Source organism: Paenibacillus sp. B46(2026) (assembly GCF_056786355.1).
The window spans coordinates 3,229,606-3,287,276 of record NZ_CM165907.1; the positions used below are offsets into that span (position 1 = coordinate 3,229,606).

Consider the following 57,671-nt stretch of genomic DNA (forward strand, 5'->3'; position numbering starts at 1 on the left):
TGTGGATTAACTGAAGACTGATAGTCACTCATATGTTCGGAGGAAAAGAGAATGGAATTGATCTCATCAGCAGTAACGGGATATGACCAGTATCGGGAGAATATACCACGTGGAGTCATGGAGACGGTAGAGTATCCTTCCACCACGGTTGGCAATTCCCGTAAAGCGATGGTGTACACCCCACCAGAATTTTCTTCGACAACGATGTATCCTGTACTTTTTCTTTTGCATGGTATTGGTGGAGACGAAACCGAATGGCATACTCATGGTTCTCCACAAATTATTCTCGATAATCTGTACAACGATAACTTGCTTGAGCCGATGGTTATTGTTTTCCCCAACGGTCGCGCAATGACGAATGACCGAGCCGAAGGAGACCTGTTTGAACCTGAGAAAATCCAAGCATTTAAACGGTTTGAATCCGATCTGCTCAACGATTTGATACCTTACATGGAGTCGAACTACCCTTTGCATAAAAGCCGGGATAAAAGGGCGATTGCTGGTTTATCCATGGGTGGAGGTCAATCCTTAAATATCGGATTAAGTAATCTAGACCATTTTGCATGGATCGGTGCTTTCTCCGCAGCTCCAAACACCAGAAGTCCGGAGCTACTTGTCCCTGATCTTTCGAAAGCGCCTTCATTGCTCTCGCTGTTATGGATCTCTTGCGGTGAACAGGACAATCTTATTGAGATTAGTCTTGGGGTTCACCAATATTTGACGCAACACGGAGTACCTCACATTTGGCATGAGGAAAGTGGAGGACATGATTGGCCCGTGTGGAAGAACGATCTGTATCTGTTCTCGCAACGTCTTTTCAAGTGAATTTGCTGAAAACATTCATATCGGATTGTAGCATCAACCAAATCTATTAAAATATCAGGAGGTATAATCTATGTTTAAATTTAGCAAAAAATTGTTAACCGTTGTTCTTGCAGCTTCCATGAGTTTTGGTGTCTTCGCAGCCACATCGAGCGCAGCAACAGATTATTGGCAAAATTGGACAGATGGCGGAGGAACGGTCAACGCCGTGAATGGATCGGGCGGGAATTACAGCGTGAATTGGCAAAATACCGGGAACTTTGTTGTCGGGAAAGGGTGGACATACGGTACGCCTAATCGAGTGGTCAATTATAATGCCGGCGTATTCTCTCCTTCAGGTAACGGCTATCTCACCTTCTATGGTTGGACTAGAAACGCTCTAATTGAATATTACGTGGTGGATAGCTGGGGAACGTATCGTCCTACCGGAACGTATAAGGGCTCGATGACTAGTGATGGCGGCACATATGACATCTATACAACGATGAGATACAATGCACCTTCCATTGATGGTACTCAGACTTTCCCTCAGTATTGGAGTGTTAGACAGTCCAAGAAACCAATCGGAGTCAATTCTACCATCACGTTCAGTAATCATGTGAATGCATGGGCGAGCAAAGGGATGTACTTAGGCAACAGCTGGTCCTATCAGGTGATGGCAACGGAAGGTTATCAAAGCAGCGGAAGCGCAAACGTGACGGTTTGGTAAAAATGATGTGATGCAGTTCAACTTCTGCACCTGCATTTGAATTCAATTTTCTGGTAGCGTTGAGTAACGTTATTCTCCAGACTAACGGACCTCGACGTTGCCGGATTTATGCTTAGTAAAGGAGAATAAGTGAATGAGGAAGCTGGTATGGTTAACTTTAATCGCTATAGTTGTTAGTCTAAGTGCTTGTTCAGCAAGTAATACCAAATTAAACGATGACTTGGTATTAGTCGAAGGGGGAGCCTTCAAGAGCAGTAAGCCGAGTCAGATTGATAGGAATGAAACGCTGGATTCCTTCTATATTGGCAAATACGAAGTAACTCAAAAAGAATGGATGGAGGTTATGGGGGAAAACCCTTCTGGCTTCAAGGGAGATGACCTGCCTGTTGAAATGGTCAGCTGGTATGACGCAGTGGAATACTGTAATCAAAAAAGTATAAAAGAAAACCTGAAACCTTATTACAATATAGACAAAGACAACCAGGACACGAATAATCACAATGAAAACGACAATATAAAATGGACTGTAACGATCAACGAGGACGCCAACGGTTACCGTTTACCCACAGAGGCAGAATGGGAATACGCTGCAAGTGGAGGTCAAAAGAGCTTAAATTACACATACAGCGGAAGTAACAATCCTGATGAAGTTGCTTGGTACTGGGTAAATGCCGGCAAGAACATTCTGACGGGTGACTGGAGCTGGCCCGCTATTGAGAGCAACCGTAATCAAACCAAAAAAGTCGGAACTCAGAAGGCGAATGAGTTAGGAATCTATGATATGTCTGGGAATGTGAGAGAATGGTGCTGGGACTGGTACAGTGATTCGGAAAGTCCCAATCAATCCTGGCGAGTTGTGAAAGGCGGAGGCTGGATTGGCGGTGTCAATAACAATGAAATATCATTTCGAGGCAAATTTGATGCAAATGGTTTTGGTCCTGATCAAGGATTCCGTATTGTGCGTAGAGAATGAAAAATCTTTTTCCTGACAATAGATTACTTCTGAGCTAAACCTATACTTTATCGGGTGAAAACCTATAGTTTAACAGGTTGTTGTACCAAAATGTAAGCGTTACACTTGAATTGTTATCCCGGCGCTTCGCTACAATCGGAGCGTTCTTATAGTACGGTCTGATGGAACTATTTTCTATGTTATTGATTAATGACGATGAGATTGGTAGAAATTTTGTTCTCCAAGTTGTGCAAGCAGACAACAATCCTGCTGTTGTTCTGCTGTTTAGCGTTTTCAGAACAACTGGAATTTACCTATAGATATAGATGAAATACATGCAGCTGATCAAGGATAAAAGAGAGGTGAGCTAATGTACAAGGTCATTGTCGCGGATGATGAGCCGTTTATGCTAGAAGGATGGAGAACAATGATTGACTGGCGAGCTTGTGGGTATGAACTCTGCGGAACGGCAACGGATGGGGAGGAAGCACTTGCTTTATTCAACTCGGTTGAACCGGATCTTGTCGTCACTGATATTCAAATGCCTGTTATGGATGGTCTTGGTTTGATTCACACCTTGCGAGAAGATCTCTCCTATACCTCTAAAATTGTTATCGTTACAGGATACTCGGATTTTAATTACGCGAAGCAAGCCATACGGTATCAGGTCGATCAGTATGTGCTTAAACCTCTTGTTCCCGAGGAAATTCATCAAATCCTTATGGAAATGATTGAACCTCTGGACAAACGCAGAAATGAGCAAAAACAACAAAATGGAGTCATGGTTACAGATGAAGCTTATGAAAATCATCTTAATGAATATCGAATAAGCGAAGAATATGATTTAGAGCAAATGATGAACATCTCCAAAGAGATCTTGGCGTTGATTGAAGCAGAAAACACGTATTCCATCGATATTGCAGTGAGTGCACTGTTAGAGAAAAGTGAAAAAGCAGAGGTTTCGTTGGAATGGATACATCATGTCATCCGATATATCCATGGGGAGTTGCTACGAAAATATGGAAAAAGAGAGGGTTGTAGAGAAATACTATGTGAAAAAGAATGGCATGAGGCTGCGAGTTGGTCTTCCGGCACATTGCAAGACCTGTGTGTTCGACTGTCCAAGCAACTTTCCCAGTCTGAATTGAAGCAAAAAACGGGTACGGGAGGGCTGGTTGCAGAAGCAGTGAATGAATTGAAGCAAAACTATCGAAGTAAAATTAAATTACAAGATGTAGCTAATCGTATTCACGTGAATTCTGCCTACCTGGGTCAACAGTTCAAACGGGAGATGGGGGTCAGTTTCAGTGACTATGTGCACCAGCTTCGTGTTGAGGAGGCCCGTAAACTCCTGCGACGTACCAATATGAAGATCACTGACATTGCATTCAGGCTAGGATATCATGATGCTGAATATTTCACCCAAAAGTTCAGAGCGCATACAGGGGAGCTTCCGTCAGTCTATAAAAACAAAAACCAAGGGTGATTATATGCGTCATAAATTCTGGATGTTCCGTAAGGTTAATGATATTCCTCTCCGATCCAAATTTCTGCTTATTTATGTACTTAGTATTCTCCTTCCTGTAATAACGATTAATATCTTCTTTTATCAACGAACCTCTGCGGATATCAAGATTAGAGAACAGGAAAATCTGCGTAAATCCATCGACAGGGCTGCGGGGGAACTGCTAGGCATGATTGATGAGAGCGTTGCCTTGAGCCGAATTATTGCAGCAGACGATTCGCTCTATGAGGCACTGGATCGGACCTATCACTCCCCCGTCGATTATTACAACGTGTACCATGCATTCCTGCGAGATAAATTAACACGGTATATGTCAGCGAATATTCTGGAGGTGCGTATCTACACGGATAACGATACCATTCAGACGGGCAGTCATTATATCGTGATGAAAGACAAGAATGTACTTCCTGGATTGAAACAGCTGAAATCCACCAGTGGAGGCATTCTTGTCGTTGATTATATTGAGCCATCCGGATTTAACGCGGGAAGAAGAATCAGTGTGATTGGAAAAATGGATACCTATACATCCTATGCCAATTACAACAAGTATTCCAAGATTGATCTGGAACTTAGCCGGGTGTATAGCATCTTAAATCGTGAATCAGACAGTCTTCAGCTGCGATTGGTGGACAGCAACAATCGAACTGTCGTTTCAAGTGGGGAGTTTAGCGAAACCGACTTATCCCCCCCTGATAATGAATCAATGCTCAAGGAATCTGGCAATTCTGCTTACACGCTCGAAAAATCGTTGGGGAATCTAGCCTACCTAAAGGGTTGGAAATTGATTGGAGTTGCCGATACGCGCCACCTTGACCACCTTTTGCAAGAAGCCTTTAAATCAATTCTGGGGTTGCTCGCATTAAGTATCGTGGTCCCCTCTGTATTGATCTACATTATTTTGCGTTCCTACCACTATCGGATTCGCAAGCTATCCAGACATATGGAGAAGGTTCGTAACGAACGATTTGATCTGATTGAAATTCACGAAGGCCGCGACGAAATTGGCGGGCTTATTCGTACATTTAATATCATGATTGGTAAAATTCATACGCTGATTAATGACGTATATAAACTGGAAATCCGTCAAAAAGATTTGGAGCTGGATCAAGTGAGGACTGAATTGTCTATGCTCCAGAGCCAGATGAATCCACATTTCTTATTTAACACATTAAATGCCTTGCTGGTCGTTAGTACGAAGAATGGGTATACGGAAGTAATTGAAATTATTAAAAGCCTGTCCAAGCTGATGAGACAGTTGCTCAGTCATTCTGACAATCTGATTCCTTTGCAAGAAGAGCTGGAATTTACGAATCTTTATCTCCAGATTGAGAAGTTTCGCTTTGGAGAGCTGTTTGATTACACCTTCGAGGTTGATCCTGATGCAGCTTCGTTGCTCATTCCCCGAATGAGTATTCAACCGCTCGTCGAAAATGCCTGCAAACACGGCTTGCAGGCGCGAAAAAATGGAAGACAGATCAAGATAACGGCGAGACGAAACGCTTCTGAACTGGTTATTCAGGTGATTGATAATGGAATCGGTATGGATGCAGGGAGACTAACCAAGCTTCTGCGAGATATTCGTTCTGAAAGACCCAGGAACGGCGAGCATGTAGGACTCCGCAATGTCTACCGCAGGTTGGAACTCTTTTATGAAGGAAATGCGATATTTGATCTAAGCAGTGTACCTGGAAAGGAAACCATTGCAGGGTACCGTATACCAATCTCCAAGCTGGAACAGAGGAAATAGGAGGTAAACTCTCATGTATAAAGTACTGTTAGTCGATGATGAACCGTATGCCATTGAAGGGTTACAGCTTCTGATCAATTGGGAAAAGTATGGTTTTGAAATCAGAGGCGTGTGCGCCAACGGTGAGGAAGCCATTCGGATGATGGAACAAGATCAACCTGATCTCGTGGTGACAGACATTCGTATGCCTGTGATGAATGGGCTGGAACTTGTAGAAGAAGCACGACGATTGGAACATGAGTCTGTGCTGTTTGTCATCACGAGTGGATACAGTGACTTTAATTATGCCAGACAAGCTATTCGATTAGGTGTCTCCAACTATTTAACCAAACCGGTTGACAGTACAGAAGCAGAGGAAATGTTGGTCCGTCTCCGTATGCAATTGCAGGAGCGTGAAAACCAGGAGCGTATTCGGGAACATGCAAACGAGCAAAGGATCAAAGCGTTTTTGTCTGCACTGATTAAGGATAAGCAGAATATATCGGAGCAAGAGATGTCAGAGATCCTTCCTTATTTAAACAAGTCCCATTGGGCATACCTGCGGATAGCCTTTCAGGGAGATATTCAGGAAGTCTGTTCAGTAGTCGAACAAACGGCTGAAGAAACAACTTGCTGTTATGTGATTGACAGAACAAGAGACTCATTGGGACTTGTATGGGGGAAGGAAGCGAATGATAGAAATGGGACATTTGAAGCAATTAAAGTTTTTACCCAGCGTTTGATGAACAACATGCAACATAACGGCTGCGAAGATATTCATATCGCGGTTGGATTAACGATCAACAAACTGGAGCATTTATCTGAATCCTTCCGCTCCGCTCAGGAAGTTGGGCGTTATTTGTTTTTTAATCAAGAACGTCTTTTGTTTGCCGAAGATATTCAGCTGGAGAATTGGCAGTTTGATCCGGAAACGCTATCAGAAGTGGACCATATTTGCGATTTGCTTGAAAACGGTTCTGTAGAGGAACTCTCGTCTGCGATTCGGAGTGCTTTTGAACTGTTTCTACAGATGAAGGCTGCGCCAGAGATTGTACATATTTTCTCTACCCACATTATATTCCGCGGACTGTCCCTGTGTAGAGAATTAGGAGGAGAACCTAATGCTCTAATGAACGAATTGGCGAGCGGAATTCTGGAGAAGGGCCATCGAAATATAGAAGAGGTTGCTAACAATCTGGAACATTTCTGTTTGCAATGCAAGTCAGAACTGGCTATTTTCCGGGAGAGGCAAATGGGTGGCATTCAGGCGACGGTTGCTGAATATGTGCAGATGCATTACAGGGAGACATTTACAATCCAGGAGCTCGCAGAACGATTCTACGTGAATCCTGTCCATTTAGGGCAATCCTTTTTGCGAAAGTACGGCAAGGGTGTAATTGAGGTAGTACATGATCTAAGAATGGAAGAAGCGAAGCGTCTGCTCCAGCAGACGAATCAAACATCAAGTGCGATTGCAGAGCAGGTAGGGTACCGCAGTTACCAGCATTTTCTCAGACACTTCGAAAAACGAACAGCCATGAAACCTGTAGAATACAGGCAAAAGTATGCGAATTGATCCATGAAAAAGAAGAACCCCTCCTGAATAAGACCTGCAATTACAGGGGGGTGGACCTTAAATATATATATTTTGTAACCGCATACATTTCTTCATACTAAAAACAGTAAGACATACCACTTCCAAGGAGGGCAAGTACATGGGGGGACTTAAGAAAAAGAAGCTTTGGGGTTCCGTATCACTCGTTCTGGCTTTGAGTTTGGCACTGGCAGGATGCAGCGGTGACAATGAGAAAGCAACTACAAAGGATGGGAAAGAGGTACTGAACATCACGGCCTTTATCGGAACGCCAAATCAGGCGCCAGCTAAAGATAACCGAATCTACAAGAAGATCCAGGATGAACTCGGCGTTAATCTTGAGATGGAGTTTCTTGTGGGTGATCTTCAACAGAAGCTCGGCGTTATGATTGCCGGTGGCGATTTCCCTGACTTGATCACAGCAGATACCAAATTGGTATCAGCCGGTGCGGTTATTCCGCTCGAAGATCTCATTGAAGAGCATGCACCTAATCTGAAGAAACATTTCGGTAAAGACTGGAACCGGATGAAAGACTCCAGTGATGGACATATTTACTGGTTGCCTAACTATGGAGTGTATACAGGGGAGTTCATTAGTAACTATTATTCTGGTCCTGCATTCTGGATTCAAAAGTCCATACTGAAGGATGCCGGGTACCCGACTCCTAAAACGTTGGATGATTTCACAAAGTTGATCCGTGATTATGCAGCCAAGAATCCAACGATTGATGGTCAACCGACGATTGGTTTCACTACATTGGCTTCAGACTGGCGGACGTTCCCTTTGCTTAACCCACCTGAACATCTTACGGGTCACCCCAACGACGGGGGCGTAGTCGTAGATGATAGTGGAGTCGCAACCGTTTTTGCCGACAAAGATATCTCCAAACGGTATTATAAAGAACTAAACAATCTGTATAATGAAGGATTGCTGGATAAAGAAGCCTTTGTTCAGAACTACGATCAATATCTGGCCAAAATTTCTTCGGGACGTGTGCTTAGTATGTTCGACCAGCACTGGAATTTCCAAGCCGGCGAAGACCCACTCGTAGCACAGGGGAAAATTGGCCAGACATACGTAGGCTTCCCGCTTGTCTATGATACAAGTATCACAGATCATTATCTGGATCGTCCGGTCATTAACTTGAACAATGGTTTTGGTATCAGTAAAGATGCCGAAGACCCTGTTGCACTCATCAAATTCCTCGATAAGCTTATGGACGAGAAGTACCAGAAGCTCTTGTCATGGGGTGAAGAGGGTGTAGACTATCAGGTGAATGAAGAGGGAAGATTCTATCGTACACCAGAGCAACGGACAGAGCAGGATGATCCGGCATGGAGATTGGTCAACAAAGCTGAAGGTTTCTACGCTGCTGCACCAAAGCTCGAAGGAACATTTGAAGATGGCAATGCAATTGGAGCGATCAACCAACCTGAGGAATTCTATGACAACCTCAAACCGGAAGATAAAGAACTTCTGGATGCATATGGCTTCAAAACGTGGAGTGACTTCTTCTCTCCTGCACCAGAAAATCCAGTGTACTATCCAGCATGGCAGGTCGATCTGAAAGAAGGCTCTGATGCTGCGGTAGCGAACAAACAAATGACAGACACTTCATTGAAATTCTTGCCTAAAGCAATCATGTCAAAACCGGATGAGTTCGATAACATTTGGACTGAATATGTAGACGCTTACAAGAAAATCGATGTCAAATCCTATGAAGACCGGATTAATGAACAACTGAAATGGAGAATCGAGAACTGGTCTGTTAAATAAAAAAATGCGGCAATGATTCTCTCGGAAGGTATCAACCAAAGGATTACTCAGGCGAGTGCCTTCCGAGGACATCATGCTTAAAGTCGCTGCAAGCCAATAGGAGGAGTGAAAGATGGCGAACACGCCTGGAGCCATACCAGAGCAAACCACCCGTACAGTCGTTCCCAAAACACCACTGTTAAAACGATTGCGCGGACAAAGACAACTCATGTTCATGTCATTGCCCATCGTTGCGTACATTCTCGTATTCTCGTATTACCCCATTTGGGGCTGGGTTATGGCCTTTCAGAATTACAGTCCTGCCAAGAGTTTCTCCCAGCAGGAATGGGTCGGGCTCAAACACTTTAAGTTTTTGCTAACAGACGATGCATTTCTTAACGTGCTTCGTAATACCATTGCGATGAGTGTAATCAATATGGTGCTCGGATTTGCGACAGCAATTATATTTGCCATTTTACTTAATGAGATCAAACATAAGTTATATAAACGAACGATTCAAACAATATCGTATTTACCTCACTTTCTCTCATGGATTATTGTGACAGGTATCGTAGCAAGTTCACTATCTGTAGATGGTGGGATTGTGAATGTGGTACTCATGAAGCTGCATATCATTCAAGAACCTATCATGTGGCTTAGCGTTCCGGAATACTTCTGGGGCATTGTAGGCGCATCCCATGTATGGAAAGAAGTTGGCTGGAATGCCATTATTTATTTGGCGGCCATCACGTCTATCGATCCTTCCCTCTATGAAGCGGCAGAGATTGATGGTGCGAACCGATATAAGAAAATGCTGTATGTGACCTTACCCGGAATCAAATCCATTGTTATCATTTTGCTGATCATGAATATGGGCTGGATTTTGGAAGCTGGATTCGAGGTTCAGTATCTGTTAGGTAATGGTGTGGTTGTCGACTGGTCACAGACGATAGATATATTTGTCCTGAAATACGGACTACAGATCGGGAATTATTCTTTGGCTACTGCGGCAGGTATCTTCAAAACAGTAGTTAGTATCACGCTGATCTTTGCGGCGAATTCAATTTCCAAACGGCTCGGGGAAGACCGATTAATATAAGGGGGACTAGAGATGGGAATCAATAAATCTCGGCTTGAACCGATTGTCTTCCATACGTTAAATGGTATACTGATGATCGCAATCGCGATTGTTACCCTGTATCCGTTTGTGAATACACTCGCCGTATCATTCAATGCCGGTAATGACACCATCCGGGGTGGGATTTATCTGTGGCCTCGCGTATGGACAGATCAGAACTACAGAGCAGTATTTGCAGGAGGGACCATCTTCAGCGCCTTTGGTATATCTGTGGCGAGAACGGTTTTGGGGACAGTTTTAAGTCTATTCTTAACCTCCATGCTGGCTTACACACTAAGTCGAAAAGATTATATATTACGAAAGCCCATTACCATTACCGTTGTTCTTACGATGTATTTTAGTGCAGGTCTTATTCCAACTTACTTCCTAATGAAAGATTTGCATTTGTTAAACAACTTCCTGGTGTACATTATTCCTGGGCTGATCAGTGCCTTTAATATGATTGTTATTCGAACCTATATCCAGACACTACCTGAGGGATTGATCGAATCCGCCAAAATTGATGGTGCTGGAGATTTCAGAACATTCATATCCATTATTCTACCGCTGTGCCAACCGGTTCTGGCTACTGTTGCCCTGTTCATTGCAGTCGGTCAATGGAATTCTTGGTTTGATACGTTTCTGTATGCATCTTCCAAACAAAACCTAAGCACGCTGCAATATGAGTTGATGAAACTATTATCATCTTCTATGAATTCCAATAGCAGTGCAGCCGTTGCCAATGGTGCAGATCTTGGTGCTGCGCGTAACATGGTCACACCTGTATCTATTCGGGCAGCGATTACGATTGTTGCCGCATTACCCATCTTAGTCGTATATCCATTTTTGCAGAAGTATTTCGTTCATGGCTTGCAGCTTGGTGGGGTAAAAGAGTAAACTTAGATGCAGTTGCAGATAACCGATCAAAAACGGTCACTATGGTGACCGTTTTTTTCATGTTTTACAGACGCACGCTATATCATGTCAATTGTAAACGAATCTAATCTATTCAATAATGTTGTTGACAATTAAATCAAAGTTACTATAATTTATATTTACTTGATTCACCTGTCAGTCTCTTTTCAGGGTGCCACTGCGCGCGAAAGCCCTTTATCAAGAACTGTCCACAGCGCCTGACCATCCCGAGCTCTTACCATTTTATCGAGGAGACTGAAGAGAAAATGAAAGTATTAATCGTAGAAGACTCCATTTTCGTACAGAAATTGCTCACAAAGCTGATTGTTGATCATATACCCGAATGCGAGATTCAGATTGCTAACAATGGAGAGCAAGGATACAACCTATTCAAGGAGTTTCAACCTGATTTTATAACCACCGACCTGCTGATGCCTGGTTTGAACGGACAAGAAATGCTTCGAATGATTCGAGAAACGGATAGCAATGTCAAAATTATTATCTTATCTGCAGATATTCAGAAGACAACTAGGGATGAAGTTGAAATGCTAGGCATTTCTGGTTTTTTGAATAAACCGTTAACCGCAGAGAAGGCAACTACCATGATTCAACTGATTCAGGCGGCCTATCATGCTGAATGATTTACAGAAGGATTTGCTTACTGAACTAGTGAACGTTTACGTGGGACAAGCGGCTAACATGTTGTCAGAGATTGTAGACAAGCGTATCGTTTTGAATATTCCGGAAGTGGAACTAATCTCCATATCCGATGTTGATCCTGGAGATCGAAGATACAACATTTTCTTTAGTGAAGGTCACCTGTTTAGGTCATCCTTACAGTTTGGATACGAATTTCAGGGGAAAGCATTTCTGATGTTTCCTGTTGAGCAGGCTAAAGTATTGGCAAACATTTGTCTTGGAGAACTGGGTGAGAGCGTTATACCGAACGATCCGAACCTGATGGATACGGATTTGGACGTTTTGAAGGAAGTTAGCAATGTCCTGCTTAACGCCATTATTGGAGAATTCGGTAATTTCCTGGAGATCAAACTGGAATACGTCCTGCCTGATATTGAACTGATCTATGTCACCAATTCCGATCAACAAATATTGCTTCAGAATGAAGTCTATGTCCTGGTTTTACATACCTCGTTTTTACTTGCCGATACGGATGTGACAGGTATCATTGTCATAGCATTAAGTATGAACTCCATATCGAGCCTGCTGGCCAAAATGGACGCTTTGTTGGAGGCGGACAATGGATAATCTTATTTCACAAGCTTTGAACAAAGCCCATATGGGAATCATGATCGTGGACAGGCATTTGAAAGTTGTTGTGTGGAATGCCTGGTTGGAGCGCTTTACTGGCAAGAGTGTAGAAGAGGTAGTAGGCTTGAATCTGCTTGAGGTCTGCCCACGGTTTAAATCAAATATGTATCTAAATATTTTGCAAAATGCGCTGTATCATGGACAGAGCAGATTTTGCTCAAGCGCGTTACATAAGGCCTTCATTCTTCCTAATGAAGGAGAGGATGAACAATTATTCAGACAAAATATGCATGTTGAACCGCTCTATCATGAAGATCGTAGTTATGCCCTTATTCAGATTACTGACATGACAAACACCAATACCAGGGTATATAAACTTAAAAATCTGATCAAAGAATTGGAGACGGAGTACGCCAAAATCAAAATCTCCGAGAAAATCAGCAAGCATTTGTCTTTGCATGATCCGCTTACAGGTCTGCCTAATCGTCTTGCTTATAATGACCGTCTTGCCTGGGCCATCAGTAATGCCCAAAGAAACCATAGCAAACTAGCCGTCATGTTTGTGGATGCTGATGGGTTTAAACAAGTGAATGATACATATGGACACCATGTTGGCGATCAAGTGTTGCTGGAAATGGCAAAGCGATTAAGCGAAACAATTCCAAGTGCGGACACTGTAGCTCGGCTTGGCGGGGACGAATTCATCATTTTAAGCCATCTGAAAGATGATCACGATGCTGAAGTCATCGCCAAAAGATTGGAAGCTGCATTCAGTACCCATTTCAAAATTGCCGGAAACTATATCAACCTTTCGATGAGTATTGGTATAAGCCTATTTCCCAAGCATGGACAGGAGCCTTCCGAACTTCTGAGACATGCGGATGGAGCCATGTACAAGATTAAAAAGAATGGCAAGAATGGTTACGGAATGTATGAGCCTGAAAATGTTTAAGAAATCTAAAAATGTCTTTTAATAAAGTTGCTACAATAGCAACTTTATTTGTCTATACAATTAACATAAGAAAAAATACGTTTTCTCCTCATTACTGTACGGAATGCCGATTATCTTAATCATAGTGGGGTATTCCATATTTAAAGGGTACAAGAAGCGCAGGGGTGTGAAGACGGACGATAAGTCGGTGGCTCCTGATGGTCAGCAAGCTAATATTAAACCATAGGATTAATGTTGATACCACAATATTGAGAGGGACCAGAGTAAGGCCCGATTGAGAGCCGCTATATTAGCGGCTTTTTTGGATTTTATTAAATAAGGAGAAGTCGAAAAGAGGCGATAGTCAGAACAGTACTAAAAGCAAGGAGAAAAAAAAGAAGAAAAACATATCATCCCCCCTTTAACAAAGATAAGTATTATGGAAGCCTAGTTTAAGTTGCTTAGCCGTATTCTTTGCCGAAGTCCTCCATCTTTTCAAGGATCGGTAGTAACTTCATTCCCTTGTCTGTTAACGAATACTCAACTCGCGGAGGAACTTCCGGATATACATCACGTTGAATAACACCATCATTCTCTAACTCTTTAAGCTGCTTTGTGAGGGAGCCTTGAGACAGATCTCCAAGAAATTTTTTGATATCCGTATATCGACGTGTTTCGTCTTTTAGGTACCATAAGATAAAATATTTCCAACGCCCAGAAAGGACATTCTGAGTAAAAGCTATGGCGTACATGTCACTTTTTCCATCTATAAAGTCTTTATCAAATCCTTCGTTGCAAACTCTCATTCATATCACTCCTGATCCAAAGGTACAAAAAGATGTACTATGTTCATTTAAATTGCCCTCTTTGCTAACAAAACAAATACACCTATGATGGTGTCAACACCAAAACAATTTTAGTTTACCTAAAATGTGAAAGAATAATAATGTTATCTCGATTGAATAATTAGCAAGCTAAATAAATATATCATAGAAATGAGTGACTGATAAGTGCAGACAGCAAGTAGAAGGAACTTGGGATAGTGTTGATTAGATATATAAGGGCTGGAGACAAACTGATATTCGATCATACTGTAAATTTTAACAAGGGAGATGTTTAACAATGAGTAAAAAAATTCGTACAGGTATCATAGGAGCATCAATTAATAACGGGTGGGCGAGTGGTACACATATTCCAGCTATTGAGCATTTGGATGAGTTCGAGCTTAAAGCGGTTGGGACAAGTAATATGGTGAGTGCAAAGAAAAGCGCAGAAGCTTTCTATGCAGATCACGGCTTTGATAATATGGAGGAGTTGGCTAAGCATCCTGATGTGGATATGGTCGTTGTCAGTATTAACGTCAAGGAACATTATAACGCCGTTAAAGCTGTTGTGCCTGCTGGCAAACCAATCTATTGTGAATGGCCACTAGGTTCTAATACAGATGAAGCCTTGGAAATGCAGGAATGGGTAGCGTCCGCACAACTGCCAAATGCGATTGGATTACAGGCTAGACAAGCCCCGGCCGTTCAATATGTAAAAGATTTATTGACAGAAGGTTATGTGGGTAAAGTGTTATCTGCCAATTTGAAGATCTCCATTGATGGCATGGGTGGCGTTGGTGACAAGTCGAGTGCGTACTTGTTTGACCGGAAAGTTGGAGGGAACTTGCTGACCATTGTAGGGGGCCATAATCTGGATGCCTTCACTTACATGCTTGGGGGCTTTACAGAATTGTCTGCTACCACAGCTCAACAGTTTCCAGAAGTTGAATTGGTAGATATTCAGAAAGTCATCAAGAAAACAACGGATGATCAGATCATGATTACTGGAAAATTGACTAATGGGGCAGCAGCCAGCGTTCATATTCAAGGTGGAGTTAAACATCAGACAGGACTAACACTAGAAATTTTCGGAGACAAAGGAACGATCGTGCTGAATGCACCTGCATCCATTCAATTCGGATCACACCAATTACGCGGTGCAGGATCTACGGACAACGAGCTTCGTGAACTAACCATTCCCGATGCCTATTACTCGGCTCCACATTCTCTATATAACGACTCCGGATTTGTTCTGAACATGGCTCAGGCTTATCGTAAGTTCGCCAAAGATATTCAAGAAGGTACTACCTTAGCACCTACTTTCGCGGATGCGGTGAAACTTCATCAGTTACTGGATGCCGTCGAGAAATCAGCTCAGACCGGTGAACGTCAATATCTATAACCCTCACTGAACAGAACAAAATCTGATCCATCAATATACTTAGTTCGCACTATAGAAAGGGCACACATATCTGTGCCTGTCCAGTACGAAGGAGAAAATCGTTATGAAAAAAAGAAGTGAAATGCAACTGGCTTTACAGATGGTTTCGGGTTATGGAGCCGAATTTAGCGCATGGAGAATGCCTGGCACGGATCCTGCAGCTTACACCAATATGGATAGTTATGTAGAACGGGCTAAATTAGCTGAACAAGGAAAATTTCAAATGATTTTCATCGCTGACACTCCAGTATTATCCAATAATTTAGGCCCACAGACGCCTATGTTCCCTATGGACCCCATGTTGGCACTGATGGCAGTAGCAAGAGAGACACAACACATCGGGCTTGTTGCTACCCTCTCTACAACATTTAATTATCCCTACAACATTGCACGTCAGTTCAAAGCACTGGATGTTATCAGTCATGGACGTGTGGGATGGAATGCGGTTACCACATCCGACCCCCTAGCGGCGGCTAATTTCGGTGCCCGGGTTGAAAATCGCCAAGAACGCTATGACAAGGCACATGAAAGCATACAAATTGTTCAGGCCTTGTGGGGGAGTTGGGAACCAGACGCTTGGACGTTAGATGTAAAAGGAGGAGAATTTGCTGATATGGACAAAATCCAGCCTATAAACCTTCAGGGTCAATATTATGCATCTCGTGGTCCTTTGCCCATTCCCCCCTCTGAGCAAGGGCAGCCAGTTATTTTCCAGGCAGGGGGAGGAGATGAAGGATTAGAATTAGCTGGGAAATATGCTTCGGGAGTCTACGCCAATCCTTATGATATTACGTCTGCCCGTGAACACAGACAAGCCATAAGGCAAAGTGTTGCCCGTTTCGGTCGAAACCCCGATGATATCAAAATGTTTGCAGGTTTTATGTTTTCTCTGGCTTCAACGGAGGAAGAAGCTCTGGATCGTCGGAAACAGCTTATGAGCTTCAATCCCCAGGAAATCCCCAGTAGGGTAAGTTACCTCGGATCCATGGTTGGTTTACCCTTATCGGTAAACTCAGTAGCTATAGATCAACCTTTAGAGGCAGACTTGTTGAAAAACGCATATGCCAACCCCATGGACCCACGTTCTCCGAGAGCCTTAAAGTTATTAAAAGAAGGACTCTCTGTACGGGATGTTCTCGCTCACGGGGTCATCAACTATCATCCGGTCGTTGCAGGCACCCCTACACAGGTTGCTGACTTCTTGGAAGAATGGTTTTTGGCTGAAGCATGTGACGGATTCTCAGTCGTGCCCGATGTATCTTTTGATGGCGTTGCAGATTTTGTAAATCAGGTAGTACCTATCTTGCAGGAACGCGATCTGTTCCATAGAGAATATGAAGGGAAAACACTACGCGAGAATATGGGTGTTCCTTATGAGTATGGAATACGGGAAATGAAATAACTAGATAGATAGAGGAGAGGGCTTTTATGAATAACACACTCGAATTGCTTCATAACCATACATCGTATCGTTCTTACACATCTCAACCTCTGACAGTGGAACAACGAGATGCAATCTTTCAGGCAGCGAATCAAACTTCATCGTTCAGTCTTCTTCAGGCTGTGTCCATTATTCGCATCACAGATCCAGTTCTTCGAAAAAAAGTCAGACATCTCTGTGTCGATCAACCCTATATTGAAGAAGCGGCAGAATTCTGGATCTTCTGTGCAGACTTCAACCGAAATCATGAAATTGCTCCGGATGTGGATATTGAATATATTGAATTTCTGTTGATTGGTTCATTCGATGCCGGCCTGATGGCACAAAATGCGTTAACCGCGGCCGAATCGATGGGACTTGGCGGAGTGTTCATTGGTGGGGTCAGAGCCAATATTAGCGAACTATCTGACGTATTGAATTTACCTAAATATGTTATCCCACTGGTGGGATTATGTATCGGTAATCCAGCTGGAGATAAGCCGGAACTGAAACCACGGCTCCCTCAATCCATGGTATTGCTTGATAATCAATACCAACCAATGGATCAAGAGAAATTAGCAATCTATGATGAGACCATGCTGAAGTATTATGAAAATCGTCCGACGAGAGCTCCTTTCACCGTAAAAAAAGTAAAAGGATGGAGTGACCATATCCAGGATCACCTCGAGAGAAGTATTCAGCCGCAAATGATGGCCTATTTGAACAAGCAAGGTTTTGCCAAAAAATAAGCTTTACGATAAATCCAAACTTCCTGAACTTTAGAGTTGTCCATAATAGGTAAACTGACGACTGTAACTTATTAAGTATGATAAATCACTCTGATGAAGAAGGCATAATTCATGACAGATGCATTTGATGCCTCCTCAAAACGTGAGAACAATATGAGTAGCTGCTGTTACTAATGTTGCTCCTTTTTCGTTTAGTTTTGGTGCATCATTCGCACAATATGCTCTGCTATACTTCGTTCTGTTAGTTTAGTTTGTTCAGCAGTATGCAGAGTAACTGCTTCATTAATCATGTTAGCATAGATTTGTGCGTACAAAGTACGTTCATCAGAGTTTATGTCCTGCATACAAAGATCCAAATAATGCTTTAGTGCAATGACTAATTTTGAAGAGAGAAGAGGAATAATTTTATTATAGTTCCGTCGACATTTCTTTTTGACTTGTTGATGATACTCAAATGCTGCGAATACCAAGTGCATCATATTGTCTCTGGTAAATGCACACACACCATTAGTATGTTGTTGAATAAGTTCTTCCGCTGATTTTTTTATAATCTCATCCAACAATTCATATTTATCTTGGAAATGAGCATAGAATGTTGCCCTATTGATTTGGGCTCGCTCCGTTAAATTTTGTATTGTTATTTTATCAAAATCTTTTTCTTCCATCAGTTCAAAAAGTGACTCGAAAATGGATTCTCTTGTTCGGGTTGTACGAATATTTCTTACTTTAAGTCCCATGAATCTATCTCCCTTTTTTAAACCAACAAAAGGCTCGCATTGTTGGTTGTTCTTCGATGATGTTCCGGATACAATTGAACTACTAAAGCAACTATTGTTGTAATAGTATAATACTAAGAAGGTGGTTAGTCCATTCAAAGAATTTAAAGTGCAAGGTTAATAGTAAGTACTGATTTCATCTAACAGTGTAAATAATAAAACTTCAAAGTGATTAAGAAAACTAAATATTGGAGGGATTTTATAATGAAACTTACAGGAAACACGATCTTCATTACAGGTGGCGGTTCAGGAATTGGACGTGCATTGGCAGAAGCTTTACACAAGCTTGGAAACAAAGTAATCATCTCGGGTAGAAGAAAAGAGCGTCTGGAGGAAGTACTTAGTGCTAATCCCGGAATGTCTGCAGTTGAACTGGACATACAGGATCTTTCCAGTATCGAGGCAACGGCTAAGCAACTTATTCGGGACTTCCCTGATTTGAATGTCTTATTTAATAACGCCGGCATCATGCTTTTCGATGAGGCTGCGGGTGTGATTGACGAAGAGGTTCTGGTTTCAACGGTTTCAACAAACTTGCTTGGACCAATTCGAATGACGTCTTCATTAATTGAACATTTGAAGTCTAAAGAAGAAGCTGTGATCATTAATACGACTTCTTCAATCGGGTTTATTCCGTACGCAGCGACTGCAGTGTATTCCGCTACCAAAGCAGCGCTCCATTCCTATACCTTATCACAACGTTATTTACTTAAAAATACAACAGTAAAAGTATTAGAAATTATACCACCTGGGGTTCAAACAGAACTCATGGCAGATCTTAGTGACGATCCACATGCGATGCCACTTGAAGCATTCATTAAAGAAACAATAAGATTACTCGGTACGGATGCTGAAGAAGTTCTCGTGGAACAAGCGAAAATGATTCGTGATAATCAAGGTCCGAATGAGGGAGCTTTTGTAACGCAACTTAACGATATGGCGAGCCAAGCTGCAAAAGGCCATTAATTTCATTTTTCCAAGACTTTGGTTTCATTGTTACCAAAGGTGAATTGACACCTATATATCCCCATGATACATTTAGTCTGCTAAATATAATTCGGATGCTAGGGAGGGATCGTTCATGACAGATGCAGTAGATTGTGATATTCGACAGTCCTTAGATCGAATTTCCTCCCAAATGCGTCGAAATTATAGTGAATCTCTTCGGGAACTTAATCTCTATGTAGGACAAGATAATTTATTGTATCGGTTGTGGTTGGGTGATGGGGTAACACAGATGCAACTAAGTGAACATATGAAATGCGAACCACCAACGGTTACGAACATGGTCAAATCACTGGAGCAGAACGGATTTATATATCGTAAACGTGATGTACAAGATGCAAGAATCTGCGTATCTTTCTAACCGATAAGGGCAAAGAATTAGAAAAACCGGTTGAGCATAAATGGAGAGAGCAGCAAAAGAAATTACTTCAATTCATTTCTTCGGAAGATCGGCTGATCTTGAGGCAATTGATGCAACAAATGGAGCGAAATATCCTATAACTTAAGTCAAGTTTTTCACGTTAACTAAATGGAATGAACGAAACAGAGTCGCTATTATAGCGGCTTTTTTTATTGCCAATACCTTTACTTCCTTAAACAGAACAAGAACTTGTACTGGCAGTTTCGGAATTTACGATTAAACACCTCTAATGCTGGGATAGGATTGTGATAATTCAAGTTAATTTTGTTCATTTAGATGTTCATGAGATTACAGTACACTGAAACAACAGACAAACGGAACACACTAAACATAAAAATGTGAGGAATTATAATTCGTTGGAGGTTTTAACGTGAAGACCAAAAATATCTGGTTTATTCAACCTGCTGGAACATGGGAAGAGGCATTGCCTATCGGAAATGGAACTCTTGGAGGCATGATTTTTGGGAAAATACAGATCGAGAGAATTCAGCTTAATGAAGATAGTCTGTGGTATGGTGGGCCGATGCAGCGGAATAATCCTCAAGCACTTGAATCTTTATCTCAGATCAGAAGCCTGATTTTTGACGGAAAGATTAGGGAAGCAGAAGAACTCGCAGCAGATACTCTGGTAGGTATTCCTGACGGGCAAAGGCATTATGAGCCATTAGGGGACTTCTACATCGCTATGGATCACAGTGAACATGAACCGAATGGATATCAAAGACATCTCGATCTGGAACAAGGCAAGGTAAACGTGAATTATACCGCTGATCAATCCATTTACAGCCGTGATTATTTTGCTAGCTACCCGGATCAAGTGCTCGTTGTTCATCTCAAATCTAGCATACCTGGAAAGTTATCTTTCTCCACTATTTTTGGCAGGGGAACTGTTCTGGAATCAACAAGATATTCCGATATTCTTAAGCATCCTGTTGGTTTCCAATCCTATCTGGACCGGATTGAAAAGCGTGGAACTAATAATTTGATTATCCGAGGTAGAAGTGGGGGAGAAAAAGGAATTCGATTTTGTTGCGGGATTCGCCTTATATCTGAAGGAGGACAGGTTCACTATTCAAGCGGTCAGCTTTCTCTGAAAGATGGTAATTCAGCGACTATTCTAATCTCGGCTTGCACAGATTTCCGAGTACCCAAGGAACAACTTGAAGCGGAGTGCCTCCGAAGAATTGAGGCTGCTTCAGCAAAGCCATATAGTGAACTGCTGGCCGATCATATCTCGGACTATCAATCCTTACTCGAAAAGATGGATATACATCTCGAAGATGAAAATAAAGATGTTATATGTTCCGAACTTCCAATCGATCAGCGCCTTGAACGGCTTAGAGCTGGTAAGCATGATCCGGAACTGATGAGTCTATACTTTCAATTTGGTCGCTATCTGCTTATCTCAAGCAGCCGACCAGGTTCTTTACCGGCAAATCTTCAAGGGATATGGAATAAAGACATGCTTCCTATATGGGATAGCAAATATACAATTAATATTAATACACAGATGAACTACTGGCCTGCAGAAAGCTGCAATCTGTCTGAATGTCACGTTCCATTGTTTGATTTTATAGATCGACTGCAAGTCCGAGGAAAAGAAACCGCTAGCATGATGTATGGTTGCAAGGGGTTCGTTGCTCATCACAATTCGGATATCTGGGCAGACGCTGCTCCGCAGGATGTATGCATGACATCGACGTTTTGGACCATGGGAGGAGCATGGCTCTCATTACATCTGTGGGACCACTACGAATACAATAAGGATGTTCAGTTTCTCAAAAAAGTTTACTCCACGATGAAAGATGCGGCTATGTTTATTCTGGATTATCTAATAGAGGATCCTTCCGGTAATTGGGTAATATGTCCTTCGTCCTCACCGGAAAATCGCTATATATTAGATAATGGAGAGTCGGGGGCTTTATGTTTTGGTGCTTCAATGGACAATCAGATTATTAAAGAACTCTTCACGCGTTGCATTGAAAGTACCCGGATCTTGCAAGAAGATCAGGAATTCGGAGAAGAACTCCGTAGTGCTTTAACCAAAATACCGGAGACCTCCATTGGAAAACATGGTCAGATCCAAGAGTGGAGTAACGATTATGATGAAATGGAACCTGGACACAGACATATTTCCCATTTATTCGCTTTGCATCCTGGAACACAAATTACGTTGCAATCAACGCCTGATCTGGCCAAAGCAGCTCGCGTAACACTCGACAGAAGATTGGAACACGGTGGTGGACACACAGGATGGAGCAGGGCGTGGATTCTCAACATGTGGGCACGATTAGAGGAGTCGGAACTTGCATACGATAACATCGCGGAACTTCTACGTTCCTCCACGTTACCCAATCTGTTTTGTGACCATCCTCCATTTCAAATTGATGGGAACTTTGGAGGTACTGGAGGTATAGCAGAGATGCTTCTCCAGAGCCATAACGAAGTAATCAGATTGTTACCTGCTTTGCCAGCAGCGTGGCCAAAAGGATATATTCGTGGTATTCGGGCTCGTGGCGGGTTTGAAATAGATCTGGAATGGGAAAATGGTCGTCTATTAAATACCAGAATTCGCTCTATTGCAGAATCCAGAGTTACCGTATCCTATCTGGACCAAAAGATAGAATTAACCTTTCTTGGCCCCAATTCTATGATTGAATTAAAAGGAAATAACTGGAACAATCAATAAGAAGTTACCGATTACCTGAGCGAAACCGGCTGACAAAATTGCCGGGCGAATTCGCTCTTTTTCTTTGCTGAGATAAGATATAGGCAAGAGTTGGCGTGTTTTGCTTAATGCAAATAAAATTTATCAAACAGGTATTCTGAAGTCTCATTCATATCAGATATATGACCTCCTTGTCGTTTCGCGCAATAAATATAGCTGTTTGTGCAATGAAATTGCAGACGTGAACCTATAAAATGTAACCATCCTAGCATGATGGATACCATCGGGTGGGGTTGTCAGACCTATAATCGTTATGATCAAGAATTCGGCTATGGCAAAAAAGGATGGATGTCTGAACGCTTCTGTCATTCGGAAGGACTGGTCACTGAAAAATATGCGGATGGTACACCAGCCAGCACCTGGTTTTGCCTGATGCCATGGGCCAGTGGCTCGATCATCGAAGGCCTTGTTGGCGACTATTGGGATTATACGCGACATGAATGATTTATTTTGCAATAACTACAACAGTCACCATATTAGATGCCGCCGATAGGGAGAGATGCTACCGGCGGTTTATTTTCGTTGGAGGAAAGGGGACACACGGATGTTAAAAGTATTACTGGTAGATGACGAGATGTATGTACGAAAGGGGCTGTATGAACTCATAAATTGGAATGATCTTAATATGGAGATTATCGGAGAGGCAGAAAACGGTGTTGAGGCATTAAATCTGATTGAATGCCTGCAACCAGACGTGATTATAACAGATATCCGTATGCCAATCCTGGATGGACTGGAACTGATACGTGCCGTAGAGAAAATGCCACATCTGGAACCTGTGTTCATTATCATCAGTGGTTATCATGACTTCAAATATGCACAGCAGGCAATCAGGTACGGTGTTCATGACTATATCCTGAAGCCTATTGATGATGATGAACTGACGGCGACGTTGCAGAAGTCGGCTAATCTGATTTGCAATAAAAGAAAACATATTCTTTTGGCTGAGGGACAAGCCAGTAACATCATGCTGGAGGATGTGATCAAAGGCCATGTACAGATGGAGGATGAACATCGATATGCCGAGATGCTTGGGATCAATCGTAACTCCAGTCTGCTCATGACTTTGATTGAACTTCAGACCGGATTAGATGAGATTAAAATTACCATTGAACAGCTACGTGAAGCAGTACATTCTCTGGAGAGTAATTTGTGCAAAATGTTCATCAGTGAGCAAAAACGCGGCACGTTTGCTTTGTTACTGTTGTGGCCTGATCATCATCAAGGGGGCTCGGCGTTACAGGATAAACTGCATAATATTCATATAACACTGAGCAAAAGGTTTAACCTGGATATCGGTCTTTACGTAGGAACACTCGTCAAAGAAATTGGTGATGTCCCACAATCCCTTACGGCGGCTGAAGAAGCAGCCAAGCATAAATATGCTGAAACTGGTGGTGTCGTGCGTTATAAGGAGATCAAGGACAAACCGCTGTTTGTTTTCAATGTATACCAGGACGAGGTGGATCAATTAATTTTGAGCCTGGAAGAGGGGAATAGGCCTGCTTACAACAAGATTGTAGAAGAGAAATTCAAATTGTTTCATATGAATCGATTTTCTCCCCAAGCTGTATCGGGTTCTCTTTTGCGTTATATAACGGGTATTCTCGCTGTAGTCAACGAGATGGGTGGTAATGACGAAGGGTTACAGCAACTGAAGGAGTTGGCACAACAAAGTCATGAAGGTTGGAATTTACGACTATTGAAGAATGCTTTTCTCATCGCGCTGGAGGAAGCCGAGGAGTATATCTCTCATTTGCGGATTGAACAATCCAAAGGGGATATCAGCAAGATCAAACGATATATTGATGCAAATTATACCGAGAACATCAATCTCAAAAGCATTGCTGCGCTCTTCTATATGAACCCCGTTTATCTTGGGCGATTATTCCGCAAAAGCTACAATCAATATTTCAATGACTATCTGCTGAACCTGCGGATTCATGAAGCGAAGAAGTTACTGCGCCAGACGGATCTGAGAATGTACGAGGTTGCTGCACGCGTAGGATTTCAGAATGCGGATTACTTTGTAACACAGTTTGAGAAACTTGTTAAGCTATCACCTACAGAGTATCGTAACTTCCTTATGGGAAATGAGCAGCGAGGTGCACAATGCCAAGATGGAACCTGAATTACATGAAGCTTCGAGATAAGCTACTGCTCATGTATGTCCTGTCTGTGTTTATTCCCATCGTTGTCACCAATGTGGTGTTCTACAATGTCACATCCGCCAATATTCGTAGTCAGAAAACTCGTGATGCCGGCATGGCCTTGAACAATCTGAAGAACGACCTGCGGGTAACCATAGATCAAGGCGTCGGTCTTTCTTATTCGTTATACACTGATCCCGTATTCAATGACACCATCTCCCGTTCGTTTCGCAGTCATTTTGAGTACATTGACGCTTATAATTCGTACCTAAAAGGGCAATTCTCCAGTCAATTGAATCAAGGGATTCGCTGGTATCAAGTGTATACCGATAATTCTACCATTTTATCTTCCGGTTATATTGATCGTTTAACTGACGATGTCCGCAACTCGGACTGGTACGTTCAATTTCAGGGATACTCCGCCCCTTATCCGGCACTGATCTCATCGGATCAGATGTTAAGTCTGGTTCAACGGCTCGACAATCTGGACACTGGGGGGAGAGAGCAGTTACTTAAAATTGACCTGAACATGGATATGATCAAGCAGTATTTTCACAACAGCGGATTTGACGGAAAAATGTATCTTCTTGATCCGGGAGGACACATCCAATTTTCAAATGATAATGCACCAGAAGAAGCTCAGATAGGGAAACGTTACAGCGAGATCCAGTTTCCGAACAAAATGATTCCCTTTGAACTTACCTATACAGGCATTAACTATCTGGAAGGGTGGTCCCTGCAAGGGGTGATGGATGAAGAAATTGTGTTGAAGGAGGTGCGGAAGTCCCGTTCCTTCGTCGTATGGCTAGCTTGCATTAATTTTGTCCTGCCTACTATTATCATCGCGGCTATGTCCAGAACCATCCATGTCAGGCTGGTGCGCATTCTGAAACATATGAAAAAAGTAAAAACACAGAATTTCCAGACGATTCCGCCTGAAGATGCAAGAGATGAAATAGGTCAACTCACGATGGAATTTAATCGAATGACCGAGACGATCCATAACCTGATTCATGAGGTATATCTCGCCGACATCCAAAAGAAAGACCTGGAGTTAAAGCAGCAGCAAGCACAGCTTCATGCGCTCCATAGTCAGATCAACCCACATTTTTTGTTTAATACCCTGGAGTCGGTACGTATGCGGAGCCTCATCAAAGGCGAGAAAGAGACTGCCAAAATCGTGCATAACATGGCCAAGATGTTTCGCAAGTCGATTAGTTGGAATCAGAATGATGTGACAGTGAAGGAAGAATTGGAACTCATCGAGAGTTTTTTACAAATTCAGAAATACCGCTTTGGCGAAAAACTCCAATACAACATTGAAGCAGATCCTGCGGTACTGATGTACCGAATCCCCAAGATGGTTATCCTCCCCTTTGTTGAGAATGCAAGTATTCATGGAATTGAATCGTCTCCGGGTGTAGGTATCATTCAACTCTTCGTTTTAATGGAAAATGACCAGCTCCATATCAGACTAACGGATAACGGTATAGGGATGTCAAAAGCGAAATTGGAAGAGTTGCTAAGTTACCTGGATCAAAACACCGATATGGGAGAGCATGTTGGCATGAAAAATGCGTATAGTCGCTTAAAACTTTGTTATAAAAATCAGTTTTCATTCGACATCCAGACACGGGAAGGAGAAGGAACGCATATCCAAATTAAGCTTCCACTTGATCCATCAGCCATGCCAGGCGACTAAATATGAGGGATATACTTTTCAAAGTAGGAGGTACACTTTCATGGGTAACTTTGAAAGCGCTATCTTGATATATTGAGAAGGCTTAAAGACACAAACAATACTTTAAGGGGGCATTTGCTACATGTTTAGAAAAAGAAACATTATAACAGGTCTGGCCATTTTACTGGCTGTAACCCTGGCAGGTTGTAATAAAGCCAGCCCGGAAGCTTCTTATCCTGACAGTAATGACAACACCCCGGTCACCTTTAAATATTTCACGTTTGGCGGTGGCAAGAAGGACATTCTGGCAAGCAGCACGACCATTGGCAAGAAGCTACAGGAACAAACAGGCGTTGACTGGAAGATGGAATATCTGGTCGGTGACGGTGCAACCAAGGCAGGTGTGATGATTGCGAGTGGGGATTACCCCGACATCATCGACTCCAGTGGTGAAATGGCCAAGTTGATGGATGCAGGATCTTTTATCCCGCTGGATGAACTGATCGATCAATACGGGCCTAACATCAAGCGAGTATACGGGCCTTATATGGACAAATTCAGACAGGAGGATGGAAAGATATATTTCTTGCCATACACTGCCAACATCGGTTATGTGTCAGAGCCTAACTTCCAAACCGGCTTCTACATTCAGCGTGCTGTGCTGAAAGAGTTTAACTACCCCAAGATCAAAACGCTGGACGAATATTTTGACTTGATTGAGCAATACAAGCAAAAGCATCCGCAGATCGATGGAAAAGAAACCATCGGCTTCGCTACACTTGCGGGTGAATCGGGCAGCTTCTTCACCCTGCTAAATCCGGCCATGCATCTGGCAGGTTATCCAAACGATGGCAGTGTGATGGTGGATATGCAGAACCATGAAGCCAAACTGGTAGCCGGATCTGACTATCAGAAACAATGGATTCAGAAGCTGAGCGAGGTTAATGCACAGGGGATGTTTGATCCCGAATCCTTCACTATGAACCAGGATCAGTATCTCGCCAAGTTGACGTCCGGTCGGGTGCTGGGATATTTCAGTTACTCCTGGCAGGTTGGAGACGCATCGAACAACCTTAAGAAGGCTGGTATTGACGACAAACGATTCGTATCTCTACCGATCGTATTTGATGACAGCGTCAAAGACCAGTATGTGGACCCGCCAGGCTTTGTGAACAACTATGGTGTCGGAATTACCGTAAATGCCAAAGATCCCGTGCGAATTATTAAGTATTTTGATAATTTGCTCAAGGAAGAAAACCAAATTCTGGTTCAATGGGGTATTGAGGGCGAGACATATAGTGTGAATGATGAGGGCCGATTTTATTTCGAAAATGATGACCAACGCAAAGCACATGAAGATCCGGAATTAAGTCGTAAGTTCGGCTTTGACTATTTTAACTACAGCTGGCCTCGTTACGGGAATAACTCCGTACTGGAGGATGGCAACGCCTATGGACCAGGCAATCAACCAGAGGTGGCTACCTTTAGCTACACGGACGGTGACAAGCTGTTGTTAGAGAAATATGGTGTGAAGACATTTACAGAATTATTCAGCACGCCGGATGAGCGTCCTTGGTCTCCTGCATGGTCCATCGCACTGGAGCAGGGCTCTCCGGAACAGATTTTCATCACCAAGGCAGAAGACCTCCAGAAGAAATATTTACCCAAAATGATTATGGATTCGCCGTCCACTTTCGAGAACACATGGAATGAATATATGAGTCAATTGAATCAACTCGACAAGAAAACATACGAAGCTACGATAACACAGGCAGTTAAGGATCGTGTAGCTGGCAAATGGTGAGTGTAATCCATAAGAGAACACACGGAACGGGGGAATATTCACATGTTAAAACCAAAATTTAGAACAGCGGGTTTAGCTGTATTACTAACAGTTTTGCTGGCTGGGTGCAGTCAGAACAGTTCGTCATCAGCGCCTTCAGCCACAGGTGATGATGAGAACAGTCCAGTCACGTACTCGTATTACATGTTCTCTCCAGGCAAGAAGGATGCTCTGGCAAGCGAAACAACAATCGGTAAAGCGTTGCAAGAGCAAACAGGTGTGGACTGGAAGTTGGAATATCTGGTAGGTGATAGTGCTACAAAAGCCGGTGTCATGATTGCCAGTGGAGACTATCCTGATGTCATTAGCTCCAGTGGTGAGATGTCCAAGTTACTGGATGCCGGGGCCTACATTCCGCTGGATGATCTGATTGAGGAATACGGCCCTAATATCAAAAGGGTATATGGACCATACTTCGATAAAATGAAAAATGCAGAAGACGGAAAAATCTATGCTCTGCCTTATACGGCTAATCAGGGTGAGTATTCAGGTAGCCCAAATGTGGGCGGAGGAGCTTTCTGGATTCAGCGATCTGTGCTCAAGGAGTTTAACTATCCCAAGATTACTACACTGGATGAATATTTTGATCTGATTCAGGATTATAAGGAAAAACATCCAACTGTCGACGGTGCAGAGACAATCGGATTTGTGTCACTTGCGGGTGTGGCCAATAACTTCTTCACGCTGCAAAATCCAGCGATGCATCTTGCCGGTTATCCGAACGATGGCAGTGTCATGGTGGACATGACTACCCATGAGGCGACAGTCGTCGCCGGAACAGATGCCCAGAAAAAATGGATTCAGAAGTTAAATGAGATCAATGCTCAAGGCATGCTTGATCCGGAATCCTTTACGATGAACAAAGACCAGTATTTGGCCAAGCTGACTTCGGGTCGTGTGTTAGGGTACTTCAATTATGGCTGGCAGGTTGGAGACGCATCGAAAAACCTGCTCTCGGCAGGCATTGATGAGAAACGTTATGCACCACTTCCGATTGTGTTTGATGAAGGAATTAAGGATCAATATGTTGATCCTCCCGGCTTCGTCAACAACTATGCAACAGGTATCTCGGTGAATGCCAAAGACCCTGTTCGTATCATCAAATATTTCGATAATTTGCTGAAGGAAGAGAATCAGGTTCTGGTGCAATGGGGAATCAAGGACGAGACGTACAGTGTGGATGAAAAGGGTAGGTTCTATTTTGCGAATGAGGATCAACGCAAAGCCCATGATGATCTGGAGCTGAGCCGTAAATTCGGGTTCACCTACTTCGGATCAGACTGGCCGCGATATGGCGGTGAATCTACACTTACCGATGGTAACGCTTATAGCCCTGGCAACCAGCCAGAAGTAGCCGCTGCATCTTACACCGAGGGAGACAAGAAGTTCCTTGAAGCCTACGGTATCCAAACTTTCAGTGAATTATTTAATAAACCGGAAGAGCGGCCATGGTTCCCGGCATGGTCCATCGCCCTTGAGCAAGGATCACCTGAACAGATCTTCACCACCAAATCGGATGATCTGCAACGTAAATACTTACCGGAAATGATCTTGGGAGCACCATCGAATTTTGATAAGCTGTGGGATGCCTACATGGCTGAATTGAACAAATTAGACAAAGCTGGTTATGAAGCGACCATTACCAAAGTTGTGAAGGATCGTGTAGCAGGAAAATGGTAATACGAACGCATTAAAACAAACTGTTACATGCGCAGGAGAAGATGACAGAGCATCTCCTCGCATGAATAACAGCACAGGAAAGGAGCAGGTTCACCGTGGAGAAACCTAATGTCTCCCTTAACTCGATGCCTCCAGCCTCGAGTCCGAAGGGAACCAGAGCACACTCGTTCTTTAAGCGACTTGTGCAGCAACGAACGCTTGCCTGGATGTGTATTCCTTTTGTCATCTGGGCTTTTATCTTCAAGTACCTGCCGTTATGGGGATGGACCATGGCTTTTCAGAATTTCAAACCGGCGAGGTCCTTCTCCGATCAGCAGTGGGTAGGCTGGCACCATTTTAGTATCTTGTTTGAGGACAATACCTTTTACCGGGTGCTGAGAAATACACTCGTCATGAGTTCCATTAAACTGGTGTTGGGATTTGTGACAGCAATTACACTGGCCCTTTTGTTGAATGAGCTGAAAAATGTCATATTTAAACGTTTTGTGCAAACCGTCAGTTATCTGCCTCACTTTATTTCGTGGGTTGTTGCTTCCAGCATTGTATTAACCGTCCTGTCACCAGACGGAATTATTAATCTGCTGCTGATGAAGCTTCACCTGATTGACAGTCCGGTACTATGGATGGGGAAAGGTGAATACTTCTGGGGTATTCTGGGGGCAACTGAGGTCTGGAAAGATGTCGGTTGGAACACCATTATCTATCTGGCAGCGATTACGGCGATTGATCCAGCCCAATATGAGGCTGCCGAGATTGATGGAGCCAGTCGCTTCAAACGGATGTTATATATCACCCTGCCTGGCTTGAAACCGGTTATTGTGATCTTGTTGATCATGAACATGGGAAGTATTCTTGAATCCGGATTTGAACCACAGTATCTGCTGGGTAACGGGATGAATATGGACTATTCGGAGAATCTGGACATCTTTGTACTGAAATATGGTTTAGGGATGGGGAACTTTTCCTTAGGTACAGCAGCCGGCATATTCAAAACTGTGGTCAGCTTCATCTTCCTTTTCTCCGCAAACTATATAGCAAAAAAAATGGGAGAGAGCAGACTATTCTAAAAGGAGGCCTATGCCATGCGAAAAGGAAACACATCCCGCTTGCGGAATAGCAGCACCGGGGATCGAGCGTTTGACACCATTAACATCATCTTCATGGTATGTCTGATGATTGTGACGATCTATCCCTTTGTTAATATGATTGCCGTATCTTTCAATAATGCAAATGATGCCATTCGGGGCGGAATATATCTATGGCCTCGTGTATGGACACTGGACAACTACAAATACATTTTTGGCGAATCGGATATCTATCACGCAACTCTGATCTCGGCTCTGCGTACGGTCATTGGAACCGTGGTGTCCGTCTTCTGTACAGCCATGCTTGCGTATACGGTTAGTCGTCAGGAATTTGTGCTTCGCAAGTTTGTTACGATGTTTTTTGTATTCACGATGTATTTCAGCGGGGGGTTGATCCCCGGTTATCTGCTGATTCGAGACCTTGGATTGATCGGTTCCTTCTGGGTATATATCATTCCAGGTGTAATCGGTGTATTCAATATGATTGTCATCCGTTCTTTTATTGAAGGTCTTCCTGAAGGCATTCTGGAGTCAGCCCGCATTGACGGGGCAGGGGAGTTCACGACATTTATCCGCGTTGTCCTGCCGCTAACGATTCCCGCAATGGCAACCGTATCGCTCTTTGTAGCCGTGGGGCAATGGAACTCCTGGTTCGATGTATTCCTGTACAACTCTTCCAATAAAGAGTTAAGCACGCTGCAATACGAATTGATGAAAATTCTGCAAACTTCGACGACCTCAGCGACTTCATCAGCGAGCGATGCTTATCAGTCTGCCGAGAGCAATGCAACGGCGGTCACACCAACCTCGATTCGAGCGACCATGACCATTATTGCGAGTGTTCCTATTCTGATGGTCTATCCGTTCTTACAGAAATACTTTGTACAGGGCATGACGATTGGTGGCGTGAAGGGATAGTCATTACCTGAATATAATTTCATAGAACTATGAAAACGCAACAAACTATACCGTAGTAGCGTCTATTCATCCAAAGAATAACAACAGGAGTGAAACAATTGCACATAAAATGGATGACGATTATTAGTGGCGTTCTCGGCTCTATGCTGATAGGGGCGGCGAGTGCAGCTGCGGAAGAACGTTTTGTGGATCTGCAGCACTCAAAGTGGGCAGAGGATGGCATCACGTATATGGCGAAACGGGGAACAGTAGCGGGATATGGCAATGGAATATTCAAGCCTGAGGCACAGGTGACGAGGGCACAAGCCGTCACTTTTATGGTTCGGGAGCTATATCCAGATCAGCTTCAAAAAGAAGTAGAAGGCACGACATATGCGGATGTTCCAATTACACACCCCTTCCATCGAGAGATCGCAATAGCAGCTAAAAATGGACTTGCGAGTGGTTTCCCTAACGGGACCTTCCGACCGGATGCGCCGCTTAGCCGCGCAGAGACCGCGGCGTTCCTTACACGGGCTTATTCACTAGCGGAAGGTAAGAATCCTGCAAAATGGACTGATACGGATAAGCATTGGGCAGCAGCACCTATTCTTATTATGAGTTCAAACGGCTTGGTCAGCGGTTATTCAGATGCCACCTTCCGTCCGAATCAAGCTGTCACGCGTGCTGAATATGCCGTATTTATGGCGAGAGTAATTCGCTTCGAACGTGAAGCGGCCATTCGGACACAAGATTGGGATAAGCTGATATCCTATATGACGGTAAGTGAGCAAGTAGGTCAGATGCTTATGCCTGACATTAGGCAATGGAACGGTAAAGCGACGACGACCGTTAATGAAGGACTGAAACGAAATATCCATGATCAAGACTTGGGCGGACTTATTCTTTTCGATAAAAATATTGTAGACGTCAAGCAGCTTACAACGTTTACACATGAACTACAAAGAGAAGCCGGCGACATTCCTCTATTTCTTAGCATCGACCAAGAAGGAGGCGTGATTAAGCGAATTCCAGGCGGGACGAATCTGCCGGGTCAAATGGCACTTGGCGCAACCGGAGACACAGCACTGGCCGAAGCGGCTGGTCATCTGACAGGAGAGGAGCTGAAGGCACTGGGGCTACAGATCAACTTTGCTCCGGTGCTTGACATCAACAGCAATCCAGACAATCCCATCATTGGCATCCGGTCATTTGGCTCGAATGCAGATTTGGTCTCTCGGCTTGGTCTCGCAACAATACAGGGCTTACAGCAATCCGGGGTGATGGCGGCTGTTAAACATTTTCCGGGGCACGGAGATACGAAGGTAGACTCCCATCTTGGTATGCCTGTGCTAACCCATAACCGAGAGCGGCTTGATGCGGTAGAATTAAAACCGTTTCGGGCTGCGATTGAAAACGGAGTAGAGATGATTATGACCGCGCATATTGCTTTCCCTGCCATAGACAATGAGCATGTCACTTCGCTCAAAGACGGTGAACGTGTGCCGATTCCTGCCACCTTATCGAAAAAGGTACTGACCGGACTTCTTCGCGGAGAGCTGGGATATGAAGGTCTCATCATTTCGGATGCCTTTACCATGAATGCAATTGCGGAGCATTTTGGAGAGAATACATCGGTAGAGCGCGCCGTTTCCGCAGGTGTTGATATCATCCTTATGCCGAAAGATTCAGCAACCGCCCATCAAACGCTGGTGAACGCGGTGAACAATGGAACGATCAAGGATGAAACCATACATGCATCCGTGAAGCGAATCTTGGAGATGAAATCGAAATATGGTTTGTTTGAACGCAGCGAGTCGCTTTCACACAAGCTAGCTCAGCTTAATGGTATCATCGGATCGAAGGAGCATCGAGCAGTGGAACAAACAATCGCAGAGCGAGCAGTGACTATACTCAGTAGCCGCGAAGGTGTGCTTCCTGATCCAATTAAGCAAGGCGACCGGGTTGTTATTGTCGCAGCCGAGCAGGAACAGGCAAAACAGCTTGAGAAGCAACTGTTGCAAGCCGCTAATAACCTGTCGTTAAAGACAGAAATTTCACTTGTTGGACAAGGCAAAGTGAATGAAACGCTCCAGGCGATTGGCAAAGCCAATTATGTCATTCTTGCTTCTTACCAATTCCGTAATGTGGCCAGCGAGTTCGGTTGGAGCGATTATCAAACCTTGATTAATGCGATGAACAAGAGTAATCAGCGATACACGCTGTTGTCTCTCGGTAACCCATACGAAACAATCTATTTGCGGGACGTGCGCTCAGGGCTTGCTGTGTATGGAAAGCAGGAGCCAAATACGTCTGCCGGGATCAAAGTATTGCTTGGTCAACTGAAAGCTGAAGGAAAGTTGCCCGTACTAACGGATTAACGCTTAATATATGAAGAACAAAAAGACGGATTCGGTACATGTGAACATCGAGAGATCATTCGAATTGCAAAATAGCGAAGATCATTCGGTTGTTATGATTACTTTTACAGGCAGCGTAACCGGAAAGTACTTTGAGGGAATTGTGCTGGGTGGAGGAGTGGATACGCAGATCATCGGTAAGGATGGGGACTCGCATACCCTATCGGCAAGATACATGATTCAAGGCAAGGACTACACAGGGCATCCCTGCAAAATCTATATCGAAAACAACGGAAACATCGATAAAACGCTGAAAACTGCTTTATTTCGTACTTCCCCCAAAATGATTACGGACAGTATAGCCTTATCCTTCTTGAACAATGAGACACTTGTTGGAGAAGGCCATCCAACGGAATCCGGAGTAGATATAAAAATATATAGGGCACTATGATACCACGGCATAGATGGTAACTATGTTGTTCATGTGTCGCGGAGAAATCACGCTGTTATGAACAGTCGGAGCTGCTAAATGAGCGGCTCTTTTTGTCGTTATGCCGCCGCTTATACAGAAGATCCTGATGGATATGAACCGATATTTATAAATTTCGTAGAAAATCAAACAACAAAATGTGACCAAATGCCGTCCTTAAAAGTGTTAGAGGTATAAAGGAGGGCGTAACAACCATGCAGCGATCAGTGCCCCAGCTGGGCGATCATGTGATGAAAGTCTACGAGACATACGCGGATACGCTGTTCCGGATTGCCATGGTGCACCTCGGCAGACGAGAAGACGCGGAGGAAGCCACTCAGGATACCTTCATCAAACTAATAGAAAAAGCCCCTACATTCAACGATGCGGAGCATCAGAAAGCATGGTTGATTCGGGTCATTACCAATCATTGCAAATCCTTATTAGGCAGAGGCTGGCGCAAACGGGAGGTCAAGCTGGAGGGAGTCGATCCCCTTACTACGGACAACCCTGAAGATCACGCGCTGATCGAACTTGTGCTGTCACTGCCCGTCAAGTATAGATCGGTGGTTCATCTGTATTATTACGAAGATTATCCGATCCGAGAAATCAGCGAGATCCTGGAGATAAGCGAGTCAGCAGTGAAAATGAGATTAAAGCGAGGTAGACAGCTGTTAAAACTGGAGCTGGAAGGAGAGGAACTGTAATGAACGAAGAACAATTCAAACGAAACTACAAGAAAGCGGTGGATCATATGAAAACAAACGAGCAAATGAAAAAACGGGTAGAGCAATCCTTGAACACGCAACATCAGGGGCCAAAACGCCAACGCAAACCATTATACATTGCAGCAAGCGTCGTTATCGCTGCCAGCATCGGATTGGCTGCACCAAGTGTATGGCAACAATTCAATGGACCAGCCGTATCAACACCACCGGTGGCAGCGGTGACTCCAGGCGCGTCATTCGACCCGATTGTGATTCCGAAGATGGAGTTGCCGGATTCACAGGGCAAAGGCGCGATGGCTGATATGATGCAACTGGTTGTTTATGGAGGAAACGTCTATACACAGTCCCCAACATTGCTTGAAGGCACAAATGCACTCCATCTGCGGGGCGAGAAGCTTGGTACTACAACTGGCGGCATCCATGAACTCAGTGGTCAGGATAAATACACGGAGCTTGCTTCCAACATTGGCGAAGCAGACATCTATGCGGTCAATGGTTACGATAAGGACTTCCGCATCATGTCTTACACCGAGATCGATGGTCAGGTGTATGCTCAACTATTCGACAAAAACAACGGGATCACCCTCAGTAGTGGTGCCGACCTGATTGGTAAGCTTCATCTCGAAGGCAACATCGCTTCAGCGCAATGGGAGACGTTTGACAGCTGGAACAACGGATTGCAGCAGCTCCAGCCGTTAGCAGCGGATGAAGCACTGGACAGCTTCATCTCATCGCTGAATGCTGCGAAACCGATTGCTACGAGTCCGGAATTGGAAGAGAACCTCTACGGCAAAGAAGATCGCAAGATCATCTACCTCACACTGGAAGATAAAACGCAAGTCCCACTGGTTCTATTCGGTGAAGGTCTGGTGCGTTACGGTAATGTTCCTGCGTTTCTCGAAGTTGAGAAAGGCGTGTTTCAATCATTCTGGAACAGCTTGAACGAGTAAGGCGAAGATATCAATACGGATGCATGAAGAAGAGCGAACAGGGCACGAAAGTGCTTTGTTCGCTTTTTTCATCAACGGTGGGAGTAGATTAATTAAAGTTCTTGTAATAAACCAAATGATCGGTCCACTCATTATTTTCGTGTATAAAACCTTTACGTCCACAATTAAATTCCATACCCACGCTTTCAGCTAACTTCACAGAAGGGGCATTATCCAAATTGTTATGGGCTTCTATACGGTGGAATTTCAAATGTTCAAATGCACTCCTCTGGATTGAATTTATGCTCATGGCATAGCACTGAAATAGTCCATAACCACGCTACGAAACTCTAAAGCGGCTTTTGAAATATACCTGTTTTTGTGCGAAAGTAGAGCGATTTCGCGAACGAGTCTGTGCTCTTCTACCTGCAGGTATCTAATACGTTCATGCGGGTTTCTGGCTGTGCTAGGTATAAACGCAAGACCGATCTCCGCTTCAACAAGGGCTGTTAATCTTGCAGGTTCGTCACCTTCATATACATACTTCGGTAGGAAACCAACGGATTGACATATGGAATCTACCATATCACGAACCCCATAACCTTGTTTCACCCCAACAAAACGCTCGTCCTTAAGCTCGGTTAATTGAATGCTGCTTCGGTCTGCATATCGATGACCCATAGGAACAGCGACTACAATCGGATCGTCATATAGTATCTGACATTCGATATCGTCACCTTCAATCGGAGGGGAGGAGAGACAAAAGTCCACCTCGCCCCGATGTAGAAGCTTGGACATGTTTTCTAACGAAACCATTTGCACATGGAACTGAATGTCCGGTTTATTTTTTCGGAATTCCCGTAGTATACCTGGCAAAGTGCTTGCCGTAGTCACCGCCAATTGCAGTGTACCCTGATCCAGATTGGAAAGGTCACCTATTTCCCGCTGTCCCTGCTCCAATTCAAATAAGGCTTTTTCCGTTCGCTGAAGAAATGTTCTTCCAAAGTCGTTTAGTCGCAACTTTCTCCCGATTCGATCAAATAAAGGGACTCCCAGGTCCTCCTCTAATCGTTGTATCGTTTTGCTCAGGGAGGATTGCGTGACATGCAGCATTCCCGCAGCTTCCGTAACATGTTCGCATCGGGCCACCGTCAGGAAATATTTTAGTTGAAGAAGCTCCATTTGCACCATTCCTTCATTCCTTGTAGTTCATCAAATCATAACATACAATGCGTTGGAATAAATGAATGCTTTCAAGTAAGATGACAGCAGAAGAAGGAGTGATGCACCGATGAACGTTCGAAATAAAGGATTGATGTTAGCTGTTGGACTCGGAATTATGTTGAATCCGTTGAATTCCTCCATGATTTCGGTGGCAATCTCCAGGCTACAACAAGTGTATCAACTTAATTTTACAGCCGTTTCGTGGATTATTTTATCATTTTACATTGCCAGTGCTGTCGCTCAACCCGTCATGGGCAAGTGTAGTGATTTGTTTGGCCGCAGGAAGATCTTCCTCTTGGGTCTTGTTATTGTTTTTGTATCGTCCATGCTAGCTCCATGGTCTCCCAGTTTTTCGTGGCTCATCGTATTCCGGATCGTTCAATCGATTGGCACAAGCATGATGGTGGCCGTCGGAATGGCGATTGTCAGAATTAACGTGACTGAAAAACAAGCATCCGCCTTGTCCACCTTGGCTATATTCCTTTCTGGAGCAGCTGCAATTGGACCTTTTATTGGTGGAGTATTGATTCATTGGTGGGACTGGCACAGCATATTTTTCGTTAATATTCCGTTTGTCATGGCAAGCTTTTGGTTCGCCTGGAAAACAATTCCGAAGGACGAGCAATCTCCATCGATCTCTAGTCACATGTCCATTCGGCAATGGCTTGCGTTAATTGATGCACCAGGCATCCTGATGTTTACGGTAGCCTTGGTGACTCTGCTCATCGGTTTACTTTCAGTAAATTCCACAGGAAATATTTCAACATGGCATCTGCTGACAGGAGGGATCGGGTTAATCGCACTCGTCATGTTCATCCGACATGAATTGAAAGCAGCCACGCCTTTCATCCCTCTGCGAACGTTTGCCACATATCCCGAGATGACTTGGGTGAATGTGCAATACATGCTGGTGAACATCCTGTTTTACACACTTTTTTTTGGAGTTCCTACGTATTTGAAGCAGGTACGTCATCTCAACGAAGTTCATACAGGAATAAGCATGTTAGCTTTGGGGTTATGTTCAGTCATTATTGCTCCGATCGCAGGGCGCTGGATTGACAGATCCGGATCACGGTCAGCTTTGATCATATCGGCTTCGTTAATGACTTTTGGCTCTATATTGATCGTTGTTATGAATGAAACTTCTCCAATCTTCATTGTCATTGTTGCCTTAGCTTTATTTGGAATAAGTAACGGCCTAAACGCGGTCGGCATGCAAGCAGCTCTGTTCAAAAGCACACCCAAAGAAATGATTGGTGTCGCATCGGGTATTTTTAATACATCACGCTACCTGGGGACCATCTTATCGTCGTTATTGATTGGAATTGTTATGGGAGATACATTCAATGTGACAGGATTTCAGACGCTTGGAATCATTCTTACGTTATTAGCTGCATCACTGATCATCACGAGTGTACGTCGCGATGCAGGTGCGGTGAGTCCGGAGCAAGTAAGCAAGTAAAATAGCGAATCTGCCGTGCAATAACACGTTTACACCCAATGAATCAATAGCTCCATTGGGTGTATTTTTTGTTTTTCACCAAGTTGTCAGAAAGAGTTGATCCTTTCTTGAACGTTTAGGGTAGAAGACGTGTCTTTGATTGAATTAGGTAAAAATAAAGATATAATAATTTTGATTAATAGGCTTGGTTAGTACTTTAAGTGCATCAATATCAGATTTTAATAGGCATCCAATGCTTGCTATAATCGGGGGCCAACAGGAGTAAACGCATTAAAGGTGTGGCAAGATACCGTCATACCTAACTTTGTGAAATTTTTCGCAACTCTTCATTGAGCTTGGCCGAAGCTGATATTGAATGTTTTTAAATTGAACAGAGTTTGAAAGGAGGCAACACAAAGAATGGCTATTGATACGGTGTTATGGAGCAGGCTAGTGACTGGTTTGACGCTTGGATTCCACGTGATTTTTGCAACGCTTGGTGTCGGTGTACCTTTGATGATTGCTATTGCAGAGTTCATCGGCATTCGGAAGAAGGATCACCATTACATACTTATGGCGAAGAGGTGGTCACGAGGGTTTGTCATTTCTGTGGCGGTGGGTGTCGTGACAGGTACAGCAATATCGCTACAGTTGGCCCTCGTATGGCCGAATTTTATGAAGCTAGCCGGGAATGTCATTGCATTGCCACTATTTATGGAAGTATTCGCATTCTTTTTTGAAGCGATATTCCTGGGCATTTATCTGTACACGTGGGATCGGTTCAAAAATCCGTATATCCACTGGTTGCTGACCATTCCGATTGTCGCCGGGGCAGGCATGTCTGCTGTTTTTATTACAACAGTGAACGGATTCATGAACCAGCCTGAAGGCTTTGTCATGGAAGCAGGTCAATTCATGGCAGTGAACCCTGTACAAGCGATGCTGAATACGGCGACGTTCTCCAAAGTGTTCCATGTATTAAGCTCGGCTTATCTGACAGGAGCTGCTCTGTTAGCAGGAATTGCAGCCTTTGCGATGCTGAGAAAAGGAGTGTCGGGCTACCACAAAAAGGGCTTGAATCTCATGATGGCCGTTGTGCTGGTATTCAGTTTATTAAATTCCTTAGCTGGAGATGTATCTGCCAAGTTTTTGGCTGAGCATCAGCCTGAGAAGCTCGCAGCTGCCGAGTGGCATTTCGAGACGGAAAGCGGAGCCGATTTGATTTTTTTGGGATGGCTGAATGCAGAACATGAAATTATAGGCGCTCTTCATTTGCCGAAACTGCTCAGTTTCCTTGCCTTTGGAGACTTTAACGCCGAGGTAACCGGGCTGAATGAATTTCCACCAGATGAACACCCGCCCTTACTTGTGCATTATTTGTTTGATCTAATGGCTGGAATTGGATTCGCTCTGCTTGCTATATCATCTCTGTATTTCCTGTTTGTGTTCTGGAAGAAACGTAATCAGTTTAACAAGTGGATGCTTCGTATGGTTGCACTCAGTGCACCGCTTGCTTTTCTGGCTATTGAGATGGGCTGGTTCTATGCAGAGATCGGGCGGCAGCCATGGATCATACGAGGTTATATGCGAGTGGAAGAGGCCGCGACTTCTTCACCGAGTGTAAGAATTTTATTTTTTGTGTTCCTGCTTCTGTACATCGTGCTTGGTGTCATCTGTGTTCTCGTATTGAGACGTCTGTTCAATAATAATCCTGCTGACCTTGAGATGGAGAAATGGTTGAAAGAGAAGCATGATCAATCAGCCAAGAAAGGGGATCAGGCCTGATGAGTTATGAATTGATTGGTATATCCGTACTCTGGCTGTTCTTGTATGGCTATCTTATTGTAGCTTCCATTGATTTTGGAGCAGGTTTCTTCGCCTTTTATGCACGCCTGACGAAGCAGGATCACCTGATTAATCGTCTGATCTCCCGTTATCTATCACCGGTCTGGGAGATCACCAATGTATTTTTTATCTTTTTCTATATTGGCATCGTCGGGTTTTTCCCGGATACCGCCTATTATTATGGCTCCGCACTACTTGTCCCGGGAAGTATTGCCGTCATTCTCCTTGCCATTCGGGGATCGTTCTATGCTTTCGAGAATTATGGTTCCAAAAATAACATCGTGTATCTGTTTTTATACGGAGCTACAGGGTTACTTATTCCAGCGTCGTTGTCAGTTGCACTGACATTGTCTGAAGGTGGCTTTATTTTGAAGCAGGGAGATACCGTTTCCCTGGATTACTGGGCACTATTTACCAATCCGTTATCGTGGAGCATCGTTGGTCTGGCCATCGTATCCGTATTGTTCATTAGTGGGTCATTTCTCACATTTTACGCTTCTCGGGCAGAGGATCATTCGGCATTGAAGCTAATGCGGAACTATGCTTTGTTCTGGAGCACACCGACCATTATTCTCGCGCTGACTGCATTTATATATTTGGGTCAACACAATGAGCGTCATTTTCAAAACATGATGGATTTATGGTGGCTGCTGGCGCTTTCCGTTGCGTTTTTCATGATTGCCATGTGGCTGTTATATAACGGACGCCGTTACGGTTTAGCTTTTATATGCATCATGCTGCAATTTTTCACAGCCTTTTTCGCTTACGGGATTGGGCAATATCCTTACATTCTTGATCCATACATCACGATTCAGAGCAGCGCCACATCACCTGCAATGGGTTTTGCACTCGTCGTTGTGTTTATCGGTGGTCTGTGCCTGTTAATTCCTTCTCTTATTCTGGTCTTCAAACTTTTCCTGTTTGATGCGGATTATGTGAAAGGGAAAAAATAAAGGAGGAGCGTTCTGTGAAAAGGAAAGCTAAATCCAATCTGATCTCGCAGCAAATGTCTTTACAACGAAAAAACAGGCTTCTCCTTGCGATGATTTCGCTGGCCCTTGGTGTAGCTATTGTAAGCCAGGCCACATTGGTGGCTGAAGCAGTTCAACGGATTTTTGTAGAGAAAGCTTCCTTCTCATCGGTGATGCTGTTGCTTGGGCTATTGCTGGGTGTTATGGCTGTACGCACACTGTTGACGTATGGCAACGGGAAAGTGGGTTTGCATATGGCAGCCCGTGCCAAGACAAATATGCGAGCATCGGTGTTGCAGAACCTGACCCGCGCTTCCATGCCCTCAACCCTGAGTGGACAGACGGGAGGAAAGGTAAGTGTTGCTTTGGATGCTGTGGATGAGGCTGACAGTTATTTCAGTCAATATATGCCTCGAATGATGGAAGCCGCGATGATCCCGATTCTGATTCTGGTCGTTACGTTTACTCATCACGCCAACACGGGCTGGATTATGCTGTTTACGGCACCGTTTATCCCGTTGTTCATGATCTTGGTTGGGCTCCAGACGAAGAACAAATCAGAAGAAAAATACGCGCAACTGGCTGAGTTTTCCGGTACATTCCTGGATTCGCTTCAAGGGCTGGTTACGTTAAAAATATTCGGTCGGGCTAAACCTCAGCAACAGGAGATTGAACGCAGCAGTCTGGGGTATCGTGATGCCACGATGGGCATTTTGAAGATTGCATTTACAAATACGTTTATGCTGGAATCGATTGTGATGTTAAGCATCGGTATTGTTGCGCTTGAACTGGCTATTCAGTTACTTGTGTTCAAATCGATGAGCTTCCACACGGCCTTTCTTGTGTTGTTGCTCGTCCCTGAGTTTTACAGTCTGTTGAAAAATACGGGAACGGCTTTTCACAGCGGGCGAACCAGTATGGGGGCCATTCGCAAGGTGGAACAGATGCTCGCGGACACTAGTGTCAAGAGCACACAAACGAAGCCTGAAGAAGGATCGGATCAAAGCGAATTAACCAATATCAATGCAATGGCACAAACGGAGGAGCTTCGTACAGCTCGTGCCGAGTTGATTACATTGCCACCAACCATTGAAATGAGCGATGTCCGATTCCAGTACACACCTGATTCCTTTGGACTTGAGACAGGACAGATCTCGATTGGACCGGGAGAACAGATTGCTATTGCAGGCAAAAGTGGCTCAGGTAAAACCACGCTGCTTCATCTCATTGCCGGTTTACTGAAACCAGATTCGGGAGCGGTTCTGGTTAACGGAAGCCAGCTTTCGCAACATGATGAGGCTGCATGGTTTGAACGTGTTAGCTACATTACACAGCATCCGTATATTTTTGCAGGTACATTTGCCGAAAATATTTCGATTGGGGCGGGGCGGAACGTCTCCAGAGCTGAAATTGAGCAGGCGGCAGAGGAAGCAGGGCTTGCTGGCGTTGTTGCACAATTGGAGCAGGGATTGGATACGTTTGTTGGTGAAGGTGGCCGGGGGTTATCTGGTGGGGAAAAGCAGCGACTTGCCTTGGCACGTGCTTTTCTGAAGAGACCAGCCGTCATTTTGTTCGATGAACCCACAGTAGGACTGGATCTTCACACCGAGCAGGTACTGCAACAATCCATTGCGTCATTAGCCAAAACGGCAACGATGATTACGGTAGCACACCGTTTATATACAATTCAACATGCGGACAACATTTTGTTCATGGACAATGGGGTCTTGGTTGACTCGGGACATCATGATGAGCTTCTGACAAGATTACCGCAGTACGCCGAGATGGTGGATGTACAACGGAGAGGAGGATTAGCATGAATGAGCTTACGATTCTGTCCAAAGCGATGATCCAGGAACGCAAGGATATCTTGCTTTCGATATTAGGCGGATTCATCGCCGGCATAGCAGGTGTAGCTCTCTTTTCCGCGAGTGGATATATGATATCGCAAACGGTGTTTGCGCCACCGCTGTACACCTTAATTGTACTCACTTCCATGGTCAAACTACTTGGTTTCCTTCGAGCGGCAAGTCGCTACGGAGAACGTTTGTATTCCCACAGGGCTACGTTCTCCATGTTGAGCCGTTTGCGGACGTCCTTTTTTGCTAAACTGATCCCGGTAACGCCAGGTATATTGAACAAAAACCGAAGCGGGGATCTGCTTGCGCGGATCGTGGGTGATGTGGAAAGCTTGCAAAATTACTTTTTGCGGGTCGCGTATCCACCAATCATGGTTGTTATGGTGTTTTTGGCTACCATGCTGTTCACTTCGGCCTTTTCGATCTGGATTGCGTGTTTATTAGTACTAGGCATGCTGATCACGGCATTTGTTGTACCAGGTATTGTCTTGCTTGGTCAGCGAAAAATACACGGACGTGTCCGCCAGCAACGGGCCTTGCTGTCCACGGAAGTGACCGAAGTGTTGTATGGTTTCCGTGATCTGAAAGTATACGGCCAATTGGAACAGCGCGAGCAACAGCTTCAGCAGGCTTCCGCTGCACTGGCAACCGAACAGAAGCAAGCCGCTTCGCACTTGCTGCGCGGGCAATCCATGCACGTATTTGTGACGTATCTCATTACATGGGGGGTGCTGGCACTGAGCGCTTTCTTAATTATGAATGGAGCATTTGCCGGTGTATTCCTCGCCATGCTGATCCTGGCTACGCAGACCGTGTTCGAAGAAGCTGCGGCAATGGCTATATTACCTCTATATAAGCAGGACAGTGAACACGCCGCTCGGCGACTGTCGGAAACAGTGCCGACCTCCGATGTGCATCCTGTGCAGCCAAGCGGTGAAGTGTCAGCCGATCATGCGGTTTCGATCGAGTTATCCCATGTTAACTTTCAATATGAAGGGGAATGGAGACTGGCGCTGAGGGAGTTATCCCTGCAACTTGCAGCAGGCTCCAAAACTGCGATTGTCGGGCCAAGCGGATCAGGCAAGTCAACGATTATCGATTTGCTACTCAAGCTGCGTACACCAACGTCTGGCGACATACGATTAAACGATGTTCCGGTGAAGGAACTGAATGAAGAGAGCATTTGGCAAAGGGCGAATGTTGTGTTGCAGCAAAGTCATTTCTTCCGGGGGACCATCCGTGATAACCTGTTGCTGAATGGAGAAGAACATTCGGATGAACAATTGTCGGATGTGCTGGATAAAGTCCAACTGCCGAATAAGTTGTTGACCGACATGGTGTATGAAAAAGGGGAAAACCTGTCGGATGGCGAGAAACAGCGGCTGGCTCTGGCACGCGCCATGCTGCGCAACGGACGTTTATGGCTGTTTGACGAACCCACGTCCTCACTGGATTACGTCACAGAGCAACGGGTATTACAGCATCTTTTGGCACAGGCGGCCGAAGATACACTTCTCCTGATCTGTCACCGACTGACGGGATTGGAAGAGATGGATCGGATTGTAGTCATGGACCAAGGCAAGATTGTAGAATCAGGTTCTTTCTCGGAGTTAATGGAGCAAAAAGGTTATTTTTATGAAATGAAGCAAATTGAACGACAAATGATTGGAGACGCCGGGGCGTGAAAATGTAGTCTATTGAGTAGACAATGCTGTCGGTTGTCGTTAATGAAGAAAATTTCAAAGAATCAATTTTTTATAAATTTAACTAAACCCCAAAGGATGCAGTGCATATACTCCTTGGGGTTTGTTTTGATATAATAGTTTTTTTATGTCTATAAAGGAGATGGATGATGGGAAAATATAAGTGGGATATTGTTTTTTATTTGGCCGTATTTTTATTTGTTGTGTACATGAAGATGAATGACCAATCTCTGTTTTGGATACTTGGGGTCGTTCTCACCGCGACTCTGATCATGTTTACCATTCGTGTTTTTTATCCTCTAGGTTGGGAAACACGTATGGGCCGCGTCGAGGCTTTTCTACGCAGACAGGAGAATACCCCAAAGCTTTATATCTATTACGCTCTTGCAAACAGACTTGATGATGAATTGGAACACACAATAGAGCGCATTAGAAATGAGGACACGAATAAAAGGACACAAGCAGTATATAATGCAGCTTACGGCTCCTATCGCAACGACTTGGTAGCTGTTCGTACTGCGGTACAGAATATGCGAAGATCGGATTATCGTACATATTATGAAACGTATTTACTTATGGAAGAAGGAAGAAGTGATCAGGCGAGGGAACACTTGAAATCCATTAGTAAGGTCTGGATGAGATCTTCGCTTCTTGCAGCGATCGAACTAAAAGCGGGACAACGCGAAACTGCGATTCAGCATTTACAGGAAGCAATGCAAGCTGTCAGAGGTGTCCATCGTTATATGATATTTAAGGAATCAGAGAGATACTAAACGGTGAACAAAAATCTTTCTTGGCTATATTACAACTGACACGGATAAAAGCTTGTTCCACATAGGAGCAGGCTTTTATCTTTTGTCTTGAAGGACAAGAGTACACAGAGTAGCTAAACTATTTGGCAGAATGGAGAACACCTGAATTAAAATGTACCCTAACCAGTTTGCCTGTCTGAGGAAAATCTTAAACTTGTATAATCCAGAAGAAACCTCATGGAACATCCCATTAATCATAATGTTATAGTGTAGAAACTCAAATGATGTATAATGACGCAGGAACTCCATAAACAAAATGAAATAAAAGCAAATTCAAAATAGCATGAGCTGAGGTGTACGATGAATCGCTTATTACTTGTAGAAGATGATGATAATCTGGTGTTTGGTATTCAATATACATTGTCCAATGAAGGATATGAGGTCGTTGTGGCGGGTAGCTTGGAAGAAGCCAGACAGGCACTGCAGGCAAAGTCGATTGATATGATTTTGTTGGATGTCACTCTGCCTGATGGATCGGGATATCAACTATGCAGTGAGATTCGGGTAACGTCGCAAGTGCCCATTATCTTTTTGACGGCTTTGGATGAGGAAGCAAACGTAGTCGCAGGGCTTGATCTCGGAGCAGACGACTATGTAACCAAGCCTGTTCGAACCAAAGAACTTATTTCACGAATTAAAGCCGTATTACGACGTAACAACAAGGGAAAACAAGAAGTAAGCTTATGGATATCGGATAACATCCAGGTGCGTATTTTAGAAGGAACTGTACTCAAAAACAATATTGAAGTTACACTGACGGCGCTTGAATACCGACTACTATTGATGTTGATCTCTCATCCGAAACAGATATGCAGCAGAAGTTCAATCCTGAATCATCTTTGGGATCTGTCGGGCGACTTCATTGATGATAATACGCTCTCTGTCCATATCCGTAGGTTAAGAGAGAAAGTCGAAGATATTCCTGCAGCACCGCAGTATATCGTAACCGTTCGGGGGATTGGATATAAATGGAACGTGGAAGTTATAGGAAAATGAACATGATCGAAGTCCTGCGAAATCCCGAGTGGAAATCCCTCGCAATTAAAGTACTTGCTCTGCAAGTTCTTTTGTCGTTTATGATGTTTTTTTACATGCAGCATCAAGTTGATAGCATCAACACAACTATAGTGAATCAGAATAGCGCCCTGATCGGACATCTGTTGATGAAAGATCCCCAGTTGGAGAATGAGGTGATTCACTTTGTTACCCAAGGAGCCCAGACCGATGAAATTGCAGAGGGGCAACGCATTCTTGCACAATACGGTTATCAGGCGGGTATGCCTTTAGAAGAGCAACCGGCTCTTACAGGACGAGCATTACCCTTGAAAACAGCGACTCAAGTATTGATGTTCCTGATTCCACTCCTAATTGTACTTCTGTGGGAGTATCGTAAATTTTTTATAAAAATCAGAACGATTTCCCATGCAGCGGAGCAGGTTGTGGAACAGCAATTCGATCAAAAACTGCCTGAGACGGAGGATGGAGACTTCGGCTCACTTGGCCGGAGCTTTAATGCGATGGCTGGAAGACTAACTAACAGCCTGGAGCTACTCCAGCAGGAAAAAACCTTTCTGCGCAATCTGTTATCCGACATTTCTCACCAGCTCAAGACACCCCTGGCCTCTCTGATTGTGTTCAATGAGAATCTGCTGAATGAACCCGGGATGAAAGAAGAAATGAGAATGACGTTTCTGGAACGAAGTCGGCAGCAGCTTGACCGAATGGAATGGCTCATTATCAGCCTGCTGAAGCTGGCACGGGTCGAAGCGGGAGCTATTGGATTTCGAAAAGAAAGGATCGAGCTAAGGGAGATGGTGGAGAGCGCTGTCTATTCACTTCGGACGGTAGCAGACCAGAAACGGCAGACGATCTCCATCCTCGGTAGTGAAAATGCGTTTGTGCAGGCAGATGAAGAATGGCTCAAGGAAGCTGTTATGAATTTGATAAAAAATGCACTGGAACACACCCCACCAGAGGGGAAGGTTCAAATCTATTTGGAGGAAAACGCACTGTTTGATACAATCATTATTCAGGACAACGGCGAAGGTATTCATCCCGATGATATGCCTCACATTTTCAAGCGATTCTATAAAGGCAAGAACCATAACAAGCCCAACAGTATAGGGATTGGTCTGGCTTTGACCAAATCAATCATTGAGGAACAAAACGGGATCATTACGGTAGAGAGTGTGCCTCAAGAAGGAACGACATTCAGAATTTCGTTTTTCAAAAAAGAGTGGACTTAAGAAGAAGCTTACGATAATGTAAGCTTCTTCTTCACTTCAACGTAAGCTTCCACACCTATAATAACAATCAAGCAATGTTAATCATACAACTGGAGGTACAACAGGGTGGAAATTTTGAAGACCGATCATTTATGTAAAATATACGGAAGTGCTGAGGCTAGGGTGGAAGCATTGAGAGATGTTAATCTGTCCGTCAATCAAGGAGAATTCGTTGCGATCGTGGGCGCCAGTGGATCTGGCAAAAGCTCATTGCTGCATCTGCTCGGGGGAGTGGATCAACCGACAAGTGGCCAAGTCATTATTGATGGTATGGACCTGTATTCTCAAAGTGAAAATGAATTGGCTGTGTTCAGAAGACGTAAAATCGGTTTTATTTTTCAATCGTATAACTTGATCCCGGTGTTAACTGCGGAAGAAAACATTAAATTGCCGATGCTGCTTGAGAATAAACATGTGGACGAGGGTTATCTTGAGGAATTATTGAGCGTGCTGGGACTCAGCGATCGAAGGCAGCACCTTCCGTCCGAATTATCAGGCGGGCAACAGCAGCGAACTGCAATTGGACGTGCATTGATTAATAAACCATCGATTATTCTGGCGGATGAACCAACCGGCAATCTGGACAGCAAGAACAGTAAAGAGATTGTGGATCTTCTTACCTTCTCCGTCAGAAAATACAATCAAACCTTGATTATGATCACACATGATTTGAATGTGGCCCAGCGAGCAGACCGTGTTGTAAATATAAAAGATGGTACACTCTTGCAGCAAACAGGGGTGAAAGATCGTGAATAGGTATACTAGTCTTACCCAAAAATATTTGCTAGGGCAGAAAAAAAGATCAATACTAACGATCATTGGCATTATATTGTCTGTGACCCTACTTACAGCCATGGGAACCATTGGCCTTAGCTTCAGAGACAAGGTGGTTCGGCAAACCGTTCAAGAGTATGGGGATTACCATGTTTCTTTTAACGGATTACCCGGAGAAGCAGTCTCAAGAGTCGTCAATAATGCCTCCGTAGAGAGTGCTGGAATTATCAGCAGAGAAGGTTATTCGGTCATCAGCAAAACGAGTGAGAAAGAAAAACAGGAAAATCCGTTTGCTGCACCTTATCGGTATTTGAATCTCAAAGGTTATGATGCCGATGCGATGAACAAGCTACAGGTTCAGCTGGATTCGGGCAGGCTGCCCAAAAACTCGCATGAAGTTCTTCTTTCGACCTGGAGCCTGGATCGTTTTGCGACCAAACCAAAGCTTGGAGATTCGATTACTCTGAGTCTGGGAGAACGAACTGTCGCATCAACCGGGGAGATCAAACCTATCCATGGTCTGGGTGATTTTGGCTGGGATCTTGATGAAGACTTTCGTCCCCAACAAGAGAGAGAATTCACCGTTGTAGGGTTTATGAAGACAGGTACTAACGCTTCGTGGTCTGCCAGCTTCATTTTACCAGCCATCACGTATGAAGATAATGAAAAAATCGATGCGGATAAAAATTATTTTATTTATGTCAAAATGAAATCGATGAATCAGATTCAGGCGAAGGCAGAAGCGATAATATCTTCATTGAAGCTAAACCAAGTGGATCAAGGCTCTGCCGTAGCCTTGGATAAGGATATTCAATATAAAAATATTCGTGTCGAATATAATAATGAACTGCTTAAGTTGTATGGCAAAAGCACCTATGAAGGTGTAAACCATAGTTTGTTATATGCATTCGCAGCAATCATCATTATTATTATGGGTTGTACGAGTGCAGTGATATATAATACGTTTCATATTTCTGTTCTGGAGCGGACCTCGCAATTCGGAATGCTGCGGTGCATTGGGGCTACCCCATCACAAATACGTAAATTAGTTCTCAAAGAGGCTACAATACTGAGTCTAATTGCTATTCCTGTTGGATTATTGACGGGAACTGTTTTTATGAAACTTCTGTTTTACAACATCAGCTTTTTGGCGTTGGGATTTCTGAATGATATGCAAATGGTCATCTCCCTTCCAATCCTGATCATAGCTGGTGTACTGGGATTATTGACTGTTTATCTGTCTGCTATCGGACCTGCGAGACTGGCAGCGAAGGTATCCCCACTTGAGGCGGTTCATAGCTCGGGAGGCACGAAGGTGGAGAACGTAACATCTGTCCGGAAATCAAAACTGCTGGGAAAACTGTTGGGTATCGAAGGACAGTTTGCTAGTCGAAACATCAGGCGGAACAAAAAGCGCTTCCGCATCACTGCCTTTTCCATAGTGGTCAGCATGATTCTATTTATTGTTTTTAGCGGAATAGCTGGTTTGCTGGGGCAGACATCGCAATCAGGAATCGATTATTCCTACTCGGTTATCTATGAAGGACCTTCCAAACGGATCGATGATTCCGTATATTCTGACATTGTTAAGCTTGATGCAGTAGAACATGCCTATCCGTTTTACAATAATCAAGTGATGGCTATGTTTCCGAAAGAAAAAGTGAATCCCAAGTATTATGAACTCCGTCCGGGAATGTATTCTGTTGAAGAAGGAGAGGGGTACCGAACAGACAACAATTACCTCGAATCTTACGGAGATAACGGACTCGATGCTCTGAAATCCAAACTAACGGCTGGTACGATCGACAAAGAGAAGATGAACCGGGAAAATGGCGTTATCATCAATCAGAAATTAAGAATGACAACAGAGGATGGCAGACAGATTGTTATGGATCAAACCCAATTCAAGGTTGGGGATCACATCCAAGTACGTCCCTTAGACTCGGACGGAAAGGGTCAAGGATACACAACACTGACGGTAACTGGAATTATTGATCAAGGCTTGTTGTCGAGCAGCTATAATGAGAGTGCTATTATTGAATTCATCACTACGCCCGAAGTCGTAGAGAAGGTTACAGGTAACGATACGTACTCCAGAATCTTTATTCTTGCCAAGACCGATATTTCCAACAAACCGATCACGGACTATCTCAAATCCCTGACCCAAAAAGATGCCGGTTACAGCTACACAGATAAGGTGCAGCAACTTGCCCAAGCCAAAAACGATGCGACAACCACCAAGATCTTTTTATATGGATTTATTGGTGTCATTGTCCTGATTGCGTTCCTAAATATACTGAACACCGTCAGCACCAATCTCATTCTACGAACCAAAGAATTTGCGGTGCTCAAAGCTATCGGCATGACACAGCGTAATGTAGGGAAAATGATCCTGTTGGAAGGCGTTTTATACGGCCTGTACTCTGCGCTATACGGTAGTATACTCGGAACAGCACTAAGCTATGGGATACATCATCTCTTCAAAGGTGCTTTCGATGTAGCTTGGACGATCCCATGGGGCAGCATTGTGCTTGCTTTTGTGGGTGCCATAGCAACAACGCTTGTCGCCACAGCCTGGCCGATGTATCGATTGAATCAAACAAGTATCGTGGAGGCATTGAGAAAGGAAACATAGAGAAGCTGGGGAACTATAAAACAGATTATTGCTTGAAAAGTCGCATAGATTGCGGCTTTTTTTGTTTTAAGAAACCTAGTTCTTATGTCGAACAGGAGAAGAAAACCTCATAATTGTACTCAACATGAAAATCAAACAACGATTGAATGTGTTCCAGTTCACTTGTCTTTTCTTACGTCTTGTAAACACTTTTACATAACAGCAGATGATTCGGACGCGTTATTTTTCTTGGCAAGCGGCTTTTTCCTGAGTGTCCGATCATACAGATATGGTTTTCCGTGATATTCTCGTGCATGCTTTTGTTTCTGCTTCTTATGTATATCAACCTTGATCTCCAGATTGGCAACGTTACTCTGGAATTCAGAAGCAATACGTTTGCACCATTTTAGCCCACTTTCTTCAGATGCACTGAAATGAACGCGTAACAGATATCCATTCACCGTTAATTCAAACTTGTATAAATTCATGATATGTATCCTTTCCAGGTGGGAGTTGTATACTGCACTAAATACGATAATCTGATTATAACAGGAACATACGTTCTGTAAAAGTGGTTTTTATGAAATCCACAACTCAAGAAGGTTCGTTAGACACCTTTGCAATGATTCGTTTAATGGTAAAATATCTAAAAATGGTTCATGTTGGGGGATATGCATGTATAAATTGATGATCGTAGATGATGAATTGCTCATGCGGGTTGGAATTCGTTCCATGCTGAACTGGGAAGAGTACAATTTCTATGTTGTTGGTGAAGCGGGAAATGGAAAAGAGGCATTGAGCCTTGCGCTTGAAGTGATGCCTGACCTAATTATTACAGATATCAAGATGCCGATTATGGATGGGCTACAGCTCATACAAGAGGCCTCCTGCGTACTGAAAACCTGTAAGTATGTCATCCTGAGTAATTTTGACGAATTTCATTATGTGAAAGAAGCACTAAAACTTGGCGCTTCAGATTACTTGATTAAAAGCGAGATTACAGAAACTGCCCTTATTGAGCTCCTGAGCACCGTTGGACAGAAACTGCAAAGCGAACATGTTCACCCAACTAACACACCCTCTATGGCACAGGATTACTCCAAGACCCTAAGACATCTAAAGGACAGCTTCTTTCAAGATATTGTAAGCGGATTCATCGGTGGAAAGGATATCGTTGCCAAAGCGGAAGAACTGCATTTTCGTATACGTTCGGACCAGTTGGTCGTCATCAAGTTCATCGTGAACTATTACGAGGATGCGAAGCGGAAATATGTAGAGAAGGGGGAAAAGCTGCTCCGATTTTCGATTCTTAATATTATGGAAGAGATTATTCCTTCGAAATGGGAGAAAGAGATCTTTGTTGAAATTTCTTCTGAGTATTGGGTTATCGTCAATGTACTTCCAGAGAGCCCATCTGTACACGCCGACTTGAACAAACTGTGTAACAAATTGCTCTCTTCAATCAAGGATTTTATGAATCTATCGCTAACGGCTGGTGTGAGTACAATCGTTCCGAGTTTCCCTTACATTAGAAAGGCTTGCCAAGAGGCAGAAATAGCTCTGCAACAAGGTTTCTTCAAAGGCAGTAACGAGGTATTGTATTACGAGGACATGGTTCAATCCCCTGATCGAAATGAAGTTAAGGGCGCTCTGAGTGCACAACAAGAACGAGATTTGTTGAAGTTGTGGGTAAGCAAAGACAACCAAAAGGCGAAGGAGTTTCTTGAAGGAATTCGCTCGGATCTGGAAGCCCAGCGGGCGGATGAGAATAGCATTCGCAAGCAATATATCATGGTAATGGAAACGATACACTCCCATCTGTCACGAGCTGCGGAAAGAGGTACGCCTTCTTTTACAAAGAAATCGCCATATGAAACCGTTCTGAAGGGTGAGTATTGGGAGGACATCCATCAGGATATGCTTGCTCATATTGTGTATTACTTCCAAACCGATTCCCAAATTAAACAGGAAAGTACCTACGCAGACCTCGCCATTGAGTTGATCGACAAGTATTATGCGGAAGATATTTCACTGCAAAGTATCGCTAGCCAAATCAGTGTCAACCCATCGTATCTCAGCCGATTGTTTAAGCAGGAAAAAGGAGAGAACTTTATCACGTACTTGACTCGTGTTCGGATTGAACATGCGAAGTCTTATCTATTGAGCAAAGGACTGAGAGTGTATGAAATTGCAGAAAAGGTGGGCTACCATAATTACACGTACTTCAGTAAGATTTTCAAAAAATCGGTAGGCGTCACTCCGGAGGAATATCGAGAACTACAGCAGGCATGAGTGTAATCGGTGAATAGAGGTGCAGCATATGAAGCTTGTCCAGCCCTTCCGAATCAAGTACAAAATTATGGTGATCTGCATGACGGTCATTATCCTTCCCGTATTGGTAATGACGATCAGTTCGTACTATTCCTCAGAGCGGTTATTGGCCCAGAACTATACAACGTTGTTAAGTGATCTGGCCAAACAAACGAATATTCGCATCGACGAGTTCCTCAAGGAGATTGAGAAAATCTCACTGCTAGCCAGCAATGGCCTCAGCAATAATCTATCTGCGACCCATGAAGGAAGTTTTCCGATCCAGGATTTCTTGCGAGATGGCAATGAACAACATGAGATTGCCGCCTACAATATTCTGATGAATTATATCATGATGAAGGACCGCGTCTTTTCCATCTACCTCTACAATATGAACGGCGGACAGGATCTGTTCGTCAGTCCACATCAACCTATTGATCCAAACTTCAAAGTAGCGAACGAATTGTGGTTTAAAAAGTTCATGCATGATCATGATCGAACCATTACGCTCACAACGCGAATCGACGAGCAATTGGAGAATAAAATACTGGCTGTGTCACACGCTCGGAAAATTCATGATGTGGCTAGCGGGGAACTGCTTGGCGTAATCGTTGTCAGCATTGATATCAAATTCATTGAAATCGTCAATCGCAACTTGCAGGAGGGGCTTCGCTCCAGATTCATGATCGTCGATGAAGATGACAAGATCGTATACAACGTAAACGATCGATTAATCGGGACACTGTTCCGGGACAACGTTCGTCCACCTGAATCGTTGAATGTTGTGGTGACGAGTCCCCTTAGTCAGCAAAAGTGGACAACGTATTTATATATGCCTTTGGATGAACTGACTGCCGACGGTAAAATATTGGGCCGTAATCTGGTGACGCTGGCCATTGTCATGGTTCTTTTTGCTGCCGTCATATCCATCTTTCTATCTCATGTCATTACAACTCCCATTAAGAAGCTGCTCCGGAATATCGCTCTGGTCGAAAAAGGTCAGTTTGAACACGTCGAACCTATTGGCTCGAGAGATGAAATTGGACATTTATCTATTCGTTTCAACAGGATGTCGCACGAATTGAAGCGGTTGGTCGAACGGATGCAGCAGGAAGAAATAGAGAAAGCCAAGGCCGAGATACGTGCGCTCCATGACCAGATCAAGCCTCATTTTCTGTATAACACCCTTGGATCGGTGAAATGGATCGCCTCGATGCAACAGGCTGACAAAATCGTGGAAATGACCGATGCACTAATCTCGATGCTCCGTTATGCAACAAGATCCGAAGGAACCCTCGTAACGATTCGTGAGGAACTCGATAATATAGCCAATTACGTAACGATTCAGAATGTCAGGTACTATGATTGTATTCAGATGAGATATGAGATTGAGGATAGACTGCTGGATTATCGCATGCCCAAAATGATCCTGCAGCCCATTGTGGAGAATGCGATTTTTCATGGTCTGGCCGAACTGGAAGAAGACGGAATCATCACCATTCGGATTCAATCACAGCTGGATGAAGTTGTGATCGAAGTCTGCGATAATGGCGTCGGTATGGATCATCATACGATGCAGAACTTGATGGAAGAAAAGTCCGGAGCCAGTACAGGAACAAATGGGATTGGATTGCATAACGTGCAGCGGCGGATTCAACTTCATTTTGGTAAACCCTATGGGATACAAGTGGAGAGTAAACTAGATGAAGGTACCATTTTCTCAATTCTGCTACCTGCCATCATAGAAGCGAAATAGTCATCCATGGTTTCATGCATGTCATAACGTGGTACAGCGATCCCAAAAATTAAGTTTAGATAGAACAAAAGGGCTCGCAGTATGAACTGCAAGCCCTTTTGTTCACCCTTTGACGCTACCTAGCACCAAACCCTTGGTAAAGTATTTCTGTAAGAACGGATACACGAGTAAAATCGGAATAGCACCCAAGAACATCTGAGCGGCGCGTCCCGTTCTGGCGTTCATCATGGATAACAGCTGCGTATAATCTGACCCAGATTTCAGCATAATTTGCTCAAAACTCTGCAAGAGCGTCTGCAGGTAGCTTTGCAATGGATAATTGGCTGGATTGTTCATATAGATAATGCCATCGAACCAGGAATTCCAGTGGGCAACGATACTGAACAGACCAACCGTTGCCAGAGCAGGCTTGAGGAGCGGGAGTAGAATACGAAGCAATACCTGTACAGGCCCAGCCCCGTCGATGATTGCTGATTCTTCAATTTCCTCGGGCAAACCCCTAATGAAATTCATGAGAATAATCATACTGAATACGGGGAGAGCCCCAGGCAAGATCAGAGACCAAATGGAATCAATCAGTCCCATTTTGACGACCACAAGATAGGTTGGAATTAGTCCTCCACTGAATAACATGGTTACGATGAAAAATCCCATATAGATATTACGCCCCATCAATTTTTGTTTCGATTTGGAGAGGGGATAAGCTGTGAGCACGATCAAAACCAGATTCACCAATGTCCCGAGAACAGTTCGTTGAATGGCAACCCAGAGAGAGGAGAAAAATGATCCTCCAGTTAATGCAAATTCATAGGCTTTTGTCGTAAATTCCACAGGCCAGAACGTAACACTCCCCGCAGATACAGCCGCGCTGCTGCTGAATGAAACAGCCAGCAGGTTGATAAACGGCAGAATACATAGGAGAGAGATTAGAAGCAATATGGTGTAGTTTATGATAAGAAATACACGTCTGCTCATACTTTTATCATAGATCATAATGTGAGTTCCTCCTTCTTAGAAGATACGATAGCCAGCCACTCTGTAAGCCAGGATGTATGATACAGCAACGAGAACACTGGAAATGATCGATTTGAATAACCCGACAGCGGTACCAATTGAATACTGTGCTTGTTGAATTCCTAAACGGTAGACATAGGTATCAATAATATCACCCGTCTGATAGACAACAGGGGAGTAGAGATTATAGATTTGGTCAAAGCCAGCATTGAGTACGTTTCCAAGTGAAAGTACGGTCATTAAAACAATGGTTGGCATGAGGAGAGGCAACGTAATGTAGATGGTCTGCTTCCACCGTTTCGCTCCGTCGATCACTGCGGCTTCGTAAAGTCCCGGATCAATACTGGTCAGGGCTGCCAAATAAACAACCGTGCCAAACCCGAAACCTTTCCATATGTCACTCACAATCATCGTCCAAGGAAAAATAGAGGGTGTGCCAAGAAAGGAGATCGGTGCAATACCAAATACGCCTAAAAACGTATTGATAATGCCGTCGGAGCTAAGGATATCCAGCATGATGCCGGCCATAATGACCCAAGAGAGGAAGTTCGGAATGTAGAC

48 protein-coding genes and 1 pseudogene (2 of these 49 only partly in view) are annotated in these 57,671 nt (G+C 43.8%); 42 read left to right on the top strand and 7 right to left on the bottom strand.

Features of this window, described 5'->3' with window-relative positions:
* The 13 genes from AC1S8V_RS14635 to AC1S8V_RS14695 all read left to right on the top strand — a co-directional run.
* On the top strand, positions 1–10 hold the 3' portion of the coding sequence (locus AC1S8V_RS14635; RefSeq protein ID WP_482074210.1) for an SGNH/GDSL hydrolase family protein. Its footprint begins 1,274 nt before the window's first position; 10 of the gene's 1,284 nt are visible here — the last part of the coding sequence; its start codon lies beyond the left edge, outside the window; its stop codon occupies positions 8–10.
* A gap of 41 nt (positions 11–51) precedes the next feature.
* On the top strand, positions 52–825 hold the full coding sequence (locus AC1S8V_RS14640; protein WP_482074211.1) for an alpha/beta hydrolase: 774 nt from the start codon (positions 52–54) through the stop codon (positions 823–825).
* 70 nt (positions 826–895) lie between these two features.
* Entirely contained in the window at positions 896–1,531 is a 636-nt protein-coding gene (locus AC1S8V_RS14645) for a glycoside hydrolase family 11 protein (protein ID WP_336760206.1), read from the top strand.
* A 133-nt stretch (positions 1,532–1,664) separates the two neighbouring features.
* Entirely contained in the window at positions 1,665–2,504 is an 840-nt protein-coding gene (locus tag AC1S8V_RS14650; protein WP_482074212.1) for a formylglycine-generating enzyme family protein, read from the top strand.
* A 349-nt stretch (positions 2,505–2,853) separates the two neighbouring features.
* The gene (locus AC1S8V_RS14655) at positions 2,854–3,969 is read left to right on the top strand and encodes a response regulator transcription factor (protein ID WP_482074213.1); all 1,116 of its coding nucleotides are present in this window, start codon (positions 2,854–2,856) and stop codon (positions 3,967–3,969) included.
* A gap of 4 nt (positions 3,970–3,973) precedes the next feature.
* Positions 3,974–5,755, top strand: coding sequence for a sensor histidine kinase (locus tag AC1S8V_RS14660; protein ID WP_482074214.1), 1,782 nt, complete (start codon positions 3,974–3,976; stop codon positions 5,753–5,755).
* Between the two features lie 13 nt (positions 5,756–5,768).
* Positions 5,769–7,310, top strand: a complete 1,542-nt coding sequence (locus AC1S8V_RS14665; RefSeq protein WP_482074215.1) for a response regulator — start codon at positions 5,769–5,771, stop codon at positions 7,308–7,310.
* 139 nt (positions 7,311–7,449) lie between these two features.
* A complete protein-coding gene (locus AC1S8V_RS14670) occupies positions 7,450–9,105 on the top strand; it encodes a type 2 periplasmic-binding domain-containing protein (RefSeq protein ID WP_482074216.1) in 1,656 nt (551 codons plus the stop codon).
* Between the two features lie 112 nt (positions 9,106–9,217).
* On the top strand, positions 9,218–10,183 hold the full coding sequence (locus AC1S8V_RS14675) for an ABC transporter permease (RefSeq protein WP_482074217.1): 966 nt from the start codon (positions 9,218–9,220) through the stop codon (positions 10,181–10,183).
* 12 nt (positions 10,184–10,195) lie between these two features.
* The gene (locus AC1S8V_RS14680) at positions 10,196–11,098 is read left to right on the top strand and encodes a carbohydrate ABC transporter permease (protein ID WP_017688457.1); all 903 of its coding nucleotides are present in this window, start codon (positions 10,196–10,198) and stop codon (positions 11,096–11,098) included.
* 284 nt (positions 11,099–11,382) lie between these two features.
* Complete coding sequence (locus AC1S8V_RS14685; RefSeq protein ID WP_036615858.1) at positions 11,383–11,757, top strand: response regulator transcription factor; 375 nt, start codon at positions 11,383–11,385, stop codon at positions 11,755–11,757.
* Positions 11,747–12,382: a hypothetical protein gene (locus tag AC1S8V_RS14690; RefSeq protein WP_017688455.1), complete on the top strand. Its 636-nt coding sequence runs from the start codon at positions 11,747–11,749 to the stop codon at positions 12,380–12,382. Before AC1S8V_RS14685 ends, AC1S8V_RS14690 begins: the two co-directional genes overlap by 11 nt.
* Positions 12,375–13,337 carry a diguanylate cyclase domain-containing protein gene (locus AC1S8V_RS14695; protein ID WP_482074218.1) on the top strand — a complete coding sequence of 321 codons (963 nt, stop codon included), beginning with the start codon at positions 12,375–12,377 and terminating at the stop codon, positions 13,335–13,337. Before AC1S8V_RS14690 ends, AC1S8V_RS14695 begins: the two co-directional genes overlap by 8 nt.
* 440 nt (positions 13,338–13,777) lie before the next feature.
* Here the strand turns inward: AC1S8V_RS14695 and AC1S8V_RS14700 are convergent, their stop codons facing one another.
* Positions 13,778–14,122 carry a winged helix-turn-helix transcriptional regulator gene (locus AC1S8V_RS14700; protein WP_482074219.1) on the bottom strand — a complete coding sequence of 115 codons (345 nt, stop codon included), beginning with the start codon at positions 14,120–14,122 and terminating at the stop codon, positions 13,778–13,780.
* Positions 14,123–14,438: 316 nt separating this feature from the next.
* Here AC1S8V_RS14700 and AC1S8V_RS14705 point away from each other — a divergent pair, with 316 nt between their 5' ends.
* From AC1S8V_RS14705 to nfsA, 3 genes are all read left to right on the top strand, one after another.
* Positions 14,439–15,542 (top strand): Gfo/Idh/MocA family protein, encoded by a 1,104-nt coding sequence (locus AC1S8V_RS14705; RefSeq protein ID WP_482074220.1) that lies wholly within the window; start codon positions 14,439–14,441, stop codon positions 15,540–15,542.
* 103 nt (positions 15,543–15,645) lie between these two features.
* Complete coding sequence (locus AC1S8V_RS14710; RefSeq protein ID WP_482074221.1) at positions 15,646–16,983, top strand: NtaA/DmoA family FMN-dependent monooxygenase; 1,338 nt, start codon at positions 15,646–15,648, stop codon at positions 16,981–16,983.
* Positions 16,984–17,009: 26 nt separating this feature from the next.
* Positions 17,010–17,750 carry an oxygen-insensitive NADPH nitroreductase gene (gene nfsA / locus AC1S8V_RS14715; RefSeq protein WP_336760225.1) on the top strand — a complete coding sequence of 247 codons (741 nt, stop codon included), beginning with the start codon at positions 17,010–17,012 and terminating at the stop codon, positions 17,748–17,750.
* 191 nt (positions 17,751–17,941) lie between these two features.
* Here the strand turns inward: nfsA and AC1S8V_RS14720 are convergent, their stop codons facing one another.
* Positions 17,942–18,487 carry a TetR/AcrR family transcriptional regulator gene (locus tag AC1S8V_RS14720; RefSeq protein WP_482074222.1) on the bottom strand — a complete coding sequence of 182 codons (546 nt, stop codon included), beginning with the start codon at positions 18,485–18,487 and terminating at the stop codon, positions 17,942–17,944.
* A 243-nt stretch (positions 18,488–18,730) separates the two neighbouring features.
* Here AC1S8V_RS14720 and AC1S8V_RS14725 point away from each other — a divergent pair, with 243 nt between their 5' ends.
* The 14 genes from AC1S8V_RS14725 to AC1S8V_RS14790 all read left to right on the top strand — a co-directional run bounded on the left by AC1S8V_RS14725 (position 18,731) and on the right by AC1S8V_RS14790 (position 36,523).
* Complete coding sequence (locus AC1S8V_RS14725; protein ID WP_482074223.1) at positions 18,731–19,492, top strand: SDR family oxidoreductase; 762 nt, start codon at positions 18,731–18,733, stop codon at positions 19,490–19,492.
* 115 nt (positions 19,493–19,607) lie between these two features.
* On the top strand, positions 19,608–19,892 hold the full coding sequence (locus tag AC1S8V_RS14730) for a MarR family winged helix-turn-helix transcriptional regulator (RefSeq protein ID WP_482074224.1): 285 nt from the start codon (positions 19,608–19,610) through the stop codon (positions 19,890–19,892).
* Positions 19,893–20,322: 430 nt separating this feature from the next.
* On the top strand, positions 20,323–22,641 hold the full coding sequence (locus AC1S8V_RS14735; RefSeq protein WP_482074225.1) for a glycoside hydrolase family 95 protein: 2,319 nt from the start codon (positions 20,323–20,325) through the stop codon (positions 22,639–22,641).
* Between the two features lie 249 nt (positions 22,642–22,890).
* Entirely contained in the window at positions 22,891–23,124 is a 234-nt protein-coding gene (locus tag AC1S8V_RS14740) for a hypothetical protein (RefSeq protein ID WP_482074226.1), read from the top strand.
* Between the two features lie 100 nt (positions 23,125–23,224).
* Positions 23,225–24,811, top strand: a complete 1,587-nt coding sequence (locus AC1S8V_RS14745) for a response regulator transcription factor (RefSeq protein ID WP_482074227.1) — start codon at positions 23,225–23,227, stop codon at positions 24,809–24,811.
* A 5-nt stretch (positions 24,812–24,816) separates the two neighbouring features.
* Positions 24,817–26,532, top strand: coding sequence for a sensor histidine kinase (locus AC1S8V_RS14750; RefSeq protein ID WP_482074228.1), 1,716 nt, complete (start codon positions 24,817–24,819; stop codon positions 26,530–26,532).
* A 121-nt stretch (positions 26,533–26,653) separates the two neighbouring features.
* Complete coding sequence (locus tag AC1S8V_RS14755; RefSeq protein ID WP_482074229.1) at positions 26,654–28,315, top strand: ABC transporter substrate-binding protein; 1,662 nt, start codon at positions 26,654–26,656, stop codon at positions 28,313–28,315.
* Between the two features lie 42 nt (positions 28,316–28,357).
* Complete coding sequence (locus tag AC1S8V_RS14760) at positions 28,358–30,034, top strand: ABC transporter substrate-binding protein (protein WP_482074230.1); 1,677 nt, start codon at positions 28,358–28,360, stop codon at positions 30,032–30,034.
* A 125-nt stretch (positions 30,035–30,159) separates the two neighbouring features.
* Positions 30,160–31,101: an ABC transporter permease gene (locus tag AC1S8V_RS14765; protein ID WP_051153902.1), complete on the top strand. Its 942-nt coding sequence runs from the start codon at positions 30,160–30,162 to the stop codon at positions 31,099–31,101.
* Between the two features lie 15 nt (positions 31,102–31,116).
* Positions 31,117–32,037 carry a carbohydrate ABC transporter permease gene (locus tag AC1S8V_RS14770; protein ID WP_192131601.1) on the top strand — a complete coding sequence of 307 codons (921 nt, stop codon included), beginning with the start codon at positions 31,117–31,119 and terminating at the stop codon, positions 32,035–32,037.
* Between the two features lie 98 nt (positions 32,038–32,135).
* The gene (locus AC1S8V_RS14775) at positions 32,136–34,397 is read left to right on the top strand and encodes a glycoside hydrolase family 3 N-terminal domain-containing protein (RefSeq protein WP_482074231.1); all 2,262 of its coding nucleotides are present in this window, start codon (positions 32,136–32,138) and stop codon (positions 34,395–34,397) included.
* 10 nt (positions 34,398–34,407) lie between these two features.
* On the top strand, positions 34,408–34,827 hold the full coding sequence (locus AC1S8V_RS14780) for a DUF3237 family protein (protein ID WP_482074232.1): 420 nt from the start codon (positions 34,408–34,410) through the stop codon (positions 34,825–34,827).
* Between the two features lie 233 nt (positions 34,828–35,060).
* Positions 35,061–35,552 (top strand): RNA polymerase sigma factor, encoded by a 492-nt coding sequence (locus AC1S8V_RS14785; RefSeq protein WP_036615805.1) that lies wholly within the window; start codon positions 35,061–35,063, stop codon positions 35,550–35,552.
* Complete coding sequence (locus AC1S8V_RS14790) at positions 35,552–36,523, top strand: hypothetical protein (protein WP_482074233.1); 972 nt, start codon at positions 35,552–35,554, stop codon at positions 36,521–36,523. The genes AC1S8V_RS14785 and AC1S8V_RS14790 overlap by 1 nt, the downstream gene beginning before the upstream one ends.
* Before the next feature lie 88 nt (positions 36,524–36,611).
* Here the strand turns inward: AC1S8V_RS14790 and AC1S8V_RS14795 are convergent.
* Both AC1S8V_RS14795 and AC1S8V_RS14800 read right to left on the bottom strand, forming a co-directional pair.
* Positions 36,612–36,785: pseudogene (locus AC1S8V_RS14795) on the bottom strand (GNAT family N-acetyltransferase); the annotation flags it as partial.
* A gap of 23 nt (positions 36,786–36,808) precedes the next feature.
* Positions 36,809–37,684: a LysR family transcriptional regulator gene (locus tag AC1S8V_RS14800; protein ID WP_482074234.1), complete on the bottom strand. Its 876-nt coding sequence runs from the start codon at positions 37,682–37,684 to the stop codon at positions 36,809–36,811.
* 109 nt (positions 37,685–37,793) lie between these two features.
* Here AC1S8V_RS14800 and AC1S8V_RS14805 point away from each other — a divergent pair, with 109 nt between their 5' ends.
* The 10 genes from AC1S8V_RS14805 to AC1S8V_RS14850 all read left to right on the top strand — a co-directional run bounded on the left by AC1S8V_RS14805 (position 37,794) and on the right by AC1S8V_RS14850 (position 52,051).
* Positions 37,794–39,188, top strand: coding sequence for an MFS transporter (locus AC1S8V_RS14805; RefSeq protein ID WP_482074235.1), 1,395 nt, complete (start codon positions 37,794–37,796; stop codon positions 39,186–39,188).
* A 399-nt stretch (positions 39,189–39,587) separates the two neighbouring features.
* Complete coding sequence (locus AC1S8V_RS14810; protein ID WP_482074236.1) at positions 39,588–40,952, top strand: cytochrome ubiquinol oxidase subunit I; 1,365 nt, start codon at positions 39,588–39,590, stop codon at positions 40,950–40,952.
* Positions 40,952–41,965 (top strand): cytochrome d ubiquinol oxidase subunit II, encoded by a 1,014-nt coding sequence (locus AC1S8V_RS14815; protein WP_482074237.1) that lies wholly within the window; start codon positions 40,952–40,954, stop codon positions 41,963–41,965. The genes AC1S8V_RS14810 and AC1S8V_RS14815 overlap by 1 nt, the downstream gene beginning before the upstream one ends.
* A 53-nt stretch (positions 41,966–42,018) precedes the next feature.
* The gene (gene cydD / locus AC1S8V_RS14820) at positions 42,019–43,803 is read left to right on the top strand and encodes a thiol reductant ABC exporter subunit CydD (protein ID WP_482074484.1); all 1,785 of its coding nucleotides are present in this window, start codon (positions 42,019–42,021) and stop codon (positions 43,801–43,803) included.
* Entirely contained in the window at positions 43,800–45,527 is a 1,728-nt protein-coding gene (cydC, locus tag AC1S8V_RS14825) for a thiol reductant ABC exporter subunit CydC (protein ID WP_482074238.1), read from the top strand. Before cydD ends, cydC begins: the two co-directional genes overlap by 4 nt.
* Positions 45,528–45,691: 164 nt before the next feature.
* On the top strand, positions 45,692–46,318 hold the full coding sequence (locus AC1S8V_RS14830) for a hypothetical protein (protein WP_482074239.1): 627 nt from the start codon (positions 45,692–45,694) through the stop codon (positions 46,316–46,318).
* Between the two features lie 339 nt (positions 46,319–46,657).
* Positions 46,658–47,353, top strand: a complete 696-nt coding sequence (locus AC1S8V_RS14835; protein WP_482074240.1) for a response regulator transcription factor — start codon at positions 46,658–46,660, stop codon at positions 47,351–47,353.
* Complete coding sequence (locus tag AC1S8V_RS14840) at positions 47,350–48,603, top strand: HAMP domain-containing sensor histidine kinase (RefSeq protein WP_482074241.1); 1,254 nt, start codon at positions 47,350–47,352, stop codon at positions 48,601–48,603. Before AC1S8V_RS14835 ends, AC1S8V_RS14840 begins: the two co-directional genes overlap by 4 nt.
* 105 nt (positions 48,604–48,708) lie before the next feature.
* Positions 48,709–49,398, top strand: coding sequence for an ABC transporter ATP-binding protein (locus AC1S8V_RS14845; RefSeq protein WP_482074242.1), 690 nt, complete (start codon positions 48,709–48,711; stop codon positions 49,396–49,398).
* A complete protein-coding gene (locus AC1S8V_RS14850) occupies positions 49,391–52,051 on the top strand; it encodes an FtsX-like permease family protein (RefSeq protein WP_482074243.1) in 2,661 nt (886 codons plus the stop codon). Before AC1S8V_RS14845 ends, AC1S8V_RS14850 begins: the two co-directional genes overlap by 8 nt.
* Before the next feature lie 191 nt (positions 52,052–52,242).
* Here the strand turns inward: AC1S8V_RS14850 and AC1S8V_RS14855 are convergent, their stop codons facing one another.
* Complete coding sequence (locus AC1S8V_RS14855; RefSeq protein WP_482074244.1) at positions 52,243–52,518, bottom strand: hypothetical protein; 276 nt, start codon at positions 52,516–52,518, stop codon at positions 52,243–52,245.
* A gap of 187 nt (positions 52,519–52,705) precedes the next feature.
* On the opposite strand from AC1S8V_RS14855, the gene AC1S8V_RS14860 reads away from it, so the two are divergent.
* A complete protein-coding gene (locus AC1S8V_RS14860; RefSeq protein ID WP_482074245.1) occupies positions 52,706–54,322 on the top strand; it encodes a helix-turn-helix domain-containing protein in 1,617 nt (538 codons plus the stop codon).
* 28 nt (positions 54,323–54,350) lie between these two features.
* Entirely contained in the window at positions 54,351–56,096 is a 1,746-nt protein-coding gene (locus AC1S8V_RS14865; protein ID WP_482074246.1) for a cache domain-containing sensor histidine kinase, read from the top strand.
* Positions 56,097–56,198: 102 nt separating this feature from the next.
* Here AC1S8V_RS14865 and AC1S8V_RS14870 read toward each other — a convergent pair whose 3' ends face one another.
* Complete coding sequence (locus AC1S8V_RS14870) at positions 56,199–57,089, bottom strand: carbohydrate ABC transporter permease (protein WP_482074247.1); 891 nt, start codon at positions 57,087–57,089, stop codon at positions 56,199–56,201.
* Between the two features lie 18 nt (positions 57,090–57,107).
* Positions 57,108–57,671 carry the 3' portion of an ABC transporter permease gene (locus AC1S8V_RS14875; RefSeq protein WP_074095111.1) on the bottom strand. It continues 327 nt past the right edge of the window, so 564 of the gene's 891 nt are visible here — the last part of the coding sequence; its start codon lies beyond the right edge, outside the window; its stop codon occupies positions 57,108–57,110.

What these genes read in the sequence shown, in the direction of transcription:
- AC1S8V_RS14855 (WP_482074244.1), bottom strand. Translation starts at nt 52,518, where the DNA reads ATGAATTTATACAAGTTTGAATTAACGGTGAATGGATATCTGTTACGC.
- AC1S8V_RS14750 (WP_482074228.1), top strand. Translation starts at nt 24,817, where the DNA reads ATGAAGCTTCGAGATAAGCTACTGCTCATGTATGTCCTGTCTGTGTTT.
- nfsA (WP_336760225.1), top strand. Translation starts at nt 17,010, where the DNA reads ATGAATAACACACTCGAATTGCTTCATAACCATACATCGTATCGTTCT.
- AC1S8V_RS14660 (WP_482074214.1), top strand. Translation starts at nt 3,974, where the DNA reads ATGCGTCATAAATTCTGGATGTTCCGTAAGGTTAATGATATTCCTCTC.
- AC1S8V_RS14860 (WP_482074245.1), top strand. Translation starts at nt 52,706, where the DNA reads ATGTATAAATTGATGATCGTAGATGATGAATTGCTCATGCGGGTTGGA.
- AC1S8V_RS14725 (WP_482074223.1), top strand. Translation starts at nt 18,731, where the DNA reads ATGAAACTTACAGGAAACACGATCTTCATTACAGGTGGCGGTTCAGGA.
- AC1S8V_RS14705 (WP_482074220.1), top strand. Translation starts at nt 14,439, where the DNA reads ATGAGTAAAAAAATTCGTACAGGTATCATAGGAGCATCAATTAATAAC.
- AC1S8V_RS14710 (WP_482074221.1), top strand. Translation starts at nt 15,646, where the DNA reads ATGAAAAAAAGAAGTGAAATGCAACTGGCTTTACAGATGGTTTCGGGT.
- AC1S8V_RS14800 (WP_482074234.1), bottom strand. Translation starts at nt 37,684, where the DNA reads ATGGAGCTTCTTCAACTAAAATATTTCCTGACGGTGGCCCGATGCGAA.
- AC1S8V_RS14770 (WP_192131601.1), top strand. Translation starts at nt 31,117, where the DNA reads ATGCGAAAAGGAAACACATCCCGCTTGCGGAATAGCAGCACCGGGGAT.
- AC1S8V_RS14745 (WP_482074227.1), top strand. Translation starts at nt 23,225, where the DNA reads ATGTTAAAAGTATTACTGGTAGATGACGAGATGTATGTACGAAAGGGG.
- AC1S8V_RS14870 (WP_482074247.1), bottom strand. Translation starts at nt 57,089, where the DNA reads ATGATCTATGATAAAAGTATGAGCAGACGTGTATTTCTTATCATAAAC.
- AC1S8V_RS14675 (WP_482074217.1), top strand. Translation starts at nt 9,218, where the DNA reads ATGGCGAACACGCCTGGAGCCATACCAGAGCAAACCACCCGTACAGTC.
- AC1S8V_RS14665 (WP_482074215.1), top strand. Translation starts at nt 5,769, where the DNA reads ATGTATAAAGTACTGTTAGTCGATGATGAACCGTATGCCATTGAAGGG.
- AC1S8V_RS14700 (WP_482074219.1), bottom strand. Translation starts at nt 14,122, where the DNA reads ATGAGAGTTTGCAACGAAGGATTTGATAAAGACTTTATAGATGGAAAA.
- AC1S8V_RS14785 (WP_036615805.1), top strand. Translation starts at nt 35,061, where the DNA reads ATGCAGCGATCAGTGCCCCAGCTGGGCGATCATGTGATGAAAGTCTAC.
- AC1S8V_RS14670 (WP_482074216.1), top strand. Translation starts at nt 7,450, where the DNA reads ATGGGGGGACTTAAGAAAAAGAAGCTTTGGGGTTCCGTATCACTCGTT.
- AC1S8V_RS14780 (WP_482074232.1), top strand. Translation starts at nt 34,408, where the DNA reads ATGAAGAACAAAAAGACGGATTCGGTACATGTGAACATCGAGAGATCA.
- AC1S8V_RS14685 (WP_036615858.1), top strand. Translation starts at nt 11,383, where the DNA reads ATGAAAGTATTAATCGTAGAAGACTCCATTTTCGTACAGAAATTGCTC.
- cydD (WP_482074484.1), top strand. Translation starts at nt 42,019, where the DNA reads ATGTCTTTACAACGAAAAAACAGGCTTCTCCTTGCGATGATTTCGCTG.
- AC1S8V_RS14730 (WP_482074224.1), top strand. Translation starts at nt 19,608, where the DNA reads ATGACAGATGCAGTAGATTGTGATATTCGACAGTCCTTAGATCGAATT.
- AC1S8V_RS14755 (WP_482074229.1), top strand. Translation starts at nt 26,654, where the DNA reads ATGTTTAGAAAAAGAAACATTATAACAGGTCTGGCCATTTTACTGGCT.
- AC1S8V_RS14790 (WP_482074233.1), top strand. Translation starts at nt 35,552, where the DNA reads ATGAACGAAGAACAATTCAAACGAAACTACAAGAAAGCGGTGGATCAT.
- AC1S8V_RS14835 (WP_482074240.1), top strand. Translation starts at nt 46,658, where the DNA reads ATGAATCGCTTATTACTTGTAGAAGATGATGATAATCTGGTGTTTGGT.
- AC1S8V_RS14690 (WP_017688455.1), top strand. Translation starts at nt 11,747, where the DNA reads ATGCTGAATGATTTACAGAAGGATTTGCTTACTGAACTAGTGAACGTT.
- AC1S8V_RS14680 (WP_017688457.1), top strand. Translation starts at nt 10,196, where the DNA reads ATGGGAATCAATAAATCTCGGCTTGAACCGATTGTCTTCCATACGTTA.
- AC1S8V_RS14805 (WP_482074235.1), top strand. Translation starts at nt 37,794, where the DNA reads ATGAACGTTCGAAATAAAGGATTGATGTTAGCTGTTGGACTCGGAATT.
- AC1S8V_RS14645 (WP_336760206.1), top strand. Translation starts at nt 896, where the DNA reads ATGTTTAAATTTAGCAAAAAATTGTTAACCGTTGTTCTTGCAGCTTCC.
- AC1S8V_RS14650 (WP_482074212.1), top strand. Translation starts at nt 1,665, where the DNA reads ATGAGGAAGCTGGTATGGTTAACTTTAATCGCTATAGTTGTTAGTCTA.
- AC1S8V_RS14840 (WP_482074241.1), top strand. Translation starts at nt 47,350, where the DNA reads ATGAACATGATCGAAGTCCTGCGAAATCCCGAGTGGAAATCCCTCGCA.
- AC1S8V_RS14740 (WP_482074226.1), top strand. Translation starts at nt 22,891, where the DNA reads ATGATGGATACCATCGGGTGGGGTTGTCAGACCTATAATCGTTATGAT.
- AC1S8V_RS14695 (WP_482074218.1), top strand. Translation starts at nt 12,375, where the DNA reads ATGGATAATCTTATTTCACAAGCTTTGAACAAAGCCCATATGGGAATC.
- AC1S8V_RS14830 (WP_482074239.1), top strand. Translation starts at nt 45,692, where the DNA reads ATGATGGGAAAATATAAGTGGGATATTGTTTTTTATTTGGCCGTATTT.
- AC1S8V_RS14765 (WP_051153902.1), top strand. Translation starts at nt 30,160, where the DNA reads ATGCCTCCAGCCTCGAGTCCGAAGGGAACCAGAGCACACTCGTTCTTT.
- AC1S8V_RS14655 (WP_482074213.1), top strand. Translation starts at nt 2,854, where the DNA reads ATGTACAAGGTCATTGTCGCGGATGATGAGCCGTTTATGCTAGAAGGA.
- AC1S8V_RS14640 (WP_482074211.1), top strand. Translation starts at nt 52, where the DNA reads ATGGAATTGATCTCATCAGCAGTAACGGGATATGACCAGTATCGGGAG.
- AC1S8V_RS14815 (WP_482074237.1), top strand. Translation starts at nt 40,952, where the DNA reads ATGAGTTATGAATTGATTGGTATATCCGTACTCTGGCTGTTCTTGTAT.
- cydC (WP_482074238.1), top strand. Translation starts at nt 43,800, where the DNA reads ATGAATGAGCTTACGATTCTGTCCAAAGCGATGATCCAGGAACGCAAG.
- AC1S8V_RS14720 (WP_482074222.1), bottom strand. Translation starts at nt 18,487, where the DNA reads ATGGGACTTAAAGTAAGAAATATTCGTACAACCCGAACAAGAGAATCC.
- AC1S8V_RS14810 (WP_482074236.1), top strand. Translation starts at nt 39,588, where the DNA reads ATGGCTATTGATACGGTGTTATGGAGCAGGCTAGTGACTGGTTTGACG.
- AC1S8V_RS14865 (WP_482074246.1), top strand. Translation starts at nt 54,351, where the DNA reads ATGAAGCTTGTCCAGCCCTTCCGAATCAAGTACAAAATTATGGTGATC.
- AC1S8V_RS14760 (WP_482074230.1), top strand. Translation starts at nt 28,358, where the DNA reads ATGTTAAAACCAAAATTTAGAACAGCGGGTTTAGCTGTATTACTAACA.